Annotated in this window: 42 protein-coding genes (2 of these 42 only partly in view); 17 read left to right on the top strand and 25 right to left on the bottom strand. The window is 70.4% G+C overall.

Features of this window, described 5'->3' with window-relative positions; all coding sequences use genetic code 11:
* A protein-coding gene (locus LXT23_RS26000; protein ID WP_253982988.1) for an efflux RND transporter periplasmic adaptor subunit crosses the window boundary here: on the top strand, nucleotides 1–373 show its end. It extends 782 nt beyond the left edge of the window; the window shows 373 of its 1,155 coding nt (coding positions 783–1,155); the start codon falls outside the window, past its left edge; the stop codon is at nucleotides 371–373.
* An 18-nt stretch (nucleotides 374–391) separates the two neighbouring features.
* Nucleotides 392–3,541, top strand: a complete 3,150-nt coding sequence (locus LXT23_RS25995) for an efflux RND transporter permease subunit (RefSeq protein ID WP_253982987.1) — start codon at nucleotides 392–394, stop codon at nucleotides 3,539–3,541.
* A gap of 31 nt (nucleotides 3,542–3,572) precedes the next feature.
* On the opposite strand, the gene LXT23_RS25990 is transcribed toward LXT23_RS25995, so the two are convergent.
* Nucleotides 3,573–3,947, bottom strand: coding sequence for a DUF488 domain-containing protein (locus tag LXT23_RS25990; protein ID WP_253982986.1), 375 nt, complete (start codon nucleotides 3,945–3,947; stop codon nucleotides 3,573–3,575).
* A gap of 907 nt (nucleotides 3,948–4,854) precedes the next feature.
* A complete protein-coding gene (locus tag LXT23_RS25985; RefSeq protein WP_253982985.1) occupies nucleotides 4,855–10,551 on the bottom strand; it encodes an AAA family ATPase in 5,697 nt (1,898 codons plus the stop codon).
* Between the two features lie 173 nt (nucleotides 10,552–10,724).
* Here LXT23_RS25985 and LXT23_RS25980 point away from each other — a divergent pair, with 173 nt between their 5' ends.
* Together LXT23_RS25980 and LXT23_RS25975 are read left to right on the top strand one after the other, a co-directional pair.
* Entirely contained in the window at nucleotides 10,725–12,266 is a 1,542-nt protein-coding gene (locus LXT23_RS25980; protein ID WP_253982984.1) for a sensor histidine kinase, read from the top strand.
* Entirely contained in the window at nucleotides 12,263–13,594 is a 1,332-nt protein-coding gene (locus LXT23_RS25975; protein WP_253982983.1) for a M16 family metallopeptidase, read from the top strand. The genes LXT23_RS25980 and LXT23_RS25975 overlap by 4 nt, the downstream gene beginning before the upstream one ends.
* On the opposite strand, the gene LXT23_RS25970 is transcribed toward LXT23_RS25975, so the two are convergent.
* A complete protein-coding gene (locus LXT23_RS25970; protein WP_253982982.1) occupies nucleotides 13,575–14,828 on the bottom strand; it encodes a tetratricopeptide repeat protein in 1,254 nt (417 codons plus the stop codon). The genes LXT23_RS25975 and LXT23_RS25970 overlap by 20 nt on opposite strands.
* Nucleotides 14,829–14,940: 112 nt before the next feature.
* On the opposite strand from LXT23_RS25970, the gene LXT23_RS25965 reads away from it, so the two are divergent.
* Nucleotides 14,941–15,285, top strand: coding sequence for a hypothetical protein (locus tag LXT23_RS25965; protein ID WP_253982981.1), 345 nt, complete (start codon nucleotides 14,941–14,943; stop codon nucleotides 15,283–15,285).
* A 3-nt stretch (nucleotides 15,286–15,288) separates the two neighbouring features.
* Here LXT23_RS25965 and LXT23_RS25960 read toward each other — a convergent pair whose 3' ends face one another.
* The 7 genes from LXT23_RS25960 to LXT23_RS25930 form a co-directional block, all read right to left on the bottom strand.
* The gene (locus tag LXT23_RS25960; RefSeq protein WP_253982980.1) at nucleotides 15,289–15,885 is read right to left on the bottom strand and encodes a DJ-1/PfpI family protein; all 597 of its coding nucleotides are present in this window, start codon (nucleotides 15,883–15,885) and stop codon (nucleotides 15,289–15,291) included.
* Complete coding sequence (locus LXT23_RS25955) at nucleotides 15,882–16,928, bottom strand: GlxA family transcriptional regulator (protein ID WP_253982979.1); 1,047 nt, start codon at nucleotides 16,926–16,928, stop codon at nucleotides 15,882–15,884. Before LXT23_RS25955 ends, LXT23_RS25960 begins: the two co-directional genes overlap by 4 nt.
* Before the next feature lie 69 nt (nucleotides 16,929–16,997).
* The gene (locus LXT23_RS25950; protein WP_253982978.1) at nucleotides 16,998–17,597 is read right to left on the bottom strand and encodes an RNA methyltransferase; all 600 of its coding nucleotides are present in this window, start codon (nucleotides 17,595–17,597) and stop codon (nucleotides 16,998–17,000) included.
* Between the two features lie 114 nt (nucleotides 17,598–17,711).
* Nucleotides 17,712–19,073 (bottom strand): Omp85 family outer membrane protein, encoded by a 1,362-nt coding sequence (gene omp85 / locus LXT23_RS25945; RefSeq protein WP_253982977.1) that lies wholly within the window; start codon nucleotides 19,071–19,073, stop codon nucleotides 17,712–17,714.
* A 16-nt stretch (nucleotides 19,074–19,089) separates the two neighbouring features.
* Nucleotides 19,090–20,220: a DUF819 family protein gene (locus LXT23_RS25940; protein WP_253982976.1), complete on the bottom strand. Its 1,131-nt coding sequence runs from the start codon at nucleotides 20,218–20,220 to the stop codon at nucleotides 19,090–19,092.
* Nucleotides 20,217–21,533 carry a pyridoxal phosphate-dependent decarboxylase family protein gene (locus LXT23_RS25935; protein ID WP_256561130.1) on the bottom strand — a complete coding sequence of 439 codons (1,317 nt, stop codon included), beginning with the start codon at nucleotides 21,531–21,533 and terminating at the stop codon, nucleotides 20,217–20,219. The genes LXT23_RS25940 and LXT23_RS25935 overlap by 4 nt, the downstream gene beginning before the upstream one ends.
* Nucleotides 21,534–21,568: 35 nt before the next feature.
* Entirely contained in the window at nucleotides 21,569–22,648 is a 1,080-nt protein-coding gene (locus tag LXT23_RS25930) for a TauD/TfdA family dioxygenase (protein WP_253982974.1), read from the bottom strand.
* 276 nt (nucleotides 22,649–22,924) lie between these two features.
* On the opposite strand from LXT23_RS25930, the gene LXT23_RS25925 reads away from it, so the two are divergent.
* A complete protein-coding gene (locus LXT23_RS25925) occupies nucleotides 22,925–26,560 on the top strand; it encodes a protein kinase domain-containing protein (RefSeq protein WP_253982973.1) in 3,636 nt (1,211 codons plus the stop codon).
* 7 nt (nucleotides 26,561–26,567) lie between these two features.
* On the opposite strand, the gene LXT23_RS25920 is transcribed toward LXT23_RS25925, so the two are convergent.
* A complete protein-coding gene (locus LXT23_RS25920) occupies nucleotides 26,568–26,936 on the bottom strand; it encodes a hypothetical protein (protein WP_253982972.1) in 369 nt (122 codons plus the stop codon).
* A gap of 179 nt (nucleotides 26,937–27,115) precedes the next feature.
* Nucleotides 27,116–28,738 carry a sigma 54-interacting transcriptional regulator gene (locus LXT23_RS25915; RefSeq protein ID WP_253982971.1) on the bottom strand — a complete coding sequence of 541 codons (1,623 nt, stop codon included), beginning with the start codon at nucleotides 28,736–28,738 and terminating at the stop codon, nucleotides 27,116–27,118.
* Nucleotides 28,739–28,844: 106 nt separating this feature from the next.
* Between LXT23_RS25915 and LXT23_RS25910 the strand changes: the two genes are divergently transcribed.
* The 3 genes from LXT23_RS25910 to LXT23_RS25900 all read left to right on the top strand — a co-directional run bounded on the left by LXT23_RS25910 (nucleotide 28,845) and on the right by LXT23_RS25900 (nucleotide 31,465).
* Entirely contained in the window at nucleotides 28,845–29,861 is a 1,017-nt protein-coding gene (locus LXT23_RS25910) for a DUF2278 family protein (protein ID WP_253982970.1), read from the top strand.
* 63 nt (nucleotides 29,862–29,924) lie between these two features.
* Nucleotides 29,925–31,094, top strand: coding sequence for a fatty acid desaturase family protein (locus LXT23_RS25905; protein WP_253982969.1), 1,170 nt, complete (start codon nucleotides 29,925–29,927; stop codon nucleotides 31,092–31,094).
* Nucleotides 31,091–31,465, top strand: coding sequence for a hypothetical protein (locus LXT23_RS25900; RefSeq protein ID WP_253982968.1), 375 nt, complete (start codon nucleotides 31,091–31,093; stop codon nucleotides 31,463–31,465). Before LXT23_RS25905 ends, LXT23_RS25900 begins: the two co-directional genes overlap by 4 nt.
* A 7-nt stretch (nucleotides 31,466–31,472) precedes the next feature.
* Here the strand turns inward: LXT23_RS25900 and LXT23_RS25895 are convergent, their stop codons facing one another.
* Genes LXT23_RS25895 through LXT23_RS25880 form a run of 4 tightly spaced genes read right to left on the bottom strand, consistent with a single transcriptional unit; the run spans nucleotide 31,473 to nucleotide 41,871 of the window.
* Nucleotides 31,473–32,972 (bottom strand): DUF4388 domain-containing protein, encoded by a 1,500-nt coding sequence (locus LXT23_RS25895; RefSeq protein WP_253982967.1) that lies wholly within the window; start codon nucleotides 32,970–32,972, stop codon nucleotides 31,473–31,475.
* A gap of 17 nt (nucleotides 32,973–32,989) precedes the next feature.
* Nucleotides 32,990–34,840, bottom strand: a complete 1,851-nt coding sequence (locus LXT23_RS25890; protein ID WP_253982966.1) for a GGDEF domain-containing response regulator — start codon at nucleotides 34,838–34,840, stop codon at nucleotides 32,990–32,992.
* 41 nt (nucleotides 34,841–34,881) lie between these two features.
* Nucleotides 34,882–35,733 carry a diaminopimelate epimerase gene (gene dapF, locus LXT23_RS25885; protein WP_253982965.1) on the bottom strand — a complete coding sequence of 284 codons (852 nt, stop codon included), beginning with the start codon at nucleotides 35,731–35,733 and terminating at the stop codon, nucleotides 34,882–34,884.
* Between the two features lie 24 nt (nucleotides 35,734–35,757).
* Nucleotides 35,758–41,871: a methyltransferase domain-containing protein gene (locus tag LXT23_RS25880; RefSeq protein ID WP_253982964.1), complete on the bottom strand. Its 6,114-nt coding sequence runs from the start codon at nucleotides 41,869–41,871 to the stop codon at nucleotides 35,758–35,760.
* A gap of 104 nt (nucleotides 41,872–41,975) precedes the next feature.
* Between LXT23_RS25880 and LXT23_RS25875 the strand changes: the two genes are divergently transcribed.
* From LXT23_RS25875 to LXT23_RS25865, 3 genes are all read left to right on the top strand, one after another.
* A complete protein-coding gene (locus LXT23_RS25875) occupies nucleotides 41,976–42,773 on the top strand; it encodes an IF-2 protein (RefSeq protein WP_253982963.1) in 798 nt (265 codons plus the stop codon).
* A gap of 445 nt (nucleotides 42,774–43,218) precedes the next feature.
* On the top strand, nucleotides 43,219–45,738 hold the full coding sequence (locus tag LXT23_RS25870) for a ribonucleoside-diphosphate reductase subunit alpha (protein WP_253982962.1): 2,520 nt from the start codon (nucleotides 43,219–43,221) through the stop codon (nucleotides 45,736–45,738).
* Nucleotides 45,739–45,815: 77 nt separating this feature from the next.
* Nucleotides 45,816–46,826 carry a ribonucleotide-diphosphate reductase subunit beta gene (locus tag LXT23_RS25865; RefSeq protein ID WP_253982961.1) on the top strand — a complete coding sequence of 337 codons (1,011 nt, stop codon included), beginning with the start codon at nucleotides 45,816–45,818 and terminating at the stop codon, nucleotides 46,824–46,826.
* A 63-nt stretch (nucleotides 46,827–46,889) separates the two neighbouring features.
* Here LXT23_RS25865 and LXT23_RS25860 read toward each other — a convergent pair whose 3' ends face one another.
* Entirely contained in the window at nucleotides 46,890–47,192 is a 303-nt protein-coding gene (locus LXT23_RS25860; RefSeq protein WP_253982960.1) for a LexA family protein, read from the bottom strand.
* On the opposite strand from LXT23_RS25860, the gene LXT23_RS25855 reads away from it, so the two are divergent.
* Complete coding sequence (locus LXT23_RS25855) at nucleotides 47,191–48,321, top strand: IS630 family transposase (RefSeq protein WP_253982959.1); 1,131 nt, start codon at nucleotides 47,191–47,193, stop codon at nucleotides 48,319–48,321. The two genes, LXT23_RS25860 and LXT23_RS25855, sit on opposite strands and share 2 nt — an antisense overlap.
* A gap of 125 nt (nucleotides 48,322–48,446) precedes the next feature.
* On the opposite strand, the gene LXT23_RS25850 is transcribed toward LXT23_RS25855, so the two are convergent.
* Complete coding sequence (locus LXT23_RS25850; protein ID WP_253982958.1) at nucleotides 48,447–49,937, bottom strand: S1C family serine protease; 1,491 nt, start codon at nucleotides 49,935–49,937, stop codon at nucleotides 48,447–48,449.
* 149 nt (nucleotides 49,938–50,086) lie between these two features.
* Here LXT23_RS25850 and LXT23_RS25845 point away from each other — a divergent pair, with 149 nt between their 5' ends.
* Nucleotides 50,087–50,356 (top strand): ribonucleotide-diphosphate reductase subunit beta, encoded by a 270-nt coding sequence (locus tag LXT23_RS25845; RefSeq protein ID WP_253982957.1) that lies wholly within the window; start codon nucleotides 50,087–50,089, stop codon nucleotides 50,354–50,356.
* A 27-nt stretch (nucleotides 50,357–50,383) separates the two neighbouring features.
* Here LXT23_RS25845 and LXT23_RS25840 read toward each other — a convergent pair whose 3' ends face one another.
* Complete coding sequence (locus LXT23_RS25840) at nucleotides 50,384–51,391, bottom strand: hypothetical protein (protein WP_253982956.1); 1,008 nt, start codon at nucleotides 51,389–51,391, stop codon at nucleotides 50,384–50,386.
* Nucleotides 51,392–51,608: 217 nt separating this feature from the next.
* Complete coding sequence (locus LXT23_RS25835; protein ID WP_253982955.1) at nucleotides 51,609–51,848, bottom strand: DUF2188 domain-containing protein; 240 nt, start codon at nucleotides 51,846–51,848, stop codon at nucleotides 51,609–51,611.
* A 176-nt stretch (nucleotides 51,849–52,024) separates the two neighbouring features.
* Here LXT23_RS25835 and LXT23_RS25830 point away from each other — a divergent pair, with 176 nt between their 5' ends.
* On the top strand, nucleotides 52,025–52,672 hold the full coding sequence (locus LXT23_RS25830) for a hypothetical protein (protein ID WP_253982954.1): 648 nt from the start codon (nucleotides 52,025–52,027) through the stop codon (nucleotides 52,670–52,672).
* Between the two features lie 3 nt (nucleotides 52,673–52,675).
* Here the strand turns inward: LXT23_RS25830 and LXT23_RS25825 are convergent, their stop codons facing one another.
* From LXT23_RS25825 to LXT23_RS25805, 5 genes are all read right to left on the bottom strand, one after another.
* On the bottom strand, nucleotides 52,676–53,308 hold the full coding sequence (locus LXT23_RS25825; protein WP_253982953.1) for a LysE family translocator: 633 nt from the start codon (nucleotides 53,306–53,308) through the stop codon (nucleotides 52,676–52,678).
* A 324-nt stretch (nucleotides 53,309–53,632) separates the two neighbouring features.
* A complete protein-coding gene (aqpZ, locus tag LXT23_RS25820) occupies nucleotides 53,633–54,460 on the bottom strand; it encodes an aquaporin Z (RefSeq protein ID WP_253982952.1) in 828 nt (275 codons plus the stop codon).
* A gap of 181 nt (nucleotides 54,461–54,641) precedes the next feature.
* Complete coding sequence (gene hpt / locus LXT23_RS25815) at nucleotides 54,642–55,175, bottom strand: hypoxanthine phosphoribosyltransferase (RefSeq protein ID WP_253982951.1); 534 nt, start codon at nucleotides 55,173–55,175, stop codon at nucleotides 54,642–54,644.
* Nucleotides 55,176–55,189: 14 nt separating this feature from the next.
* Complete coding sequence (locus LXT23_RS25810) at nucleotides 55,190–56,005, bottom strand: uracil phosphoribosyltransferase (RefSeq protein WP_253982950.1); 816 nt, start codon at nucleotides 56,003–56,005, stop codon at nucleotides 55,190–55,192.
* Between the two features lie 58 nt (nucleotides 56,006–56,063).
* Nucleotides 56,064–56,663 (bottom strand): thymidine kinase, encoded by a 600-nt coding sequence (locus LXT23_RS25805; protein WP_256561129.1) that lies wholly within the window; start codon nucleotides 56,661–56,663, stop codon nucleotides 56,064–56,066.
* Nucleotides 56,664–56,871: 208 nt separating this feature from the next.
* Here LXT23_RS25805 and LXT23_RS25800 point away from each other — a divergent pair, with 208 nt between their 5' ends.
* Nucleotides 56,872–57,243 carry a DUF5658 family protein gene (locus tag LXT23_RS25800; protein ID WP_253982949.1) on the top strand — a complete coding sequence of 124 codons (372 nt, stop codon included), beginning with the start codon at nucleotides 56,872–56,874 and terminating at the stop codon, nucleotides 57,241–57,243.
* Between the two features lie 133 nt (nucleotides 57,244–57,376).
* Nucleotides 57,377–57,671 carry the 5' portion of a septation regulator SpoVG gene (spoVG, locus tag LXT23_RS25795; RefSeq protein WP_253982948.1) on the top strand. It continues 5 nt past the right edge of the window, so 295 of the gene's 300 nt are visible here — the first part of the coding sequence; the start codon lies at nucleotides 57,377–57,379; the stop codon falls past the right edge of the window.

Raw genomic sequence — 57,671 nt, 5'->3', positions numbered from 1 at the left:
CCTGCGCCCCAGCGAGCTGGTGCGTGCGCGCATCGTCTACTCCGTGCGGGACGCCCTGCAGATTCCGGCGCTCGCGGTGGTGCGCCAGAGCGGCCAGCCCTTCGCGCTGGTGGTGAAGGAGAAGGACGGCAAGACGGTGGTGGAGCGCCGCCCCATCACCCTGGGCGCGCTGGGCGACATGGCCTACGTGGTGGAGAAGGGCCTGTCGGCGGGAGACCTCGTCGCCCTCTCCTCCATGCAGGCGCTGCGCGATGGCATGCCCGTGAAGGTGAAGGCCGCGGCCCGGGCCGCGGCGGACTCCGGCGCCGAGGCGCTGAAGAACGCGCCCCCAGGCGGAACCGGAGGCGGCGCTCCTGTCGGGGGCAGCCGCTGAGCTGAGGACTCAAGCACCATGTTCGTCGACTTCTTCATCCGCCGGCCCGTCTTCGCCATCGTCTGCTCCATCCTGCTGACGCTGGTGGGCGTGATTGCCATCCCCACGCTCCCCATCGCCCAGTACCCGGACCTGGCGCCTCCCCAGGTCACCGTCACCGCCAGCTACGTGGGCGCCAGCGCCGAGGTGGTGGAGAGCGCCGTCACTATTCCTCTGGAGCAGGAGCTCAACGGCGTGGAGGGGATGCGCTACATCACCTCCACCAGCAGCAACGACGGCACCAGCCAGATTACCGTCACCTTCGAGCCCACCCGCGACATCGAGGTGGCCGCCGTCGACGTGCAGAACCGCGTCAGCCGCGCCGCCGCCCGCCTGCCCGCGCAGGTGAACCAGACGGGCATCGTCGTCAACAAGGCCTCCAGCCAGATGCTGATGACGGTGGCGCTCTTCAGCGATGACGGGCGCTACGACGCGAAGTTCCTCAGCAACTACGCCGACGTGAACCTGAAGGACGCCATCAAGCGCGTGCGCGGCGTGGGCGAGGTGCGCATCTTCGGCGAGCGCAAGTTCTCCATGCGCTTGTGGCTGGACCCCACGGAGCTGGCGCGCCGCAAGCTGACACCCCAGGACGTGACGCGCGCGCTGCAGGAGCAGAACCTCCAAGTGGCCGCGGGCCAGGTGGGCCAGCCTCCCTCCGCCGCCGACCAGCCCTACCAGCTCGCGGTGCGGGCGCGCGGGCGGCTCGTGGAGCCCGACGAGTTCGGGGACATCGTCCTCATGCGCCAGAACGACGGCAAGAGCGTGCGCGTGAAGGACGTGGGCCGCGTGGAGATGGGCGCGGAGAACTACGGCACGCTGCTGCGCTTCAGCGGCAAGACGGCCGTGGGTCTCGCCATCTTCCAGCTGCCCACCGCCAACGCGCTCGACGTGCGTGACGGCGTCTACGCGGAGCTGGAGCGGCTGTCCCAGCAGTTCCCTCCGGGCATGCAGTTCCAGACGGGCACGGACACCACGCTCGCGGTGCGCGCCTCCATCCACGAGGTGGTGCAGACGCTGGTGGAGGCCATCCTCCTCGTCATCCTCGTCATCTTCGTGTTCCTGCACGGCTGGCGCAGCGTGCTCATCACCGCCTTCACCCTCCCCGTCTCCCTGCTGGGCACCTTCGCCTTCGTCCAGCTGATGGGCTTCTCCATCAACACCCTCACGCTCTTCGGCCTCACGCTGGCCACGGGTCTGGTGGTGGATGACGCCATCGTCGTCATCGAGAACATCGAGCGGCTGATGGTGGAGCGGAAGCTGTCGGCCGTGGAGGCCGCACGCGAGGGCATGAAGGAGGTGGCCGGCGCGGTCATCGCCATCTCCATCGTGCTGGTGGCGGTGTTCGTCCCGGTGGCGCTCTTCCCCGGCACCACCGGCGCCATCTACCGCCAGTTCGCGCTGACCATCGCCGCGTCGGTGGCGCTGTCCACCTTCTGCGCCCTCACGCTCACGCCCGCCCTGAGCGCGCGGATGCTCCGGCACCACCACGGGGAGAAGTGGATCTTCTTCCGCTGGGTGGACCGCGCGCTGGACTGGACGAAGGCCTCCTATGGCCGGGGACTGCGCCGGCTGCTGAAGCACCCGGTCATCATCCTGGTGGCCTTCCTCCTGTGCATCGCCGGGACGGTGGCGCTCTTCCGGGCGGCCCCCACGGGCTTCATCCCCGACGAGGACCAGGGCTACCTCATCATCTCCGTGCAGGGCCCGGAGGGCATGTCGCTGGCCCAGACGGAGAAGGTCCTCGCCGAGGCGGAGCAGGTGCTGAAGGCCCAGCCGGAGGTGCGCGCCATGTTCGCCATCGGCGGCTTCTCCTTCCAGGGCACCGGCCCCAACATGGCCACCATCTTCACCTCCCTGCACCCCTGGGAGCAGCGGCTGAAGAAGGAGCAGTCGGTGGCCGCGCTCGTGGAGCGGCTGCGTGGACCGCTGGGCCGCATCGGCGGCGCGCGGGTGATGCCGTTCCAGCCTCCCGCCATCCGCGGCGTCGGCAGCGTGGGCGGCTTCCAGTACATCGTCGAGGACATCGCCGGCACCAGCTCGCTGGACCAGCTCGCCTCCGCCGTCCAGGGGCTGGTGGCCAAGAGCAACGAGCAGGGCCAGCTGCGCGGCGTGTTCACCACCTTCAACGCCGACACGCCGCTGCTGGACGTGGAGGTGGACCGTCAGAAGGCCAAGGCGCTCGGGGTGCCCATTGAGCAGATCTTCGGAACGATGCAGGTCTACATGGGCAGCCAGTACGTCAACGACTTCAACTACGCCAACCGCACCTACCGCGTCTATGTGCAGGCCGAGCAGCAGTTCCGCGACAGCCCGCAGGACATCGGCGCCTTCTACGTGCGCAGCGACACCGGAGACATGATTCCGCTGGAGTCGCTGGTGAAGGTGGAGCCGACGGTGTCCGCCCAGGTCATCCGGCACTACAACCTCTTCCGCGCGGTGGAGATCAACGGCCAGCCCGCGCCGGGCGTGTCCTCCGGCCAGGCGCTGGAGGCCATGGAGACCCTGGCCGCGGAGCACCTGCCCCAGGGCATGGGCGCGGAGTGGACGGGCATCAGCCTGGAGCAGAAGCAGAGCGGCGGTCAGACGCTCATCATCTTCGGCCTGGGCCTGCTGTTCGTCTTCCTGGTGCTCGCCGCGCAGTACGAGAGCTTCACCCTGCCGCTGGTCATCATCTTCTCGGTGCCCCTGGCCATCATGGGCGCGCTGGGGCTGCAGTTGGCGCGCGGCTACGCCAACGACGTGTTCTGCCAGGTGGGGCTCGTCATGCTGGTGGGGCTTGCCAGCAAGAACGCCATCCTCATCGTCGAGTTCGCCGAGCAGTTGAGGGCGACGGGCAAGAATGCCGTCGACGCGGTGGTGGAGGCGGCCGAGGTGCGGCTGCGGCCCATCCTGATGACGTCGATTGCCTTCCTCCTCGGCGTGGTGCCGCTGATGACGGCCTCGGGCGCGGGCGCGGCGTCGCGCAACTCGCTGGGCACGGCGGTGTTCGGCGGCATGCTGGTGTCCACGGTGGTCAACTTCGTCTTCATCCCCGGCCTCTACGTGCTGATGCAGAAGCTGCGGGGCGAGGCGAAGCGGACCGTCGGCAATGACGGCGACGTGGTGGCGCCTCCGGCTCCGTCGCACTGAAGCGCGGGGGCCCTGGACTCCACCAGGGCCCCTACGCGTGCCGGGCCTTCTCGATGAGCCCGGCGAGCAGCGTGCGGTGACAGACCTGTTCGAGGATGCAGTCCTTCGAGCAGAGCAGCGTCACCGTCTCGCCGCGGTCCACGCGGGCCGCGAGCGCGGAGATCTTCTCCTGCTGGGCCTGCATCTCCTGGATGTACCGCTCGCGGTAGACGTCGAGTGTGATGGGCGTCTGGCTCTTCCCGTAGAAGGCGTCGAAGAGGTCCGGGCTGGGCGCCAGGTCGCTCATCCACACGTCCCAGGTCTCCTTGGCCTTGGGCAGGCCCCGCGGCCGGTATCGGCAGACCAGGACCCGGAAGCCGTCATCAGGCTCCGAAGGCACACACCAGCGCTTGGTCTTGATGGGCATCCCTGCTCAACGACTGGATGCCTGCTTGGTATTCCTCCGGGCCTCACCCGACTTCTTACCGGGATCGATCAGCCGCGGACGGAAGACCTGTCCCCAAGTCCCTGTAACTGCTTGGCTTCTGTCATGCGCAGCGTTCGGCACGCGCCCTGCTATGGGGTGGCCCGGGCAGCACGGGGCGGTACGGCGGTCGGGGCGGGTCGGGCGGGCAGCACGGGCGGCGGGTTGGGCGGGGCGGTACGGGCGGCGGCGGGTGGGGCGGGCAGCACGGGGCAGCACAGCAGCACAGGGCGGCGGGTTGGGCGGGGCGGTACGGGCGGCGGCGGGTGGGGCGGGCAGCACGGGGCAGCACAGCAGCACAGGGCGGCGGGGCGGACGGGGCAGCACGGGGCGGCGGGGCAGACGGGGCAGCACGGCAACACGGGGCGGTACCGGGCAGCACGGCAACACGAGGCGGTACGGAGCAGCACAGCAGTACGGGCGGCGGGTTGGACGGGGCAGCACGGCAACACGGGGCGGTACGGGGCGGTACGGGGCAGCGCAGCAGTACGGGCGGCGGGTTGGACGGGGCAGCACGGCAGCACGGGGCGGTACGGGGCAGCACAGCGGTACGGGCGGGTTGGTTGGGCGGGGTAGCACGGCAGCACGGGGCGGTACGGGCGGCGGGTAGGTCGGGGCAGCACAAGCAGCACAAGCAGCAAGGGGCAGCACAGCGGAACGGGCGGCGGGTAGGTCGGGGCAGCACGGCGGTCAGAGCGGGATTCAACCTGCTCCAGTCGGACGGCTCGGGCGTGAGGGATGGGGAAAGGGAGCCGGTCCTCAGCGGAGGAGTGCATTCGCGAGGACCGGTTTGCCCTCATCCACCTCGAGAAGACACACAACCCATCGGAGGACCCGGTCGGCGCGCGCGCTAGATTTCGTAATGCGCGTCCTCGGCGACAGTGGCGGAGGGACCGGCGCAGGGCAGCTCCAGGGTGAACGTGGAGCCGGTCCCGGGCTCGCTCTGGAGGCGGATGGTGCCTCCATGCGCCTCCGCGAGTCGGCGGCTGAGGTAGAGGCCCAGCCCCAGCCCTCCGTAGTGCTTGTCGGACACGGCGCGCTCGAAGCGCTCGAAGATGCGCTCGCGCCGTGCCGGGTCGATGCCAATCCCCTGGTCCCGGACGGAGACTCGCGCGAGTCCAGCCTCCGCTCCGAAAGAGACCTCGATGGGGCGGCCCGCTCCAAACTTGATGGCATTGGAGAGCAGGCTGGTGAGGATCTGCACGATGCGGTCGCGGTCCCAGCGTCCGACGACCCGGCCCCCTTCCCTCACCAGGACGGTGCAGCCCGCCCTCGACAGGTCCAGCGAGAGCGCCTCCAGCACCTCCCGGACGACACCGCCGAGCTCCACGTCGTCCAGGTCCAGCGGGAGCCACCGCGCATGGACCCGCGTCACATCCAGCAGGTCCCTGTTCAGCCGCCGCAGGCGCGCGCCCTGACGCAGGGCCCGCTCGACCAGCCTGCCCAACAGCTGCGGGTCGATGGCACGACCGGACTGGAGGACGCGGGCCATGGACTGCAGTGCCAGGGTGAGCGACGTCATCGGCGTGTTGAGCTCGTGCGAGGCAACCGACAGGAACTCGTCCCGCACCTGGATGGCCTCCTGCGTCTTCCGGTAGAGCCGCGCATTGTCGATGGCCACCGCCGCCCGCCGTGCCACCTCCCGCGCCAGCTGGAGGTCCGCGGCCCCATAGCGGCGTCCCGGTGCGGACGAGACGAGGCTCAGCGCCCCGAGCGTCTGCCCTCGCGCCACGAGCGGCACCACGATGAGGCTCCGGATTCCGAGCCCCAGGATGAGCCGGGCGTGCTCCTCGTCTTCACAGTTGCGCCGCGTGTCGGCGTCGGAGAACTCGGCGAACAGCAGCGGCACGCCCTCTCGCAGCACCCGTGCCGCCGGGTGGCGCGAGTCCAGGCGTGGCGGGTAGCGCTTCCGGAGCTCCTCCAGCAGCGGCTCCTTCGCCGGGTCGTGATGCGCCCCGGAGATGCGCTGGATGACCTCCCCCTCCACGACGTCGATGACACACCAGTCCGCCAGGGAGCGCACGCACAGGTGACCGAGGCGGACCAGCGTATCGGCATAGTCGAGTGACTCCGACAGCAGCGCCCCCGACTCGGCGAGGAACGCCGCGCGGCGCTCCGCGGCCTCCGCCTCCGCGCGTGCGGCCTGCTCCTTGCCCAGGAGCACCACCTTCTCCAGCGAGATGGCCGCCTGCGTGGCGAGCAGCTCCAGGGCCACGAGTCGCTCGGCCGTGAAGGCGCCCACGAGCAGGCCGTTCTCCAGGTAGAGCAGCCCCACCGTCTCGGCCTGCCGCAGGATGGGCATGCAGAGGACGGAGTGAAGACTGGTCCGTGCGAAGTAGTCGTCTCCGGAGAACCGGCCCGCGGCGGAGGCGGCATCCGCGAGGATGACGTGCTGCTTCGTCCGCTGCACGTAGCGGAGGACCGACACGGGGACGTGCGGCGAGTCCTCCACGGGCGCGGAGCCATGCAGGCTCACCACGGCCTCCCGCTCACCGAGGGTGGCCTCCGCTTCGATGGAGAGCCGCCCCGCGTCGCAGAGGATGAAGACGGCGCGCTGCGCCCCGCCCTGCTCCAGGACCACCGAGAGCAGCGTGCGGACCAGCCTGTCGTACTCCAGCTCGCTGGAGAGCGTCAGCGAGGCCTTGGCCACCGCGAGCAAATCGAGCTGCTCGGAGCGCACGGCGAGGGTGGCGGTGGGCGCGAGCGCCTGGGGCTCCCGCATCCGGGGGCCGCTCGCGTCGAGCTGGCGCACCTTGCCGTCGGCGCCCCACCGCAGATAGCGGGCGCGCGCCTCGCGCAGGTAGGTGCCGGCAATCAGCTCGCGGCCGCGAGCACGCCAGGCCCGGGCCGCGAGCTCGTAGGCCAGCGCCTCGTCCTGGACGAAGCCCTGCTCACCCGCCTGGCGGATGGCCTCCTCGTAGTAGCGCTCGGCGTCCAGGTCCCGGCCTTCGAGCCGGGCCAGCTCCGCGGCCACCAGCGCCGCGCGGTGCCCGAAGTTCTCCGGGCAGTTCTTCGCCCAGGACACCAGCTGCCGGTGGTGGGCGGTGAGCGCGGCCAGGTGGCGCGGCCGCTCCTCGACGGGCGCCACCGCATGGTGCGCCGCCCGCGCGAGCGCGGCATGGAAGTGGTACTCGGCGACCTCGAAGAAGGAGGTGGACGACCAGAGCAGCCGCTCCGCCTTCTCCGCCGCCACCACGGCCCCCGCGGTGTCACCCGCGTACAGCCGCGCCTGCAGCTTGCGGACGTAGTACCAGCACGTCGCTATCGCCAGCCGGGCATCCCCCTCCAGGTGCTGCTCGAAGCGGGCCTCGTCGAACCAGGCGTCGTTGAAGGACGCGAAGTCGGGCAGCAGCCCCCGGAGCGTCCGGATGAACCGGAGCTGTCCGGTGACGATGTCGACGATGAGCCCGAACCTCGCCCTGCGCGCGAACTCCAGCGCGCCCTCGGCCTCCCGCTGCACCTCCGCGAGCGGGTCTCCCCGCGCGAGCAGCAGCGTGACGAGGCAGTTGAGGGTGTAGGCGGCATAGGTGAGGTCGCCCGTCTCCTGCGCCGCCTCGAAGCCCCGCCGCAGCAGGTCGGGGCTGGTGCGCAGGTGGCGCGTCCAGGGGCTGACCCGATGCCCGAAGCCCAGGTAGACGCGCGCCTTGAGCCGCTGCGGCCCCCGGCTCTCCAGCAGGTCGAAGCCCAGCTTGCCGAAGCGGTAGCCCCGCTGGAAGTCGCCGAAGAACGGCCCCAGCAGCATCCCGAGCCAGACGTAGGCCAGGCAGGAGGCGTCGCTGTTGCCGTGCTCCAGGCTGAGGTTCGCCATGCGGCAGACGACGAGCCCGAGCAGGTTCTTGTCGGTGAACAGCGCCGGAGACTGCGCGGACGTCAGGACGTCCATCGTCGCGCGGTGCACCGGGTCGGTCATCCGCGGCAGGTCGACCAGCTCCTCGATGGAGCGGCTGCCGAGCTGCCGCCAGATGCGCTCGTGCTCCCGCTGGACCTCCTCTTCCGCCGGGTGTGGCGACCAGGTGATGCCCACCCGCCGGAGGTAGTCGAGACACACCTCGACTCCCTGGTCGCTCCGGTCCAGCGTCGTGTACAGGGCCACGCGCGCGCAGGTGACGGCGGCCACGTCGACGAGGTTCGCCGCGCGCCGCGACAGCAGCTCCAGCCGCTCCTTCGCCGCCCCCAGCTCGCCCGTCAGGTACTCGCACTCGGCGCGGTGGAACTGGAGCTCGAAGGTCAGCGCGTACCGCCGCTCCCAGCTGTCCTCCGGCAACAGCTCCGCGCCGGCCGCGAGGTACTTCAGCGCCGAGGCATAGGCCGCCGACCGCCGGGCCCGCCTGCCCGCGATGAGGTTGAGCTCGGCCACGCGCTCGCGCTCCTCGCGCGACGTGAGCAGCGCGGCCCCGCGGTCCAGCTGGTTGACGATGTCGAAGACCTTCTCCTCCAGCTGCTCCGGCGCCGTGCGCGACGAGAGGAGCCTGCCGATGCGCAGGTGCACCGCCGCCCAGGTCCCCTCGGGGATGAGCGAGTACGCCGCCTCCTGGATGCGGTCATGGAGGAACTTGTACGTGCCGTCCGTGCGGAAGACGAGCCCCGCGCGCACGGCATCCCACAGCTCCTCGTGGGCCACCTCCTCGGAGCAGCCATGAAGCATCATGAGGAGGGCCACCTCCGCGGTGCTGCCCAGGCAGGCCAGCTGCGTCAGCGCATCCCGGGTGCTGGCGGGCAGCCGCGCCAGCTTGCCGACCATCAGCGAGACGACGTTGTCGGTGAAGCCCTTGGCGCGAATCCGCCCCATGTCCCAGCGGAAGACACCAGCGCGCCGGTCGAACGCAATCAACTGCTCGTCGTGGAGTGCCTCCAGGAACTGGAGCGCGAAGAAGGGGTTGCCCGCCGTCTTCTCGTGCACGAGGTCCGCGAGCGGCCCGGCGGCCCGGCGGCCGCAGTGCAGCGTCTCGCTCACGAGGGTGACCAGGTGCTCGCGCGAGAGCGGACCGAGCACGATGTCACTGACGCGCACGCCCTCCTTCCGGACCCGGTCCAGCGCCAGCATGAGCGGGTGGGTGGCGGGCACCTCGTTGTCGCGATACGCGCCGATGACGAGGAGGGAGCGCGTCTCCGCATCGGTCATCACGTCTTGGAGCAGCGCGAGGCTCGCCGAGTCGGCCCACTGGAGGTCGTCGAGGAAGAGCGCGAGGGGATGCTCCTTCCGGGAGAACACCCCGATGAAGCGCCGCCACACCAGGCGGAAGCGGTGCTGCGCCTCCGCGGGCGGCAGCTCGGGCGCTGGCGGTTGCGGCCCGACAATCAGCTCCACCGAGGGGAGGACCTCCAGGATGAGCCGGGCGTTGACGCCGAGCGCGTCGAGCAGGCGCTGCCGGAAGACGGCGATGCGCTCCTCGCCCCGCGCGAGGACATCCAGCACCAGCTCCCGGAAGGCCTGGACGAGGGTGGAGTATGGAATGTCGCGCTGGTGCGGGTCGAACTTCCCCGAGATGAAGAAGCCCCGCTCACGGACGATGGGCTTGTGCAGCTCGTGGACCAGCATCGACTTGCCGATGCCGGAGTAGCCGGAGACGAGGACGAGCTCGGGGCTGCCCGTGTCCACCACCCGCTCGAACGCGGCCAGCAGCGCGGCCCGCTCGGCCTCGCGGCCATAGAGCTTCTGGGGAATCTCGAAGCGGCCCGACACGTCCTGCGTGGCCAGCGGGAAGGACTCCAGCCGGCCCCGGGCCCGCCAGTCGGCCAGGCACCGCTCCAGGTCGTGCCGCAGCCCCCGGGCCGTCTGGTAGCGGTCCTCCGCCATCTTCGCCAGGAGCTTGAGGACGATGGCCGAGAGGACCGCCGGCAGCTCCGGAACCAGCGCGGAGGGCGGCACCGGCGCGCGGGCGACATGGCAGTGCACCCACTCGAGCGCGTCCCGCGCCTCGAAGGGCAGGCGCCCCGTGAGCATCTCGTAGAAGGTGACGCCGAGCGCGTAGAGGTCGGCCCGGCTGTCGATGGCCCGGTTCATCCGCCCCGTCTGCTCCGGCGCCAGGTACGGCAGGGAGCCCTCGATGAGGCTCGGACTCTCCGCGGCGAGGTGCTCGCGGGGCAGGCGCGAGGCCAGCCCGAGGCCGGTGAGCTTCACCTCGCCGGTGGCCGCATGGATGAAGATGTTCTGCGGCTTGAGGTCCTTGTGGATGACGTCCCGCTCGTGCAGCTCCGACACCGCCACCACGATGGGGAGCGCCAGCTCGAGGAAGCGTCCCGGAGCCATGGGGGCACCGAGGAGCTGGTCCAGCGGCTGGCCCCCGAAGTCCTCCATCACCAGCGCCGTCATGCCCTGGTACGTCTCGAGGGAGAGCGGCTGGAGGACGGTCTGGAGACCGGGCGTCCTGCCAATCGCATTCTCGTTCTTCAGCCGCTCCAGGTCCTTCGAGCGGCTCCGGCCCGGGTCCAACACCCGGAGCAGCACCGGGCAGCCATCCCCCGTCCGCAGGCCTCGCAGCAGCAGTGTGCCCTCGCCCTCGTGGAGTGTCTCGGTGACGGTGATGGAGGAACCGCGCGTCGTCATGAAAAGCCCGCCATGGGGAGCGGGCGCCCGCCGCATGAGCCTGTGAGACAAGGCTAACCATGCAGCGCCGGCCCAAGCCGCCTCCCGGGGGCGGTCGCCGGGACGGCCGGAATGGCAGCTCGGCTGCCTGGGGACTTGCGCTCGGGCCCCGGTCCGCGTAGCGATGACACCCCGTGAAGCTCTCCCTGGCCACCCGCATCTTCCTGGGCTACGCGGTGGTGCTCGTCACGTTCGGACTGGTGTCCCTGTTCAGCGTGACGGAGCTCCACCGCAACCGCCTGGAGATCCGTCTGGTCAGCCAGGGCTACCTCCAGCTGTCGCAGGACGCGGCGGAGCTGGAGACCTTCCACACCACCCAGGAGAAGGACACCGAGCGGCTGCTGGAGGAAGGCAACGTGGAGGCGCGCCGCGCCTTCATCCGCCTGGCCCGCCTGTACTTCCCGCCCCTCATGTCCCAGCGGCTCACCTCCGCCCAGGCCAAGGCGCGCGAGGTGCTCACCTTCGCCCCGGACAGCGAGGTGCCCTTCATCCGCGGGCTGGAGCACCGCTTCGGCGAGATTCACTCCCGCTACCGCGACTACGGCCGCGCCGCCGAGGCCGTCTTCACCGCCCTCTCCTCCGAGTCCCCCGACCGGGAGCAGGTGGCCCGCGCCGCCACCGAGCTGCGCCAGATGGAGATGTCCATCGGCCGCGAGCTGCGCGTGCTGCGCGCGGCCCTGGCCAACCGCATCCGCGAGCGCGTGGACGGCGCCGAGGAGCGCGAGCGCCGCACGGGCCTGGCCATCATCAGCTTCTCCGTGCTGGCCATCGTCGTGGGCCTGGGCGCCACCGCGTGGTCCGCCCGCACGCTGCGCCCGGTGCGCACCCTCATCGAGGGCGTGTCGCGCATCGGCCGCGGTGACTACAACGCCCAGCTGGGCGTGCGCGGCGACGACGAGGTGGCCGTGCTCGCCCGCGAGTTCGACCAGATGGCCCGCTCGCTCCAGGCCCGCGAGGCCCAGCTCAAGGCCCAGGCGGAGGCCCTGATGCGCGCCGAGCAGCTGGCCGCCGTGGGCCGCATCTCCGCCCAAATCGTCCACGAGGTGCGCAACCCGCTGTCCTCCATCGGCCTCAACGTGGAGCTGCTCCAGGACGGGCTGGAGCGCGCCAGCTTCGCGTCCGAGGAGGACTCCGGCGAGGTGAGGGAGCTGCTCTCCGCCGTCACCCGCGAGGTGGACCGGCTGGCCGACGTCACCGAGCAGTACCTGCGCATGGCCCGCCCGCCCCGGCCGGACCTGGACCCGTGCGACGTCACCGCCGTGCTGGACGGCGTGCTGGACTTCACCCGCGAGGAGCTGGAGCGCGCCGGAGTCGAAGTCGCGCGCGACTTCGCCAAGGACACCCCGGCCGTGCTCGCCGACGAGGGCCAGCTCCGGCAGGTCTTCCTCAACCTGCTGCGCAACAGCCGCGAGGCCATGCCCGGCGGCGGCAGGCTCACCGTGGCCACCACCCCCCAGGACGGGGTGGTGGAAGTCACCGTGAAGGACACCGGACAGGGGATGACGGAGGAGGTCCGCCGACATCTGTTCGAGCCCTTCTTCACCACCAAGGAGGGTGGCACCGGCCTGGGACTCGCCGTGAGCCAGCAGATCCTCCAGGCCCACGGGGGCTCGCTCTCCTGCCAGAGTATTCCCGGCCAGGGAACGGCCTTCGTGTTAAGGCTTCCTCGCGCATGAGCTTCAATTCGTTCCGGGACGTGCTGCCCTCGGGGCTGCGCGTCGTCACCGTCGAGACGCCCCACCTCCACACCGCCCTGCTCGCCATCTACGTGCGGACGGGCAGTCGTCACGAGACGCCCGACAACAACGGCGTCAGCCATTACCTGGAGCACCTCTTCTTCCGGGGCAGTGCCCACTGGCCGGACACCGTGAAGATGAACGCGGCCGTGGAAGAGGTTGGCGGCAACCTCAACGGCGTCACCACCCGGGACCACGGCTACTACTACACGCCCCTCCATCCCTCGCACCTGCGCGTGGGCATGGACATCATCGGCGACATGCTCACCCGCCCCCGCCTCACGGACATGGAGGTGGAGCGGCAGATCATCCTCGAGGAGATGCTGGACGAGGTGGACGAGAAGGGCCGCGACATCGACCTGGACAACCTGTCCAAGCACCTGATGTTCCCCGGCCACCCGCTGGCGCTGAAGATTGCCGGCACGCGCGAGTCCGTCTCCGCCCTCACCCACGCCCAGGTGCTGGAGCACTTCGCGAAGCACTACGTGACGGGCAACCTGGTGGTGACGGCCGCCGGCCGGGTGAACCGGCAGGAGGTGCTGGAGCTGACCGAGCGGGCCTTCGCCGGCCTGCCTCGCGGCCCCGTCAGCACGGAGACGCCTCCGCCCTTCGGCCTGCCCGGCCCCCGGCTGCACTTCGTCGCGCACGACGAGTCGCAGACGGAGTTCCGCCTCAACTTCCGCACCGTGCCGGACCGGCACGAGGACCACCCCGCCCTCCAGATTCTCCGGCGCCTGCTGGATGACGGCCTGTCCTCGCGGCTGCCCTTCGAAATCGTGGAGAAGCGCGGGCTGGCCTACTCCGTCCACGCGTCGATTGACGCCTACCACGACTCCGGCCTCTTCGAGATTGAAGCGGCCAGCGCGCCCGAGAAGGCCGCGCAGGTGGTGGAGGAGATGTTTCGCGTGCTGGGCACCCTCTGCGACACGGAGGTGGGCGAGGAGGAGCTGTCCCGCGCCAAGCGCCGCCACCGCATGCTGCTGGAGTTCGCGCAGGACTCGCCGGGGGAGCTGTCCGGCTGGTTCGGCGTCAACGAGCTGTTCGACGCGGCCGAGTCCTTCAGCCACCGCGCGGACCTGGTGGATGCGCAGTCCGCCGCGCGCGTGCGAGAGGTGGCCCGGCGCTACTTCCACCGGGAGAACCTCACGGTGGTGGCGGTGGGCCAGCGCAAGGGCCTGAAGGCCCTGGAGCGCGTGGTGGCGGAGGCCCCCGGGCTGCCGGCGCCGGAGGCTCCGCTCCTGGCGGCCGTCAGCGGCCGCCGCGGATGATGACGGGGCCGGAGAACTTCTTCTTCGGCTTCGGCAGCAGGGCCGTGAGGCTCTTCTTGATGGCGAGGTACTCGGCGTTCTTCGGCTCGCGCTTCAGCGCCTCGTCGATGAGCTTCAGCCCCTGGGGCACCTTGGTCTGGAGCGTGGCGTAGAGGCCGGCCAGCCGCACCTTCTCCTCGGGCGTGGCCTCGCCCAGGGACACCAGGGTCTCCAGGGCCGCCTGGGCGTCCGTCTTGCGGTCGGATTTCAGGTATAGGGGCCAGATGTACGAGAGGGCCGGCGCGAAGCGGGGCTCCGCGGCCAGTGCGTAGCGGTAGCTCTCCTCGGCGCCCTTGCGGTCTCCCTGCGCCTCCTGCATGCGCCCGCGCACGTACAGGGCGCGCGCCAGCCGGGGCCGGAGCTGGAGGGCCTTGTCCACCAGCGCCTGGGCATCCGGGCGGCGGCCCTGCGCCAGCACCGCCTCCGCGAGCCAGGCCAGGGCCTCGGCGTTGCGAGGCTCGGCGTCCACCAGCTTCTTCAGGACGGCCTCGGCGTCCGCGGGGCGGCCGAGCACCATCAGCACCCGCGCGCGCAGCGTGACGACGTCCGTGCGCTGCGCGTCCGGGCCCTGCACCGCGTTGAGGTCCGCCTCGGCCATCTCCGCGAAGCCGCTGTTGAGGAAGTAGCGCGCGCGCAAGAGGCGCGCGGAGGTCAGCTCCGGGTCCTGCTGGAGCAGCTTGTCCATGAGGTTGGCGGCCAGCAGCTCGTCCCCCTTGAGCAGGAGGATTTCGGCCTCCACGGCCTTGGCCTCCGGGTCATCGGGGCTCTCGCGGAGGGTGGTCTCCAGCGTCTTGAAGGCGGCATCCATCTGCCCCTCCGCCGCCTGGAGCCTCGCCAGCCGCAGCACGTCCGCGTCCTGCAGGCTGCCCGCGTTGAGCAGGCCCACCAGGGTGTTGAGCGCGTCCTGGGTGTGGCCGTCCCGGAGGTACAGCTCCGCGAGCTGCTTCTGGATGGACGGGTCGTCCCCGGGGACGAGCGACTTGGCCTGCTTGAGCGCGAGGATGGCGGCGCCCTCGTTGCCGGCGAGGCGGTGGGCCTCGGCCATGAGGAGCAGGGGCTCCGCGCTGTCCGGAGCGGCGGTGGCCGCCTTGCGCAGCGCCGCGAGCGCGGGGGCGTGCTCGCCATTGGCGATGTGGGCCCGCGCCTCGGCGAGCGCGGTCTGCGCCTGCTGGGCACGGTTGTGGACCGCGGCCACCTCCGGCTCCTTGCAAGCAAGCGGGAGGAGGAGCGCCAGGGTCCAGGGACGGATCGAAAATCGCCAGGGCATCGCTGAGCGGGAGGGTACCGGATGTTATCCTCCCCCGTCGATGGACCCATTCGTTCGGCGCCTCGTGGAGAGGCTCCATGACCCCAGCAGGCCGCTGTCGCGCAACCGGCACTTCCACACGTTCGACACCCCCGAGGGTCGGATGGCGCTGAAGGTGTTCCGGCGGCTGCGCAGCCTCCAGAAGGACATCCTCGCCTGTCAGGCGGAAGGCCGTCGTGCGCGCATCTCCCGGCACGCCAGCCCCGAGGGCGGCTATCGCATCGAGCTGCTCATGGAGCGCCTCTCCGGCCGCCGGGTCTCCCTGCTCCAGTCGGCCGAGTTCGAGCTGCTCGCCGCCCTGCCCGGCGTCCGTGAGGCGCTCGAAATCCTGGACGTGGCGGCGTAGCGCCTACACCTCGGCGGCGTAGGGCGGCGAGGGCTCGTACTGGATGTACCGCTGGACCTTTCGCGCGAAGGCCGGGTCCCAGAGCTGTCCCACCAGCCACAGCGACATGTCGATGCCTGCGGACACCCCTGCCGCGGTGACGACATTGCCATCCCGGACGTAGCGGATGTCCTCGAGCACGGTGACGTCCCCCCGGGCGCGCAGCTCCTCGATGGCGCTCCAGTGTGTCGTCACGCGGCGCCCGGTGCACAGCCCCGCGGCGTGCAGCAGGAAGGCGCCGGTGCAGACGCTGGTGACCCACTTCGCCTCGGCGCCGCGAGCGCGGAGCCAGCCGAGCATCACCTCGTCGTGCATCTCCCGCTTCCGGCCCTCTCCGCCCGGGGCGAGGACGACGTCCAGGCGGGGGGTGTCCGCGAAGCTGGCGTCGGGGATGACGCGCAGCCCCTTGGCGCTCCGGATGGGCTGGCCGTCCTTGGAGTAGGTGCGGACCTCGAGCCCCAGCTCGGGCCGGAGGTACGCGGCCGCGGCGAAGACCTCCCAGGGGCCCGCGTAGTCGAGCTCCTCTGCTCCATCGAACAGCACGATGCCGATGCGGGTCATGACGCGTGTCTCCTCGTTTTGTCGGCGCGGAAGCGCTCGCGGTATGCGGTGGGACTGGTGTGAAGGGTGCGGGTGAAGGCGCGGCGCATGGACTCGGAGGTGCCGAAGCCCACGCGGTCGGCGATGGCGTCCACGCCGTCGTCGGTGTCCTCCAGGGCGCGGCGCGCGGCTTCGACGCGGACCTGCTCCACGAAGCGGGCGGGAGGGCAGCCCACCTCGGCGGTGAAGGCGCGGCGGAAGTGACGCTCGCTCATGGCGGCGCGGCGGGCGAGCGCGGGGATGCGCAGGTCGTCGCCCGGGTGGTCCGCCATCCACGCCTGCAAGTCGCGCAGGGGCTCGCGCTCGGCGGTCTGCGCGGAGAGCTGGGCGCTGAACTGGGACTGGCCTCCGGGACGGCGCAGGAAGAGGACCAGCTCCCGTGCCACGGCCAGGGCCACGTCGCGGCCACAGTCCTCCTCCACCAGGGCGAGCGCCAGGTCCATGCCGGCGGTGACGCCCGCGGACGTGTAGACGTGGCCGTCCCGCACGAAGATGGGGTCCTTCTCCACGGTGACGCGCGGGTGGAGGCGTGCGAGCCGGTCGCAATCGCTCCAGTGGGTGACGGCGCGCCGGCCGTCGAGGAGTCCAGCGGCGGCGAGGACGAAGGCGCCGGTGCAGACGGACGCGAGCCGGCGTACGCGGGGCGCCTGGGCCCGGAGCCAGATGAGGACGCGTGGGTCCTCCGCCACGTGCCGCACGCCCCGGCCACCCGAGACGAGGAGCGTGTCGATGGTGTCGCCGCGCACCGGAAGCCCGCCATCGGCGACGAGGCGGATGCCGGAGGACGAGCGCAGCACGGGGCCGTTCGCGCTCAGCAGCGCCAGCGAGTAGCGGTCCTCGATTGCGCCCCGGTGCTCCCGGAGCCAGCGGGACGTACGGCCGAAGACCTCCAGCGGTCCGGTGATGTCGAGGACCTGCGCATCATCGAACGCGAGCAGGGCAATCCGGAGCGGTGCTGCTTGCGAGGTCGCTGCTGTCGGTTGACGCCGGGGTGCCCGCTTCATGCGAGGCACTGTGCGCCCGTGGGGGTGCTGGCCGCAAGGACACGGGGCCCACAGATTCGGCCATGCGGCTCAGAACACCCAGGGCCCCAGGCCCGTGGGGGCTCCGCCGCACGCGTCGCGCAGCCGCGCCAGCGCGTCCTCGTACGAGAGCGTGGCCGCGTCCTCCTTGAGCGACGGGGAAGCCCAGCTCCGCCAGGAGCGCAGCACCGCGACGTGGTGGCCGTCCTCCTCCTGGGCCTCGGAGAAGTGGACCAGGAGCCGCTCCTGCAGGGCCTGCCGGGCCTTGGTCCACGGCCCTTCCTTGTCGAGCCGGACGGCCTTGTCGCGCTCCACCCTGGACAGCAGCTCGCGGGCCTCGGTGGACAGGCCGGTCAGCGAGGCCCGGCGGCGCGCGGGCTCCATGGCGACGCGGTACACGGAGGGCCACAGCGTGGGGTCCACGAAGGCCACCTTGCCCTCCACGAGCCTCACCGCGAGCACCTCGGGCGAGGCCCGCAGCATGCGGCCGAGGCGGTACGCGAGCCGCCCCTTCGCGTGCTCACGCCAGCTCCCGGAGGGGCGCCCACCCAGGACCTTCTCCACGAGAGAGGCAGGCCCGTGCGTGGGCACCTCGGTGATGACGTGGTGCGTGTGAACCAACTCCACGGCGTCGTTCAGCGTCCGGATCAATCAAGCTCCTTCCGCCGGCACGGTGTGGATGCCGGCCCTGCTTGATGATGGACATGGCGGGCGCGGTCGGCGACGCGGGCGCTCCCCCGCCGGGCTGCCCTGGGGCCGTCCACCTCAGAACATGTGGTTGAAGTCCAGGTAGAAGCCGGACGTCCCGTCGCTGGGGCTGACGCCGTAGTCGGCGCGGACGATGAAGAGCTTCTCCCATCCGATGCGCAGCCCGCCTCCACCGGCGTACTGGGACGCGCCGCCGTCGCGGAAGTGCAGGTCGGACCACGCCTGCCCCGCGTCCAAGAAGGCCACCAGCGTGAAGTCCAGCTGCTGGTTCCACGGCCTCGCCGAGGCGAACCACCACCGCAGCTCGCCGTTGGCCAGCGCCTTCACCTCGCCCTGCAGCCGGTTCTTCAGGATGCCGCGCGCGGTGATGACGCCGCCGATGCCGCCCCAGCCGTCGCGCCAGTCCACGCCGCCGAACGAGCTGAGCTGGAAGAAGGGCACGTCTCCGCCCATCGCATCGCCCATGAGCCGCAGCGCCGCCACCAGCCGTTCACTCACCAGCGGGTGGTAGAAGCGCAGGTTGGCCGTCACGCCCCAGTACCGGAACGAGCTCCCCGTCGCCTCCAGCGCGCCTCGCGCCACCAGCTCGTGGAACATGCCGCGCACCGGCGCCGGCTCGTTGTCGCGCAGGTCCAGCAGCAGCCCCGCCGTCAGCTCCGCCGTGCGGAAGGTCTCCCTGCGCAGCTCCCCTTCGATGCCCGTGAGCAGCCCCGCCCGCGCGTCCTCCTCCAGCCGCGAGTCCCGGGACTGGCCCAGGTCGTCCGTGTCGTAGCGAGTGCTCACCCGCGTCAGCCGGAAGCGGTAGCCCACCGCCACCTGCCACGGGCCCTTGATGGAGCGCCGCGCGTTCAGCACCACGCTCGGGAAGGTGCGCTGCTCGTAGCTGTAGTAGCGCAGGCCCCGGAAGGCCGCGTTGTCCGGGCAGACGTCGGGGTTGGCCTCCAGCGCGTCCCGGTCGTCACACGTGGAGAAGTCCTCCTCGTACGTCGCCCCGCTCCCCTGCCCGTAGTACGGAGAGAAGCGGTCGTTGAGCAGGCTCAGGTCCACGCCCACGCGCCACGGTGAGGAGAGGAACCCCGGCGCGTCCAGCATGAGGCGGTGGATGGCCGTCCCGCCCGTCGTCTGGAAGAACTGGCCCACCACCGCGTGCCGGTAGGGCTGCTGCGTCCCATCTCCCGCGTCCACCAGCATCAGCCGCACGCCGAAGCCGAAGCCCTCGTCGCTGTTGAAGTTGAGCAGCGGCAGCCCCTGGACGCGCCACCCCGTGCGGGGCTTAGCCTCCTGAGACTCGGGAGGAGGCGGCGCCTCGGCACCGGGCGCCGGAGCGGCCTCCTCTTCCGGGACGCCCTGCGCCCGCGAGGGCGCACCATGGAACAACACCACCAGCGACACGGCCCACGTCATCCGAACGAGGTGCATGTGAATCTCCGAGGTGTCACGGACGCAGCAGCCACGATACCGCCAACCCCATCCACGTCCCCATCGCGAAGCCCATCAGCCCGGTGGTCATCCCGGAGACCATCAGCTCCCGGTTGCGCAGCGCGCGTGCAACGGGGCCGACGAAGGCCGGGCCGAAGATGGTGGACGCGGAGGTGATGAGGAAGGTGTCCGCGTCGATGCGGAACAGGGTGGCGAGCGCGAAGTGGAGCCCTACCGCCAGGAACTGCACGCAGGCACAGAACACGAAGACGAAGAGGCCCGCCTGCTGGAGCTGGCTCGCATCCGCCAGCGAGCCCACGGCCACGCAGAAGACGAGCAGCGCGTAGTCCCCCAGCGTGGAGCTGCCGGGCAGCGTGCGCACCGCCGGGATGAAGGACGCGGCCAGCGCCAGCGAGGTGATGAGCAGCAGCACCACCGTCACGTGCAGGCGGCCCAGCACCCACTGTGTCCCTCCGGCGGAGACACCCGCGATGGCGACGGCCAGCAGCAGCGACAGCCCCATGCCCCGGACCCACGCCCACCGGGGAATGACACCCTCCCCTGCCCCTCCCTCTGGCACCTCATCCCAGCTGGTGGGGTTCGGGAAGCGCGGGAGGAAGGCGAGCACCACCCGCTGCGCCACCGTCACCAGGAAGAGGAAGTACGCGGCGCCCACGACGATGTCCGCCGTGTTGAGGAGCACGAAGGTCTCCTGGCGCACCTCGAGCGCCAGCCCCACGGCGTTCATGTTGGCGGTGCCGCCCGTGTACACGCCGGCCAGCATTCCGGCCATCTTCCACCACTCGTCGGAGCGGTGCGCGAAGGCGAGCCCCACCAGCGCGCTGCTCACCATGGCCGCCGCGCACGCCAGCACGAAGGACAGCAGCGTGGAGCGCGCCAGCCGCATCCACCGGGGCACGTCCGTGGCGAAGAGGAGCAGCGGAATCGCCAGCGGCACGGCCGCCTCGCTCACCGACAGGCTCACGCGCGGTTGGAGCGCCAGCCCCGGCAGGTTGCCCAGGATGATGCCGGCGGCGTAGCACACCACCACCGGCCCCACCCAGGCGATGGGCTTGAGGTAGCGGGCGGCCAGGAGGATGAGCCCGGGAAGGCCCACCACGATGACGGCCTGGAGCGCAGGCGTCATTCGTAGATGGCGTCCATGAACTGGCGGATGAAGTCCGCGGCCTCACGGCGGTCGGGCATGGTGCCCAGCATGCCGTACATGGCCGCGCTGCCCTCCGGCGCAGGGGCCCCGCTGGCGAGGCTGGCGGCGCACTCGCGAAGGTCCGCGAGGAAGGGCTCCACCACCTTCGCGTGCGCGGGCGTCACCATCAGGTGCAGCGCGGGCGGCTGCATCTGCCGGTCCAGCTTCCAGCCCCGGGCCTCCATCGCATCCCCCAGCGCGTACACGTCCAGCGTGTCCGAGGAGAAGGCGAAGACACTCAGCCTGGGGGCGCCCAGCAGCTTCAGCCCGGGGATGGCGGTGATGCCCTCGCGCAGCGCCCGCGCCGTGTCGAGCACCGTGCCCGCCAGCTTCAGGTAGCCCTCCTCGCCCAGGTACTTGAGGATGGCCCACGCCGCGGCGATGGCGCCTCCGGGCCGAGTGCCCGCCATGGAGGGCGACGCGTAGATGCCGCCGCTCCAGTCCGCGTAGGTGAAGAACTGGTACCGGCGCAACTCGGGCGTGCGGTACAGGACCACCGACGCGCCCTTCGCCGCGTAGCCGTACTTGTGGAGGTCGGCGGAGAGGCTGGTGACACCCGGCACCGCGAAGTCGAAGTCCGGGACTTCGTGTCCGAGCCGCCGGGCGAACGGCAGCAGGAAGCCGCCCAGACACGCGTCCACGTGGAAGAGGACGCCCCGCTTCTTCGCCGCCGCGGCCAGCTCGGTGATGGGGTCCACCAGGCCCTGCGGGTAGGCGGGAGCGGAGCCCACCATGAGCACCGTGCGCGGGCCGATGGCGGCGCTCATGGCCTTCACGTCCGCGCGGAAGTCAGGGCCGACGGGGACGTTGACGGCCTTCACCCCGAAGTAGTGCGCGGCCTTCTGGAAGGCCGGGTGCACGGAGGCGGGCAGCACCATCTCCGGCTCGGTGATGCCCCGCTCCGCGCGGGCGAAGTCGCGGGCCGTCTTGACGGCCATGAGGATGGACTCGGTGCCACCGGACGTCATGGTGCCGGCGACACCCTCTCCGTGGAACAGCTCCGCGCTGATGGCGAGCACCTCGGACTCGAAGCGGCGCAGGCTGGGAAAGGCGAACGGGCTGAGGCCGTTCTCGGACATGAACTCCGTGTAGGCCTCGGCGAGCAGCCGGCGGATGTCCTCCCCCGCGTTGTAGACGAGGCTCCAGGTCCGGCCGTCCTGCCAGCGGGCATCCTCGGCCCTCATGTCCCGCATCTGCTTCAAGACATCCTGGTGACTCAGTCCCTGCGAGCTCAGACGAGGAGGATTCGACATCACGTCTCCGGTGGAGGTGCACGAGCGACACGTGATTAGAAGCGAGCCTGCGTATCGAAGTACACGCCTCTGAGCCACCGGGGTCCGGAGAAGGCCGTGCGAGCGTGAAGCATCCGCCAGTTGTCGTAGATGAGGAAGTCACCCGCCTCCAGCCGGAACCGGTACTGGTGGCGCTCGTCCCGCACCAGCTTCGCGAAGCGGTTGTAGGCGCGGTACCACGCCTCCATCTCGGCGAACGGTGCCCGGTGTGGCGCCAGCGTGAAGTAGCTGTAGCGGATGCGGAAGCCACCGGGCGCGTCGAAGTCCAGGAGGGGCGAGACGAGCACCCGCTCGAAGTCCTTCTGCTTGCGGTGGAAGGTCACCGGCATCGTGCGCAGCAGGTCGAAGGCCGGCCGGTCCAGGTCCGCCAGGTGACGCGCCGCCGCGAGCGCGTCCACCACGCTGCTGTCGCCTCCCACGTCCGCCGGCCGCTGGCTGTGCAGCAGTTGGTAGCGCGGAGGCCGCTCGAGGAAGGGCTGGTCCGTGTGGAGCTGGATGGCGCTGTCGGTGTACCCGAGCTGGTCCGTGTTCTTGTTCGTCGTGTTGTCGGTGCGCAGGTCCTCGATGCGCCCGAAGTGCGTCTCGATGACGGACAGCCGCTGCGCGGCGAAGACGTCGATGAGGGCCTCCGTGTCGAGCCCGAAGCCGCGCACCACGAGCGCCCCGTCCTCCTGGAGCCGGCGCACGGCGAGGGGCCCGAGCGGCGCCTCCAGGCGCGCGAAGTCCAGCGTGAGCGCGCTGGCGTCGGAGGGCGGAGGCGGCGCGGCAGCACGGTCGGCCGCGTAGGCATGCGTGAGGAGCCAGGCCGCGGCGTAGCGGCTCACCTGCCCGTCCGCGCGGTCACCCCAGTCGATGTCGACGGCGCTGCCGTCCTCCGACACCCGCGCGTCGCGGGGGCGGAGCTCGAAGGGCAGCTCCGAGGAGCAGACGATGCGCTCTCGCGTAAGGGGGTGCCGGTCCAGCTCGGAGTTGTGGCGCAGCCAGAACCAGTGGAAGTCCGCGTGCCGGGGGCCCGCCCCTTCGGTGAAGTACACACGCAGGAAGTCGTCATGCGGCTCGAGTCGGGCAACGGGCATGGAAACACTCCGGGAGCGAACGTCGCGGTGAGGGCCCGGGCACGGGAGGTGGCTCGCATGCGCGAGTCCGTCAGGTGCGGCCGGTTACGGAATGCGGGGGTGTGGCGGCTCGACTAACGACACTCGCCGCGGCAACAGCAGCCGCTGGCGGTCGTCAGGAATCCGTCGCACGAGGAGCGCATCGTGCAACCACGTTACTGGCCGCTCGCCTGCCCAGTCAATTCACGCCCCGGAAGGGGCTGCCCTGGTGTACCGGCCCTCCCGTATGCTGCGCCGGTGCACGCGTCGGGCCAGAAGATTGAGCGGTACGAGGAGGAGCTGCTCCTCGCGCTGGATGAAGGGCTGCTCTCCCACGAGGAGCTGGCCGCCCTGCGCGAGGAAGCCCTTCGCCTGGACCGCGGCCCCCTGCAGCTGTTGAAGGAGCGCGGCCGGCTCAGCGAGGACACCCTCGGGATGCTTCGCGAGGAGCTCTCACGAGAGCAGTCGACCCAGCCAGGCGTCCGGCCGGTCGAGGCGGCCACCCTGACGCCCACTCCTCCGGGCGTCACCGCAGCCCCCGCCGTGGCCGGAGAGCCTCCCTTCCCCGTGCCGGACTGGGACCGCTACCAGCCGGTGCGCTTCCTCGGCCAGGGCGGCATGGGGCTCGTGTTCCTCGCATACGACCCGCTGCTGCGCCGCAACGTGGCGCTCAAGTTCGTGCGCGACGGGGACGCGGAGCTGGCGCGCCGCATCCTCTCCGAGGCCCGCGCCCAGGCCCGGGTCCGGCACGAGCGCGTGTGCGAGGTGTACGAGGTCGGCGAGGTCCGGGGCCGCGGCTACATCGCCATGCGGTACGTGGACGGGCAGACACTGGGCCAGCTCGCGGACACGCTCACCCTGGAGCAGAAGGTGCTCGTCCTGCGCCAGGCCGCCGAGGGCGTCCACGCGGCCCACCGCGCCGGACTCATCCACCGCGACATCAAGCCCGGCAACATCCTGGTGGAGCGCACCGAGGACGGCGGCCTCGCGCCCTTCGTCATGGACTTCGGCCTGGCCCGCGAGGGACGCGACGAGGGTGTGGGACAGAGCGCGGTGCTGGGCACGCCGCACTACATGGCCCCCGAGCAGGCCCGTGGCGGGGCGGCTCGGCTGGACCGGCGGGTGGACGTCTACGCCCTGGGCGCGACGCTCTACTCCCTGCTCACCGGGCGGCCGCCCTTCGATGGCACCACCGCGCAGGAGGTCATCACCCGCCTGCAGACGGAGGAGCCGCGCCCGCTCCGCGCGCTGGACGCGAACATCCCCGAGGACCTGGAGGCCATCGTCCTCAAGTGCCTGGAGAAGGAGCGCCCCGCCCGCTACGACTCGGCGCGCGCGCTCGTGGAAGACCTCGAGCGGTTCCTCGAGGGTGAGCCGGTGCAGGCGCGCCGGGGCCTGGGCTACCGGCTGCGCAGGAAGGCCCGCAAGCACCGCGTGGCCCTGGCCGCCGCCGCCGCCGCGCTGACGGTGGTGACGCTGGCGGTGGGACAGGCCGTGCTCGCCCGGAGCGAAGTCCTGGAGCGCGAGCGCCTCGCGAGCCGCTTCACCGAGCGGGTGGAGCGCATCGAGTCGTCGGCGCGCTACTCCGCGCTGTCGCCGCTGCATGACACCCGAGACGACCGGAAGGCCCTGCGCGAGCGCATGGACGCGCTGGAGACCGAGGTGCACCAGGCGGGCACGCGGGCCATGGGGCCCGGCCAGTACGCCCTGGGCCGCGCGCTGCTCGCCCTCGACGACGCGCGGGGTGCTCGCGAGCGACTGGAGGCCGCCTGGAACCACGGCTACCGGGAGCCCCGGGTGGCCTGGGCGTTGGCGCTGGTGCTGGGCGACCTGTACCGCGAGCAGCTGCTGCTGGACGTGGAGCGCCGTGGCCCCGAGCAGCGCGAGGCCCGCCGCAAGGAGCTGGAGCAGCGCTACCGGGACCCGGCGCTCGCCTACCTCCGCCAGGCCGAGGGACCCGAGGTCCCCGCCCCGCCCCGCTACGTGAAGGCGCTCTTCGCCTTCTACGAGGGCAGGCACGAGGAGGCCCTGGCCCACCTGGACGCCATGGGCCGCGCACTGCCCTGGTTCTATGAGGCGCCCCTGCTCCGGGGCGACATCCTCCTGGCCCGTGCCACCCAGCGCTGGCCCCAGGGTGACACCGCCGGCTCGAAGGCAGACCTGGACGCGGCCCGGCAGGCGTATGCCACCGCCATCGCCACCGCCGACAGCCAGCCCGCGACACACTACGCGCTGGGGCGCCTGGAGCTCGCGGCGTTCGTCATGGAGCTGTACGGCGAGGGCAACGTGCTTCCGCACTACGAGCGCGGCCTGGAGTCACTGGCTCGCGCGCTCGCCGCCGCGCCGGACCATGCAGCTTCCCAGGTCGTCGTGTCCCGGCTGCACCGCCGGCTCGCGGAGCAGCGCGCCCTCAAGGGAGGCGCGGACGTGGAGGCCCTGCTCCAGAAGTCCATCGACGCCGCGCGGGCCGCCCAGGCGCACGCGACACCCGAGGCCCGCGTTCCGCTGGAGCTGGCCATCGCGTACCGGCAGTGGGCGCGACACCTCCAGGGGCTCGGGAAGGACCCGAGCGAGCAGCTCCGCCTGTCCATCGAGTCCTTCGAGCAGCTCCGCCCCGAGGAGCGGGACTATGCCTTCCACGCCAACCTCGGCGTGACGTACCAGGTGTGGGCCGACCACGAGGCCGCGCATGGAGAAGACCCGCTCGCCCACCAGGAGAAGGCCATCGAGGCCTATCGCGCCGCCATCGCCCTCCGGGAGAACCAGGCGGACGCGTGGATCAACCTGGGCAAGGCCCTGCGCAGCCGGGCCACGACGCCTCGCGCGCCGGACACGGCCGGCGACCTGGTCCGAGCACGGGAGGCGCTGGACAGGGCCCTGGCCCTCAACCCCCGGAACATCGCGGCCTGCTTCGAGGGCGCGTTCGTCTCCGAGCGGCTCGCGCAGTGGAAGCTCGACCACGGAGAGGACCCCGGACCGGACCAGGAGAAGGCCCTGGCCCTCCATCGGCAGGGACTGAGCATCAATCCGCGGCTCCCCCAGCTCCACAACGGCCTGGGCTCGGCGCTGCTCTGGCAGGCCGAGCAGCGCTGGGAGGAAGGTGCCGACCCCGAGCCGCTGTTCAACGCCGCCCAGCAGTCCTTCGAGCAGGCGCGCGCCGCGGCACCCCAGCAGGCCTTCGCCTACAACAACCTGGGCGAGGTGTGGGCCCTGCGCGCCGCGGTCCAGCTCGCGCGGCGGGAGGACCCGGGCCCGAGCGTCCGCGCCGCCATCGAGTCCTACCGGAAGGCGCTCGAGCTGCTCCCGGATGATGGGGACCTCTGGGCGAACCTCGGCCGGGTGCATGGCCTGAGAGCGACCTGGGTGCTGGAGCAGGGAGGAGACCCGAGCAGGGACCTGGCCCATGCGGAGGAGGCGCTGGCGCGCGCCAGCGAGCGCAACCCGCGACAGGGGAGCGCGTGGCGGCAGCTCGGTGAAGCGCGCGGCACGCGGGCTCGCTGGCGGGCCAGGAAGGACATGGCGCGAAACGAGGACTTCGAGGAGGCGGCGAAGTCCTTCCAGCAGGCCCTGGAGCTGGAGCCGCGCCGGCTCGAGTACCGGGTGGCCGCCGGGGACATGCAGCGTGAGTGGGCTGCATGGAAGCAGCGTCGCGGTGAGGACGCGACGCCGGTGCTGAAGCGGGGACTGGAGCTGGCCGAGCACGTGCTGGCCGCCCGGCCCCGCTGGGCGCGGGCCCGGCTGCTTCGCGCCAATGTGCTGCTGGCGCTCGCAGAGAGCCCCGCCCCCATCGAGCGACGTGAGGCGTGGCGGAAGCAGGCGCAAGCAGACGTGGAGCTGGCACTGAGCGCCAATCCCCATCTGCGTCCCGCCTGGAAGTCCGCGCCCGCGCGCTGAGCCCCGCCTACTTCGTCTTGTCCTTCGGCGGGTCCGTCGTCACGTCGATGGTGCCCCGCTTCGTCTCGTGGTTGCCGGGGCCCACGTGCTTGTCCTTGTCCTTCGACGAGCCGCCGGGAGTGGTCACCGTGAAGGGGTACTCGTCCCGAGGCGCGGTGCTGGACACCTCGAAGACGGAGTTGAGGGCCGACAGTGAGCTGCTGTTCACGTCCCACGGGCCCGACGAGGTGAAGCAGCTCGTATCGTCGAAGGAAATGTGGACGTCACCAATGATGCCCTCGATTCGGAACGTCACCGTGTCGCCCTGGCTGACGTCATGACCGTTGGGATAGCGAAGCTCCCGGTTGGGGAGAACCTCGATGACGATGTTCTTCACGTGACTGCGCTCCTGCCCCACTCGGGGGCGCTTGAAGTACGTTGCCTCCGCGAGGTTGCAGCCCCCGTACCAGCGGCGTCGCGCGCCCCTCTCCTCTGGAGCGACGGCAGTCTTGCGCGGCTGACGCTCCGGCGGACGCGTCAACGGCGCGTCAGCCCCCGGGCCTGACACGTCCACGCTCACGTGCCGCCGCCCAGGCCCAGCTCGCGGATGCGGCGTTGGAGCGCTCGCCGGGAGACCTCCAGCTTCTGCACCATCCGGTCCAGGTCACCCTGGCACTCGTGGAAGCAGCGGGTGATTTCCTCAGGGCTCAGGTCGCGCGCGGTGCGCAGCAGGGAGCTCTTGTCGATGAGCACGTAGACGGAGGGGCGCGGAATGCCCAGCCAGTCCGCGGTGGCCTTGAGGTCCCACGAGCAGGCACGCAGGGCCTCCAGCAGCTCCTGCTCACCCACTTCGGAGGGCTTGCGACGGACGGCCTTCGCCCCGGCGGCCTCGGGGGCCCGGGACGCCTCTTCCGGCGACAAGGCCCTTCCAGGCAGGGGCTGGGCCTCCGCGTCCAGCGTCTGCTCCAGCCGCGCGTCCACGCGCAGGCGGGGCAGGCCCCGGCTGCCGATGACGAGCTGCCGGGCCACGTTGCGCAGCTGGCGCACGTTGCCGGGCCACGCGTAGCGCACCAGGCGGACGGCCAGCGACGCGGGCAGCCACGGCTCGGCGCGGGCGTCCGCGCTCGTCAGCCGTGCGGACTCACCCGTCGCCTCCAGCTCCTGCCGGGCGAAGTGGAGGAACAGCGGGCCGATGTCCTCGCGGCGCTCGCGCAGCGGCGGCACCTGGATTTCGAAGCCAGCGAGCCGGTGCAGCAGCGGCGCCTTGAAGAGCTTCTCCTGGATGCGCGCCTCCAGGTCGGAGTCCGTAGCCGCGACCAACCGCACGTCGACGGGCACCGGCGAGTGGCCGCCCACGGGAATCACCTCGCCCGTCTCCAGCACGCGCAGGAGCGCCGCCTGGACCTCGGGCGGGGCCTCGCCCACCTCGTCCAGGAAGAGGGTGCCGCCGTGGGCAGCGCGGAAGAAGCCCTCGCGGTCTTTCGTGGCGCCGGTGAAGGCGCCCCGCTGTGCGCCGAAGAGCTCCGCCGCGACGAGCTCCTTGGCGAGCGCGCCCAGGTTGACGCTGACGAAGGGGCCGGCGCGGCGGGGGCCGCGGTCGTGGATGGCGCGGGCCACCAGCTCCTTGCCCGTGCCCGTCTCGCCGCGGATGAGCACGGGCACGTTGAGGTCGGCCACGCGCGAGATGTCGTCGCGCACCTGCTGGATGCGCTCGCCCTGCCCCACGAGGCCCAGGTCGTCCGGCCCGGGCTCGCGGGAGGACGCCGTCAGGTGGAGCAGCAGCACCACGCGCTCGGCGAGCACCAGCGGCACGCCCGCGGCCAGCTCCTCCTGCGAGAACTCGCGACCGCCGACGACGGGCTCCGCGCCGATGCGGACCTGGGTCGCGTCCTCCGGGACGATGAGCCGCAAGCCGCCTCGCGGTCCGGGCTCCAGCTGCACGGGGGTGCGGCTGAGGAACGGGTCCCCCAGGGGCAGGGCCAGCAGCCCGCCGGGGCGCGAGAAGTCCGGGGCATTGCGCGACAGGGACACGCCCCGGCCCGTGGCGGCGAGCACCTCCAGCACCAGGCGCTCGCCGACGCGCTGGAGCTGCGGATGGGACACGAGCGTCAGCACCGGCACGGTGTGCACGGCCGGCGCCTGTCGGGGCTGCGACAGGCCGGCGGTCGTCGACATGTCGGCGGAAATCTTCTGCTGCATGGCCCTTCTTCTGAGGTCTCGAGTCCTCCCGAGCCTACAACGTCCCTGCTCGGGGCATCACATCCACCGTCAGCGGCCTCCGTCTGAGAAGACGGGAGAAGCTCCAATGCCGCTGAAGAAATATGGAGTCCTGAAGGGCACGGCCATCGCAGTCCGCCTGGGCTCGGGCCCCAGTCCCCACTATCAGGTCCGCATCATCGACCGGGAGAAGGACTACCGGATTGCCATCAACGTCAGCTCGAAGCTGTCGCCGTCGGACCTGGAATATCTCGTCGACGAGCAGTTCCGGCATCCGCTCACCGCGGAGCTGGGACAGCTCCCGCTCGGCTTCACGCCGCTGCCGAGCGCTCCGGGCGGGAGCGCGCTCGACTTCATCCGCGGCAACCTGTTCGACCGCGAACGCATGACGCCCCTGCCCCCGAACATTCCCGGGCCGGACAATGACTTGAACGAGAAGCTCGACCACTACTTCCAGCGGGCGATGTCGGACGAGGAGGCTGTCGTCTATGCCTTCGGAGAGCCCTGGGGCCCGGAGCCCGCGAAGGACAAGTACTTCGGCTTCAGCCCCGGCGCGGGCATCCACGACATCCACATGAACCAGGGCAACCACGCCTCCTTCGCGGACCAGGACGGGACGTGGCAGGACGGCGGCGTGCTCATCCACTTCCCCTCGTCGCAGCAGTGGGTGGGCATCTTCCTCAAGTTCCAGTCGCAGACGTGGCACACCGATGACCGGACGGGCCATGCCATCGGCACCACCCCACCCGTTCCCGGTCCCGTGCCTGTTCCCGGCCCCGTCCCGCACGACGGCGTGGTGCGCATCGTCGCCGCGCTCGTCAACGACACGCGCACGCCCGAGCAGGAGACCATCACCCTGCTCAACACGTCACCCCAGCCGGTGTCCCTCGACGGGTGGGCGCTCGCGGACAAGCGGAAGAACAAGCAGCCCTTGAGCGGCGAGCTCGCACCGGGGGCCGCGCGCGTCACGCGGGTGGCGAAGCCCCTGGAGCTGTCGAATCAGGGCGGCCTCATCACCCTGCTCGACAGCCAGGGCTTGAAGGTGGACGGCGTCGCGTACGTGAAGGACCAGGTGCGACGCCCCGGCTGGACGCTCGTCTTCTAGACGCTCGAGCGGAACAGCCCCTTGCGCCGATGTGTTACTCAGGGTCCAGGCACCAGGCAGGCGATGGCCGCGGCGGGGTTCTCCCAGCGCGACTCCAGGCTCCAGCAGTGGTGGCCCTGGCGGCGTGAGAGCGGGTGGACGGTGTCGCAAGCAACGAAGGCGAAGTTCCTGGAGTCGGGTCCATTTCATCAGGACCTCAAGGCGCGGGTGGAGCAGTACCTGGGAGCGAGCGGGCGCTCCCCACGGGACCTCCCCCGCATGTATTTCAAGACGGTGGTCATCCTCGGCTGGTTCGCCGCGTCGTATGGCTGGCTCGTCTTCGGCGCCTCGGGCCCGCTCGGCGCGATTGTCGGGAGCGTGTCGCTCGGGCTCGCCGTCGCCGGCATCGGCTTCAGCGTCCAGCACGACGCCAACCACGGCAGCTACTCGTCCCGGCGGGGCATCAACCGGCTGCTCGGCTGGACTCTCGATGGTATCGGCGGCTCTTCGTACGTGTGGAACTGGAAGCACAACATCTTCCACCACAGCCACACCAACGTGGTCGGCCTCGACGAGGACATCGACATCCAGCCCCTGTGCCGGCTGGCGCCCGGCCAGCAGACCCATGCGGCCCACCGCTTCCAGCACGCGTACATCTGGGGGCTCTACGGGCTGCTGCCGACAAAGTGGTTCTTCATCGACGACTTCAAGGACCTCATCACCGGGCGCGTCGGGCAGCAGAAGATGCCGCGCCCCAGCGGACGGAAGCTGGCCGGGGCGCTCGCCGGGAAGCTCTTCTTCTACGGCTGGACGCTCGCCCTGCCGCTGTTCTTCCACCCCGTCTGGCAGGTGTTGCTCTGCTATGCGCTCGCCTCGTTCGTGCTCGGGGTGACACTGGCCACCGTCTTCCAGCTCGCGCACTGCGTGGAGGAGGCGGACTTCACCCAGGTGCCGGCCACCAGCCCCAGGTTCGCCAACGACTGGGCCGCGCATCAGGTAGGCTCCACGGTGGACTTCGCGCGGGGCAACCCGCTGGTGAGCTGGTACCTGGGCGGGCTGAACTTCCAGGTGGAGCACCACCTCTTCCCGCGCGTGTGTCACCTGCACTACCCGGCACTCTCTCGCATTGTCGAGGACACGTGTCGGGAGCACGGCGTACGCTACCGTTCGAACAAGAGCGTGGGCGCGGCATTGAAGAGCCACGTACGGTGGCTCAAGCGGATGGGGCAGCCTGCCATCGAGGGTGCGGTATGAGTGACGGGGCGGAGAAGGTTCGATACGGGCGGGCGCAGAAGTTCCGGCTGTCTCCCAAGGGCTCGGAGGCCGCGGCGGCCTATGCGGCCATGATTGAGGCCGCCAGGTCCGGCACCGGGCGCGCGCAGTTCGACGCGGCCCGGGCCACCTGGGGCGCGTCGCTGGGGCTCGCCTCCGACGACGGGCTGTACCTGGTGGAGTTCGGCGCGGGAGAGAGGACCATCGCCGAGGCGACGCGCAACCTCGACGGCTGCGGCACCACCGCCAAGGAGGTCAAGGACGCCGTCGAGCGGCTCCTGAAGTGCGGCATGCTGGAGCCCCTGCCCGCGGCCCCGCCTCCGCCCCCCGCGGCGCCGCGCCGCTACTGGTAGCCCGCGGCTACACCGCCGAGGCGGAGAGCCGCTGGGCCTGCGTCACCCCCGGCAGCGTGGGCGCCGGGTTGAGGGCCTGGACGAGCAGCGCGCGCAGCGCCTCGGCCAGGTCGTCGTTGACGCCCACCGCGCCCGCGGGCGCGCCCTGCAGGGACGCCGGCACCTCCGCGCCCACCACCACCACCGGCATGCGGACCTCCCAGGCCAGGTAGTGCGCCAGCCGCACCGCCGGCTCGGACACGTCCAGCAGCAGCGCGCCCACCGCGCCCGCGGTGAAGGGCCGCCACAGCGGCCGGGCCGCCTCCGCCGGGGGCAGCACGCAGAAGTCCAGGCGCAGCACCTCGCTGAGCACCAGCCGCCCCAGCGTGCCGAAGCCACTCTTGACGGCCGTGGGCTCCGCCGACAGCGCCTCCAGCCCCTGCACGCGCGCGAGCACCCGCCGCGCCGCGGAGGCGCCGCTGCCGCAGATGAAGACCTTCGCGGTGGCGACCTTCGCGGGCGCCCGCGTGCGGAGGATGCGGCCGCGCAGCGCGTGGACCTCGGCGGCGCCCAGCAGCTCGCTGGCGTTCGCGTCCGCGTTGTCCCCTTCGACGGCCCGGGCCACGCCCCGCTGCACCAGAGCGGACAGCACGCTCAGCACTTCCAGGTCCGTGGCCGGCGCCAGGTCCAGCACCTCGCCCAGCGCGCGCGGCTGGCGCAGCAGGTCCACCACCTGCGCCGTCACCGGGTGCTGGTCGTCCGACAGGTCCATGTCCGGCGCCAGCATCAGCCGCGTGTGCCGGGGCGGCAGGCCGGGCCACAGGCGCGTCACCTCGTCCGACTGCCGCATGCCCTCCAGCAGCGCGTCGTCCATGCCCCGGTTGATGCGCGGCCGCACGGAGTTCGTCCCCGGCGAGAAGGTGAACGTCCCTTCCGCCCACGCCAGCAGGCGGAACAGCGCCTTCTCCCCTTCCACGCGCCCCAGCTTCGCGTTCACCGGGCGCCCCTCCACGACGGAGATTTCGCCGCGGTCATTGCCGCGCTCCAGCGCCAGCCGCCCGCTGCGCCGGTTCATGCCCAACAGCTGCATCAGGTCCGGGATGCTGAGCTGGCTGAGCGAGCCTTCGATTTCCTGCTGCTCGCTCTTGAGGTCCTTGGCCGCCTCGCTGCGCCGGAAGATGTGCTCGATGCGGCTGAGCACCTCGTCCAGGTTGAAGGGCTTGCGCAGGTAGCCGTCGCGCAGGCCGCGCTGCCGGTCCGAGTCGAAGCTGGACGTCGTCAGCACCACCGGGATGTCTTCCGTGCGCGGGTTGGTGCGCAGAATCTGGATGAAGGTGCGCGCGTCCAGCAGCCGGCAGCCCTCGTCGAAGAGGGTGAGGTCGGGGTGGCGCAGCACAGCCACCTCCAGCGCGCGCGAGCCGTCCGGTGCGTAGTGCACCTGGTAGCCCTTGGTGCGCAGCGCCCGTGACAGCGAACGCACGGACTCGAGGTCGGGGTCGGCGATGAGGATCTTCCGGACCTGGGCCACGGGTGCTCCGCTTCGTGTCAGTAGGGCTGCAGGTCGTACTCGGCCTGCAGCTTGGAGATGAGCCCGTCCACCACCGCGGTGTCCGAGGTATGGAAGCCCCATGTCGCGCCGAGCCCGCGCCGCTGGATGAGCGCGTACGCGGCGTTCTCGGAGAGCCAGAGGATGAACTCGTGCCGCGTCACGCGGTCGTCGCCCTCCAGGAAGACGGGGGTGAGCGCGGGGTGCGACTCCAGGTCCACCCGGCGGCCCAGCAGGTAGATGCGCGACGCCATGTCCGGCGGCGCCGACTCCAGGCCCGCGGCGATGGGCAGGTCCGTGCGAATCTCCGGTCCGCCCACGTACAAGAGGCCGCGCGAGCCCGGGTCTCTCATCAGCTCGCGGGCAATCTCCGCCTGCAGCTCGTCGAAGAGCGCGTCGGACACCTTGCCGCGGCGGCTGGGCTCGGAGCGCTCGTCCACCGGGAGCTTGGGGCTGTTGGGCGTGCCCAGGAGCAGGTCCACTTCGTCCCAGAAGGGCAGCCCGTCCAGCATCAGCCGGCGCTGCAGGGACGCGCGGCGCTCGTCCATGCGGCGGCGGCAGCGGTGCACCAGCTCGTCGAAGTCCTCACCGTCCTTGGGGAAGGTGCTGGCCCCGCCCACCAGCGCCAGCGGCAGGCGCTGCTCCACGTCCTGCGCCTCCGGCTCGTCACGCACGGCGGCCACCGCGCGGCGCACGAACATCAGCGCGCCGAAGAAGTCCGTCTCCGGCAGGAGCAGGTAGAACTCCTGGTCGCTCGCCTTCGCGATGACGTCCGAGTCGCGGATGATCTTACTGAGCGCGCGGATGATGCCGCGCACCGCCTTCTTCGCGTCCGCCGCCCCCAGCCGCACCCGCACCAGCGGCAGGTTGTCGATGGAGAAGGTCAGCAGGGAGAAGGTCCGCCCGTAGCGGCGCGCCTTGTAGATTTCCTTGGAGGCGTAGTCGGTGAAGTAGCTGAGGTTGTACGCCGCCGTCTCGCGGTCTCTCAGGCCCAGCCGCTGGAGCGCGAGCATCTTCCGGCCGTTCTTCACGCCGATGGCGGAGAAGTCCGCCAGCACGCGGGCATCGCGAGCGTGCTCGGGCCGGAAGTCCCCGGCCAGCGGGTCCGACAGCTGGGCCAGGCCGACGATTTCCCCGGAGGACAGCAGCGGCACGTACATCACCGCGGAGCGCTCGTCGCGGGCGAACCAGGGCTGGCCCTCGCGCAGCCGGCCCGCGAGCGGCCCCTCCGGGTTCATCTTCTCCGCGAGGAACTGCTTGTCGAGCAGCCCGCGGTAGGCGCGCAGCACCAGGTCTCCCCGGTCGTCCATCACCCACAGCGCGGCGCTCTGCGCGTCACAGACGGCGGCCATCTCCGAGGGGATGCGCTCCTGCAGCCACTCCAGGTCCGGATGGGACAACAGCTCCAGGCAGCGCTGGTGCAGGTTGTGGAAGCGGGCGAACTCGAGATTCTCGTCGCGCAGCTGCGCGCGCTCACGGCGGAGGCTGGCGCGCTCCAGGGCGCGGTCCACCGCCAGCAGCATGTCGGCCTCGTCCACCGGCTTGGTGAGACAGTCCGCGGCGCCCGAGCGCAGCGCCATCTCCGAGCCGCGCACGTCGGTGCGCTGGCTGACGAGGATGACCTCCTGGTCCGGGTCCTTCTCGCGCAGGCGCGCGGTGAGGCTGAAGCCGTCCACGCCGGGCATCACCACGTCGGTGATGACCAGGTCGAAGGGCGTGCGGGACGCCTCTTCGAGCGCGAGCGTCGCGTTCTCCACGGCCACCACGCGGTGACCGTTGCGGGTGAGCATGTCGCTGGCGAGCTGACGGAAGAAACGGTCGTCGTCGACGACGAGGATGGGACCGGCCAAGGCGCGTTCTGACCCGGGTGCGAGGGGAGGAACGCGGGAGGTTACCGGGGCGGAGGAAGCGCGACAACGCCCTCGAAGACGAAGGCCACGGGGCCCCGCAGGCGGATGTCGGACAGGTCGCCGGGCACGCGGATGCGCAGGTCTCCGCCAGGCAGCGTGACTCGCAGCCAGGCGTCCTGGGGCAGCCGCTTCGCCAGCACCGCCGCCACCGCCGAGGCACAGGCCCCGGTGCCGCATGCCTGCGTCAGCCCACAGCCCCGCTCCCACACCACTACCGTGAGACCGTCGGATTCCACGCGGACGAACTCCACGTTGGTGCGGTCGGGGAAGGAGGGGTGGTGCTCCAGCTCGGGGCCCAGGCGGGCCGCGTCTTCGAGTGGCTGGTCCAGGAGGACGAGGTGCGGGTTGCCCATGCTCACCGCCGAGCCGCGCAGTTCGGGATGGTCCGGCAGGGGCGAGTCCAGGAAGGGCTTGCCGGTGGTGCCGGAGGGCAGGTTCGGAGCGACCAGGCGCGCGGGGCCCATGGAGATGTCCACGCCGATGACGCCGCCGTCGCCGTAGCCGGGGATGCAGGAGAGCACGCCGGCGCCGGTCTCCACGTCGATGCGCCCGGGGTTGTCGTCGGTGTGGTCCACCAGGTACTTCACCGCGCAGCGCAGGCCGTTGCCGCACATCTCCGCGATGCTGCCGTCGGCGTTGTGCACCACCATGCGGGCCACGCCACGCGTGGAGGGCAGGAGCGTCAGCACGCCGTCCGCGCCGATGCCCAGGCGCCGGTCACACAGCCACCGGGAGGTGGCGGCGTCGATGTCCACACCGGTACGGCGCCGGTCCAGCACGACGAAGTCGTTGCCCAGGCCGTGATACTTGAAGATGCGCTCGCGAGCGTCCACGGGCGCTATCCTAGCGGCGACCCATCACTCGCGCTCGCCCGGGTTTTTCGGCGCTGCCGGGGGCGGCATGTCGAGCGCGGGCACGGCGGCGCGGCCAGGCTTCGCCTGGGGGATGATGGGCGTGCGGCCGGTTGCTCCCCCGGGGGCAGCCGAGGGGGAGGCCGACCGGCGGGAGAGCTCGTTCTTCACGGCGTTCAGCTCGGCGTTGGCGCGCTCGTAGATTTCCTGGACGGGGTTGGCGCCGGCACGGGCGGCCTGCCTGCGCAGGGCACCCAGCTCCGTCTCCTGGGCGTTGAGCTTCTTCTGGAGCTCCTCCACCTGGGTCTGGAGCTGCTCCAGCTCCGCGGCCATCTCCAGGACGGCCTCGGGCTGGGCGGAGGCCCGGAGGTCCTCGACGGACTTGAGGAGCTCGGTGCGCTCGGCCTCGAGGGACTCCAGGCGGGCCTGCTGCTCGCGGACGCGGGTCTCCAGGCGGGTGCGCTCGGCGCGGTCCTGGAGGAGGCCCTGCTTCTCCGCGTTCAGGCTGCCCACCTGGTCGCGGAGGGCCATGAGCTCACCCTGGAGGGTCTTCAGCTTCTCGGACGTGCTGCCCTCGCGCTGCTGGAGCTGCTGCTTCGCGGCTTCCAGGGCCTGCTCGACACGGGTGCGTTCGGCGCGCTCGGCATCGAGGATGCGGACGGCGTCGGTAGAGGTCGTCTCTATCGCGGCGATGCGGCCTTCCAGGCGGACGCGGGCCGCCTTGGCGACGGTCAGCTCCGACTGGTAGCGCTCGCGCTCGGAGGCCATGGCGGTGCGCTCGGCCTCGGCGCGGGCGAGGCGCTCCTGGGTGGCCTGGAGCGCGGCGAGGTTCTCGGCGGCGGTGGTCTCCAGCTCGGCGCGCTGGGCGTCCAGGCGGGAGGTTGCCTCGGCGGCACGGGTCTCCAGGACGGACTTCTCCGCCTCGAAGCGCTCGGTGGTCTCCGCGAGGCGGGCCTCCAGCTCGGCCTTCTCCGCCCCGGCGCGGGTGGCGAGCTCGGCGAGCTGTGCTTCCAGCGCGGCCCTGTCGTCCTCGGCACGGGTGGTGATTTCGGTGAGCTGCGCTTCCAGCGTGGCCCGGTCGGCCTCGGCGCGCGAGGTGACCTCAGAGAGCTGGCGTTCCAGCTCGGCCCTGTCGGCCTCGGCGCGCGAGGTGACCTCAAAGAGCTGGCGTTCCAGCTCGGCCTTGTCGGCCTCGGCGCGAGTCGCGGTGTCCGTGAGGCGCGCATCCATGTCGGCACGCAGTGCCTCAGCCTGAGCCGCCGCATCGGTGAGGCGGGCCTCCAGCTCGGTATGGACTGCCTCGGCCCGCGCGGTAGCGTCCTTGAGTCGCGTCTCCAGCTCGGTTCGCAGCGCCTCGGCCTGAGTCGCCGCATCCGCGAGGCGCGCCTCCAGTTCGGCACGCATGACCTCAGACTGAGCCGCGGTATCCGACAGTCGCGTCTCCAGCTCGGCACGCACGGCCTCGAATTGAGCCGCCGTATCCGAGAGTCGTGTCTCCAGCTCGGCACGCACCGCCTCGGACTGTGCTGTCGTGTCCGAGAGTCGCGTCTCCAGCTCGGCGCGAAGGGCCGTGGCCTCGTCGAGCCGGGCTTCCAGCTCGGTGAGCTCTGCCTCGGAGCGCGCCCGCTGGGTGTCCAGCAGGGCGGTGGTCGCCGCCAGCCGCGAGGCCAGCTCGGACTGCTGCGCCTCGAAGTGGGCGGTGGCTTCCGCGAGTCGTGCCTCCAGTGTGGCGGCGCGCTCCTGCTCGGTCCTGGCAACCTCGGTGGTACGTGCGAGCTCGGCACGGAGGTTCTCCAGCGCGGCGCGCTCGGCCTCCAGCGAGCTCTCCATGGCCGTGGCCTTGCCCGCGAAGCGCCGTGCCGTCTCGAGCTGCACCATCAGCAGCTCGGCATTCTCCCGCTGCGCGGCGAGCCGGTCGCGTGCATCCACCAGCTCCTCGTCGAGCCGGGCGATGTGCATGCCCCGCTCGTGCAGGGCGGCCATGGCCCGCTGAAGCTCCATGCCCAAGCGCATGAGTTCCTGCCGCGCGGCCACCAGGTGTCCCAGCTCCGCGCGAAGGGCCAGCACCTCCTGCTGTGCGGCCTCCAGTGCTATCTGGGCCTGCGTCTGGTCCTCGGCGCGCTGGGCCTCCAGCTCGCGCTGCTGCTGCTCCGCGCGGGCGAGCGCCCCTTCCAGTTCGGCCTCGAGCGCCGCCGTCCGCGCGCGAGCCTCCACCAACTCCCGCTCGGTCGTGGTGGCGGCCTCGGTGAGGCGGCGGGCGTCGGCTTCGCCCTCCCCCACCTGCTCCCGCAGCCGCGAAACCTGTGCCTGCAGCTCCTGAAGAGCCTCGTCGCGCTCGGAGACCTGCACCTCCGCCTCGCGCCGGGCCGCCTCCATCTCCGCGAGCGCCTGCTCCAGAGAGGTACGGAGCGCGACGTCCGCCTCCCGAGCGGCTTCGGCCTCCACGAGCCTGGCCTCCACCTGGGAGCGCTCGGACTCCAGCCGCGTAACGGTGGCGCGCAGCTCGTGCTCGCCGGACTCGGAGGCAGTGCGAAGCTCCTCCAGCGCGCGCTGCTGCTCCGCCATCACCCGCTCGGCGGCCGCCAGGCGCTCCTGCTGAGCCTGCTCTCGCGCCGCGGCGTCGGCGCGCAGCGACTCCAGCTCCGCACGGGCTTCGGCCAGGGCGGCCCGCTCACGCTCCGCCTCGGCCTGCGCCCGGGCCAGCGCGCTCCCAGCCTCCGCGCGAGCCTCCTGCTCGTCGTCGAGTTCCTTGCGGACCCGGGCCAGCGCGGTCTCCGCGTCGGCACGAGCGAACTGCTCCGCCTCCAGCCGGGCACGGACCTGGGCCAGCCCGGCTTCACCCTCGTTGCGGCCCTGCCGCTCCGCCTCCAGCTCCGTGCGAGCCAGTGCGAGGTCCTCATCGCTCCGGACCCGCTCCGCCTGCTCCGTCGCCAGCTCGGTGCGGGTCTGGGTGAGCGCGGCCTCCAGGCCCGTCCGGGCCTCACGCTCGCCCTGGACTTCCGCGCGAGCCGAGGCAAGCGCCTCGTCGAGCCGTGCTAGCGCCTCGCGCTCGGCTTCGAGCGATGCCTGGACCTCCGCGCGCGCGGCCTGGGCCTGGACACGGCCTTCGCGCTCGGACGCGGCCTCGGCCTGGAGCCGGGTGACGACCTCGTCCGCTCCGAAGGCGCGCTCCCGCATCTCGGTGAGCTCGGCCTCCAGGCGCTCGCGACGCTCACGCTCCGACGCCAGTGCGTCCCGAGCTTCGGTCAGCGCCGCTTCCGCCCGACCCCGCTCCTGGCCTTCGGCCCTCAGGCGGGACAGCGCATCCAGGAGCGCCGACTCCGAACGGGAGCGCTGCTCCTCTTCGGCCTCGAAGCGGGCCTCGGCTTCCGCCAGCGCAGCCTCCGCGCGAGCGCGCTCCTGTGCCTCCGTCTGGAGCCGGGCCCGCGTCTCCACCAGCACCGACTCCGCCTGGGAGCCCCGCTGGCCTTCCGACTGGAGGCGGGCCTGCGCCTCCGCGAACGACGCCTCTACCCGGGCGCGCTGCTCGCTTTCCGTCTCCAGCCGGGCCTGAGCCTCCGCGAGCGCTACCTCTATACCAGCGCGCTGCTCACCCTCGGTCTGGAGCCGCGCCAGCGCCTCGATGAGCTCCGCCTCGGCCCGGGCGCGCTGCTGTGCCTCCGTCTGGAGCTGGGCCTGCGCGTCCGCGAGCGCCGCCTCCCAGCGAGCCCGTCGCTCCTGCTCCGCGGCGAGCGCCTCATGTGCCTGGGCGAGCGCCTGTCGCGCCTCCTCCAGTCCCGCCCGCGTCTGCGCCAGTGCGGCCTCCGCCCCGCTCCGCGCCCCACGCTCCGCGTCCAGCTTCGTGCGCAGCGCCTCCAGCGCGGAGCCGGACTGCTCCCGCCCCTCGCGCTCGGACTCCAGCGTGGCCCGAGCCTCGGCCAGCGACGCCTCCAGCTCGGTGCGCCGCAGCACCTCCGCGTCCAGCGCCTCCCGGGTGTGAGCCAGCGTGGACTCGGCCTCGGCCAGCCGCCGCGCCGCGTCCTCCAGCTGTTCGCGCGCCACCCGCAGCGCATCCTCGACGGTGGAACGGACGTTCCGTTCCACCTCCAGCTCGCCGCGGACCTCTGATGCCTGCGCCTGCGCCGCGCGGTGCGCCTCTCGCGACGACTCCAGCTCCGCCTGCGCGGTCTGGACCGCCAGCTCCAGCTCCTGCCGATGGGCCCGCGCCTGGGAGGAGAGCTGGGCCTCCAGCTCGACCACGCGGCGCACCAGCGCCTCGCGCTCCTCCGCCAGCTCCAGCCGCCGGGCCTCGACTTCCGCCCGCGCAGCCTCTTCCGCCTCCAGCTGTCCGGCCAGCGCCTCCGCCCGGGCGCGCTCGGACTCCAGCACGCGCTCCAGCGCGGCCAGCCGCTCCCGCAGCTCCGCCCGCTCGGTCTCCAGCGCCTGGCCGAGGTTCGCCTCCGTCCGCGCGCGCTCCGACTCCAGCGCCGCCAGCCGCTCGCCGGCCTCGTGGAGCGACTCCTCCAGCTTCGCCGCCGAGGCCCGCGCCGCCGCCTCGCTCCGCGTGAGCGACTCCACCTCGGCCGTCAGCCGGGCCTGGGCCTCACGCGCCGACACCAGCTCCGTCTCCAGCCCGCGTCCCTCGGACTGGAGCGCCTCCAGCCGCGCCTCCGCGTCCTTCCGGGCCCCTTCGGCCGAGGCGGCCCGCTGCCGGGCGTCCGCCAGCTCACGCGCCGCGCGCGCCAGCTCCGCCTCCTTCACCGCCACCGCCGCGCCCGAGTCGCGGTGGAGCTCCTCCGCCCGCGCCGACTCCGCCTTCAGGTGCTCCACGGCCGCCAGCGCCGCCGAGTACTGCTCGGCGATGCGCAGCTCGCGCTCACGTGCGGCCTCCGCCGCCCTTCGCCGGTCCTCGGACAGCTCCACGGCGCGCTCCGCCGCCAGCCGGTCCTTCTCCCGGTCGATGCGCAGCGTGGACAGCTCGTCCTGCGCCTCGCGCACCTGCGTATAGGCCTGCGTCAGCCGCTCGCGGGCCTCTTCCAAAGAGGCGACAGTCTCCTCGCGCCGGGCGCGCTCCAGCCGCAGCGCCTCCTGCGCGGCCAGCACCTGCACGCCCGCATCCGCCTGGGCGCGCTGCGCGGCCTCCACCTCCAGCCGCTGTGCCGCGAGCCGGCGGTCCGCATCCGCGAGCCGCTCCTGCGCCACCTGCAGCTCCGTCTCGCGACGGCGCAGCTTGCCGGACAGGTCGTCCCGCTCGCGCTGGGACTGCTGGGTGCCGCGCGCCAGCTCCAGCTGCGCGGTGAGCCGGGCCACCTCGTCGCGCGCCGTCTCCAGCGACGGCCGCAGCGACGCCACCTCGGCCTCGCGGTCCGTCAGCTCCGCCCGGAGCTTCGTCAGCGACTCCTTCAGCCGAGCGCTGCGGTCCTCCCAGGACTTCGCGCGCGCCACCACCTCGTCCAGCTTCCCGCGCGTGAAGGCCAGCGGCTCCGGCGGCAGCTGCACCCACGTGGGGTCCACCACCCGCGCCGGCTCCTGCCCGGCCACCACCAGGAAGTAGGCGGCCTCGCTGCCACTCACCAGGGTGCCGTCGACCTGAAGCCCCTCACCGCGCTCGAAGGCGAGCTGGTAGCCCAGCACCGGCGACTGCGTGGCCACCTCCACATGAGGGAAGTGCGCGGACAGCGCGTCCAGCAGCAGCCCGTAGGTGGGCGGCACGGACTCCTCCGCCTCCAGCAGCTGCGGCAGCGCCAGGCCGGCCCCGTTGCGAAGGCCCCCCACGAGGAAGCCCTGCTTCGCCACCAGTCGCGCCAGCTCGGCCATCAGCTCGGGCGCCTTCACGTAGGGCGCCAGGTCCGCGACCAGCACCACGTCGAAGCTGCCGGACTCGAAGTCGTCGTAGACGTTGGCGCGGAAGCGCAGCGCCGGGCCGCCGTGGGCCTTCTGCGCCGCGGCCACCGCCGTCAGGTCGGCGTCGCAGGACACCACCGCGCGGGCGCCGCGTTCCACCAGGAAGCGCGCGCTCTCGCCGCCCGTGGAGGCCACGGCGTCGACTTCCAGCACCCGGCGACGGGCGAAGAGGCTCTCCGCGAAGATGTATCGGGGCAGCAGTTCACTGGGCCCCATGCGGCGGAATGTGTGATGCATGGGTGTGTTCGGGAGTAGGAGTATAGCCGTGGGCGTCCGCGCCCCAAGTTAAGCGCCAGGGCCGGAAATCGGCCTCGCGCCTGGACGTCAGGAGGGCAGGCGACATGAACGCAGCGGGACAACAGGGTTTCGGGTACCGGGCGAAGCGCACCTTCACCCGGATGATCGTCTTCCTCCTCATCCTCGGCCTGGGCGGGGCGGTGGTGTTCCTCCTCTCCCAGCTCAACGCGCGCACCTTCACCCTGGCCCTGATGGACGGGCAGCTCGCGGTGATGAAGGGCCGCAGCGCCCCCATGGGCTCCGTGCCCTACCGCCCCGGCGACCCGAGGCTGGCGGACGCCTATGCCCCCATCCCGGTGGAGGGCCAGGACGTCTCCAACCTCGTCCTCCAGAAGTTCACCGAGCGGGACGAGCTGGACCGCGCCCTCTTCCCCCTCCTGGAGGCCCTGGCGCGCCCCCGCATCGCTTCGGACGAGCCGGCCCGGGTGGACCAGGGCCTCTATTACCTCCGCCGCGCGGAGAAGCTCTCCGGCATCACCGAGGAGCAGCGCCTGACGCTCCAGAAGCTCATGACGGACGTCGCCTACTACCAGGCCCGCCAGAAGCTGGAGGATGCCCGCCGCCTCGTCAGCGACGCCCTCGCCCAGCTCAAGCTCGCCGCGGAGAGCGAGAGCCGCCACGCCCGCAGCGCCAACCAGATGCTCTCCACCGTCTCCCCTTCCGCCCGGGAGTTGGAGGAAGCCCTCCGCCGCGCCGTCCACACCCTGAGCGGTCCCCAGGCCGAGCCCCAGCCCGCCCCGGAGACGCCGGTGCCCCCACCCGCACCTACAACGGCGCCTCCCGAAGGAACCCCGCCGACTCCGCCGGTTCCGTCCGCCCAGGACGCGGGCGCTACCCCCTGATTCGGGCCCATTTCTGGCCGCCCAGGTTGGATTCCAGGAGGCCCATACATTGCGTCGCTGTGCGCCTCACCGACTGTTGTGAGGAGAACGTGACCGAAGGTGTTGGAGATCGATCATAGATTGCAATGATCGAGCCCACCCAAGCACTAGATCTCGCGTTGACAGGTCGGGTACCCCCCCATAGCTTGTGGCCGGTCGACGGTGCCCCACCGGAGACGTCGCCGTGACGTGGGGCTGAGGAGGGGTTGTGGGATTCTTGCGCACAGCTAGCAGCTGCCTCATAACTCACCCCTGTCGACCGGCCGTAGCAAGACCGTAGACCCGTCCCCTTCAGGACGGGTCCCACCCTGAACATCTTTCCAGTAGCGTGACCTGGGGAGCCGTCCCCCCGGGGCAGACCTCCGTGTCTGCCCGAGGCCGCGCCTTTGTCCGGAGTGAGCCGCTCGTGAACTTCGAAACGCCCGTGAAGCCCGCCGCCGCCAACATGTCCGTGCCGCCCACCACCAATGGCCACCCGGTACCGACCGTGAGTGCCGCGCCGGTGGCGACGGCTCCGGCCGCCGCGGAGCCCACGTCCGGCGACTTCACCTCCACCAGCATGAAGGTGCGCAAGCGCAACGGCACCACGGAGCCGGTGGACCTCAACAAGATTGTCCGCGCCGTGGGTCGCTCCTGCGTGGGCCTGCCCCGCGTGGACGTGATGCGGGTGGCCACGAAGACCATCTCCGGCCTCTATGACGGCGCCACCACGCGCGAGCTGGACGGGCTGTCCATCCAGACCGCCGCGGCCCTCATCGCCGAGGAGCCCGAGTACGGCCGCCTCTCCGCGCGCCTGCTGGCAGCCTTCATCCAGAAGGAGGTCAGCAACCAGGAGATCCACTCCTTCAGCCAGTCCATCGCCGCCGGCCACAAGCACGGCCTCATCGCGGACCGGCTGCTGCAGTTCGTCCAGGCCAACGCGCGCAAGCTCAACGCCGCCATCGACCCGTCGCGCAACGACCTGTTCGAGTACTTCGGCCTGCGCACCGTCTATGACCGCTACCTCCTGAAGAACCCGCAGACGCGCGAGGTCCTGGAGACGCCGCAGGAGTTCTTCCTGCGCGTGGCGTGCGCGCTCAGCGGCGACAACGCGCGTGAGGCCATCGAGCTGTACCGGCTGTTCAGCTCGCTGGAGTACATGCCCAGCTCGCCCACCCTGTTCAACTCGGGCACGCGCCACGAGCAGCTCTCCAGCTGCTTCCTGCTGGACTCGCCCGCGGACGAGCTGGACGCCATCTACAAGAAGTACTCGGACATCGCGATGCTGTCGAAGTTCTCCGGCGGCATCGGCGTGGCGTACCACCGGGTGCGCGCGCGTGGCTCGCTCATCCGCTCCACCAACGGCCACTCCAACGGCATCGTCCCCTGGCTGAAGACGCTGGACGCCTCCGTCGCCGCGGTGAACCAGGGCGGCAAGCGCAAGGGCGCGTGCTGCGTGTATCTGGAGACGTGGCACGCGGACATCGAGGACTTCCTCGAGCTGCGTGAGAACACCGGCGACGACGCGCGCCGCACGCACAACCTGAACCTGGCCAACTGGGTGTCGGACCTCTTCATGAAGCGCGTGGAGGCGGACGCCGACTGGAGCCTGTTCGACCCGAAGGTCGTCCCCCACCTGACGGACCTGTACGGCGACGCCTTCGAGAAGGCCTACGCCGAGGCGGAGGAGAAGGGCCTGGCCATGCGCAAGGTGAAGGCGCGTGACCTGTATGCCCGGATGATGAAGGTGCTGGCGCAGACGGGCAACGGCTGGATGACCTTCAAGGACATCAGCAACCGCAAGAGCAACCAGACGGGCAAGCCTGGCAACGTCATCCACCTGTCCAACCTGTGCACCGAAATCCTGGAGGTGACGAGCCAGGGTGAGACGGCGGTGTGCAACCTGGGCTCGCTGAACCTGGGCCGGATGGTGGTGGACGGGAAGTTCGACTTCGACCGCCTGCGGGCCAACGCGCACCTCGCGCTGAAGCAGTTGGACCGGGTCATCGACCTCAACTACTACCCCATCCCCACGGCCGCGGACTCCAACCGCCGCTGGCGCCCGGTGGGCCTGGGGCTGATGGGCCTGCAGGACGTGTTCTTCCAGCTCCGGATGCCGTTCGACTCCCCGGAGGCGCGGGCGCTGTCCAGGCAGATTTCGGAGGAGATCTACTACGCGGCGCTGAACACCTCGTGCGAGCTGGCCGAGCAGTTCGGCGCGCACCCCTCCTTCCCGGAGACGCGGGCGGCGAAGGGCGAGCTGCAGTTCGACAGCTGGGGCGTGGTGCCGGCGGACACGGCCCGCTGGGACGCGCTGCGCCAGCGCATCATGAAGCACGGCCTGCGCAACTCGCTGATGATTGCGATTGCGCCCACGGCGACGATTGCCTCCATCGTCGGCTGCTACGAGTGCATCGAGCCGCAGGTGTCCAACCTGTTCAAGCGCGAGACGCTGTCGGGCGACTTCCTCCAGGTGAACCGCTACCTGGTGCGTGACCTCCAGACGCTGGGGCTGTGGAACGAGAACGTCCGCAACCGCATCAAGATGGCGGAGGGCAGCGTGCAGGACATCACCGAGCTGCCGGAGAACCTGCGGGCCATCTACCGCACGGCCTGGGAGATTCCGATGCGCTCGCTCATCGACATGGGCGCGGACCGCGGGGCCTTCATCGACCAGAGCCAGTCGCTCAACCTGTTCGTGGAGACGCCGAACATCGGCAAGCTCTCCTCGATGTACTTCTACGCATGGCAGAAGGGGCTGAAGACGACCTACTACCTGCGCTCGCGCCCGGCCACGCGGATTGCGAAGGCCACGGTGAGCGGCGCGGGCACGGGCACGTCGATGCCGGCGGCCCCTGCCCCGATGATGGCCAAGGCGGAAGTGACGGAGGCCGAGGCGGTCGCCTGCTCGCTGGAGAACCCCGAGGCGTGCGAGGCCTGCCAGTAGGCCCGTGGCGCTGAAGTCGTAGAGACGTTTCGAGAAGGCCGAGAACCCGCGCGCGCAGCGCAAGGAGCACCGAAGCAATGCTGCTGAACCCTGGACTGAACCTGACGCTGCGCCCGATGGCGTACCCGGCCTTCTTCGAGATGTACCGGAATGCCATCAAGAACACGTGGACGGTGGAGGAGGTGGACTTCTCCACGGACCTGGTGGACCTGCGGTCGAAGATGACGGACGCGGAGCGGCACCTCATCCACCGGCTGGTGGCGTTCTTCGCGACGGGTGACAGCATCGTCGGCAACAACCTGGTGCTGAACCTCTACAAGCACATCAACGCCCCCGAAGCGCGGATGTACCTGTCGCGGCAGCTGTACGAGGAGGCGCTGCACGTCCAGTTCTACCTGACGCTGCTGGACACGTACGTGCCGGACCCGGCGGAGCGGGCGAAGGCGTTTGCCGCCATCGACAACATCCCCTCCATCCAGCGCAAGGCGCGCTTCTGCATGAAGTGGATGGACAGCATCCAGGGGCTGGACCAGCTGCGGACGAAGGCGGAGCGGCGGCAGTTCCTGCTGAACCTCATCTGCTTCGCGGGCTGCATCGAGGGGCTCTTCTTCTTCGCGGCCTTCGCCTACGTGTACTTCCTGCGCAGCAAGGGCCTGCTGAACGGCCTGGCGGCGGGGACGAACTGGGTGTTCCGGGACGAGAGCGCGCACATGGGCTTCGCGTTCGAGACCATCCAGGTGGTGCGCAAGGAGGAGCCGGACCTCTTCGACGCGCAGATGGAGCGCGACGTGGTGGCGATGATGCGCGACGCGGTGGAGTGCGAGACGCAGTTCGCGCAGGACCTGCTGAGCGGCGGCGTCATGGGGCTGTCCGTGCAGGAGATGCGCGGCTACCTGGAGTACACGGCGGACCAGCGCCTGCAGATGCTGGGCATGGCGCCCATCTTCCGGACGAAGAACCCGCTGCACTTCATGGACCTGCAGGACGTGCAGGAGCTCACCAACTTCTTCGAGCGCCGCGTGTCCTCGTACCAGGTCGCCGTGGGTGTGGGCGCGGCGACGGACGTCGTGTTCGACGCGGCGTTCTGAGCTCTTTCAAGAGCCCCCTAGTACCTCGGCACAGAGGTTTTGACCGATTGGCCTTGGACCTGCTCAGCGGAGGACGGGCAGAAGTTCCGGGGCCAGCAGCAGTTCAATGCTGCGGGCCTGTCCGGCGCTGCGCCGGATGAGCCCTCGGCGCTCAAGCTCAAGCACCATGCGGTGGACGGTGGGCGGAGTGGTGCCGAAATAGCGCTGCATGTCGGCCTCCGCAGGAAAGCGCCTGTTGAGCTTCGTGTACGCGTAGATGAAGGCCAGGTATTGGCCTTGAAGCTCTGTGAAGGGCGGAGTTGCGGAGGGAATCGACACGGCGGCAGCGAGGTAGTCCGACTCCCCTTTCACGGAGTCGGAGCGCATGAATGTACGTTACCTCGTCACCCTGGCCGCCGAGGAGAAGTCGGAGTTGGAGGCCCTGGTGAGCGGTGGCACGGGGCGGGTGCGCCGCGTCAAGCGTGCGCAGATTCTGCTGGCAGCCCATACCGGAGTCACCGACGAGCAGATTGCCAGGAGCGTCCGGGTGGGCGCCTCGACGGTGTACCGAGTCAAGCGGCGGTTTGTGGAAGGAGGCGTGGAGCACGCCCTGCACGAGAGGCAGCGGCCCGGGGCCTCTCGCAAGCCGACGGGCAAGCAGGAGGCGCTGCTGGTAGCCACCGCCTGCTCGAGTCCACCGAAGGGGCGTGCGCGGTGGACGCTCCAGTTGCTGGCCGATGAGCTGGTGCGGCTGACCGAGCACGCGGAGCTGTCGCGGGAAACAGTCCGACGACGGCTGGAGGAGAGCGAACTCAAGCCCTGGCAGCAGCGCATGTGGTGCATTCCGAAAGTGGACGCCGAGTACATCGCCCGAATGGAGGACGTGCTGGAGCTCTACGCTGAGCCACCCGACGCCAAGAGGCCGGTGGTGTGCTTCGACGAGACGCCCACCCAGCTGATTGGAGAAGTCCGCACGCCCCTGCCAGCCATGCCCGGCAAGCCCCGGCGTTACGACTACGAGTACCAGCGCAACGGGACGGCCAACCTCTTCGTCTTTCTGGACGTGCACCGTCCCTGGCGCCACGTCGAAGTCTCGGACCAGCGGACCGCCAAGGACTTCGCGGTGCAAATGCGCGCGCTGGTGGACGTGCACTACCCGGGGGCAGAAACCATTCGAGTGGTGCTCGACAACCTCTCTACGCACAGCCCCGGCGCCCTCTATGAAGCCTTCCCGCCGCAGGAGGCCCGGAGGATTCTGAAGAAGCTGGAGTTACACTTCGTCCCCAAGCACGCCAACTGGCTGAACATGGTGGAGATTGAAGTTGGCGTGCTCAACCGCCAATGCCTGGACAGGCGAATCGCCAACAAGGCCACCCTGAAGCGGGAGGTGGCCCGATGGGAGCGGATGCGCAACAAGGAACGGGCCCGGGTCCGCTGGCGCTTCACAGTCGAGAGCGCCCGCACCAAGCTCGGGCGAACGTACCCCCAGGCCCAGGCAGCCGCTGCTGCTGCCTGAACCCTTCAAAACCTCTGTGCCGAGGCACTAGGGCTGCGTCGACGCAAGGCCTCTGGGCCCCGTAGAGAGCGGCGACGTCATGCCCCACCCGCTCGAAGGTCAGGACAACGATTCAGCAACCATCCCTATCGGACACAAACAGCCTCCCCAGCCATTTCTCCAACACTTCCAGGCGTCCATGGAAGCCATTTATTTGCATATGCATTTGAATTAACAACTTCGTCGTCGGCATAGTGCGCAATCGACACATACCGAGTTGCTCTTCCCGGGCAGTCATACTCGTTAAGAGCTTTGACGCTATTGTATCGACCACCCACTCCACTCTGCCATCCTGTATAGACCGTCCACTCCCAAGCCTGCCTTCGAGCGGATGAAAGCTTGCGGATGGTGGTCTTATCCAAGAGCACAGTGAAGCCGGCCCCGCGTGCAACAGCAACCCAGCGACTTTGTTCCTTGCTCTCATCGTTTTTTGGCAGCGACACGTCGCCCTTAAAGATCCCGATACGATACGCCCCCACTTCCCCAGCACGCACAGAGGAAACCATGAGGCCGAAAATCCCAGTACGCTTGAGACGAATCACGAGACGGGGATCCGTGCCTCCTGCGCCATCATCATCATGACCAATGCTTTCCGGTTCTCCATCGCTGCCGACCCCAATTGCCAGTAATGTGGCATCAAAGGACTTGCTGACAACGAAGACAGTGTAGACGTCGCCAACACGTCCCTCGACCGTAAAAACGTCAACCCTCTTGCCAGACTCAAGAGGAGTATCGCTTTCGTTCAACTCGTCATCGAGTGGCTGACCGAGAGTGAGTCGCGGCTGTCCAAGGAGAACCTCGCGGAAATTTTTCTTCGGCACCGGCTTTGTTTCGGCTGAAGATGAAGCAACGGATTTCTTAGGCGTAGCGGCTCCTCCAGAGTAACTAGACAGAGCGATTCGACCGGGAGGGCTTCCCAACAGGGCCCGAACGTTCCGTCCCGGAACCGCAAAGTTGAGGTTCTGCCCATCTCGAAGGACAGCAACACTGACACCAACTACTTCTCCTTGTTGATTGAGGACAGGGCCCCCACTTGAGCCCTGAGAAATAGGCGCACTAATTTGCATCCACCGCTTCCCCTCATGGTCCCGGAAAGCGCTGACGATGCCAGTTGAGACGGTGTTCGTTAGACCCTGTGGAGCACCGATGACAATAATGCTTTCGCCTACGGGCGGCTCGCTTGCTGCCAACCGCAGTGCTCCGGGGGTGTTCGGCATAGCCGGCAAGACAGCCAAGTCGATGCGACTGCTTAGACTTTCTGCGTAATCAGCAGTTCCAAGAAGGTTATCCTCGAAATCATAGACTTCCACACGAGCAGCTCCCTCAAGCACGTGCGCATTTGTTACCACTCTGCCCTTCTCTACTAGGAAGCCGCTTCCAAGCCCTAACTGGGTTCCCTGGGCGTCGTACGTCTGCAGCGAAACCACGGCACGTCCAGCAACCTTCACCAAATCTGGTAGGGCAACGCTAGCCTCCGTATGCACGGCCGATGGAGGTGAAGTGGTGCCCTCTGCGCGAACCAACCTCGGCAGCGCTGCAGCAACCATAACGGCGAGCAGATAAGCTGCGGGCTTCATGAAGTCCTCCCCCGTGAATGGAAATGGCCCCGATGCCATTGCAAAAGCGCCAGTTGAATTTCCTTCGCCACATATAATTGCAGTGTCGACGCACCCAAACAAGCTTGGCTTGGTCGAAATGACTGGGTGAAATCTGACTCTGGTGGGCGATGGAGTGCGAGACGCAGTTCGCGCAGGACCTGCTGAGCGGCGGAGTGATGGGACTGTCCGTGCAGGAGATGCGCGGATACCTGGAATACACGGCGGACCAGCGCTTGCAAATGCTGGGCATGGCGCCCATCTTCCGGACGAAGAACCCGCTGCACTTCATGGACCTGCAAGACGTGCAGGAGCTCACCAACTTCTTCGAGTGCCGCGTGTCCTCGTACCAGGTCGCCGTGGGCGCGGCGACGGACGTGGTGTTCGACGCGGCGTTCTGAAGCGTCCGCTCGGGACGGCGGCCGGGCCTACTTCCGTGCCGCCTCCCCTGCCCCACCGCTAGAGAGCATCTCTTCTGCCCAGGACCTTCCACGCGCCAGGGTCCTCTCCCCAGGTCTCTTCCTGCCAGGGCGCGCAGCGCAAGCAGGGCCGCTTCCCGGTCCGTTCACTGCCGCATGGCCACCATCTCCAGCAGCACCGGCCCGGCCTCGCGCAGGGCCGCGGCGCTGAGAGGGGTCCTTCTCCACCACCGCTCCGAGCATGACCGCGGCCTTGTTGCGGTCCGACGACGCGGGGCCATGCAGCGCGCGCAGCACGGGCGCGAGCGGCACGAGGGCCTTCGAGGCCCCGCGCTGCGTCTGCCAGGGGACCCGGCTCGCGTTGTTGCGGACGGCGTAGCTCGAGTCCAGCACGGAGGGCAGCAGCGCCTCCGCCACCGCCTCGCGTGTCCGTCCATAGGCGAGCAGGAAGGGCACCAGCGAGCGGCGGTGCTCGTCCTTCTCGGTGCGCAGCACCTTCACCAGCGCCTCGAAGTGGGTGGGCACGCCGGTGATGAAGCGCGCCTTCAGGGGCGCGAGCCCGGGGTGGCCGAAGCCCGTCCCGCAGTGGAAGGCCTTGCAGGGGCCCTCGCCCACGGTCAGTTGGCCCGCGAGGAACAGCGCCCCCGCCTTCTCCTCGTAGGCGCCCCAGGTGGCCACCAGCCCGTCCGGGGCTCCCGGCGAGCCCTCCGGGGCCGGAGCGAAAACGAGCCGCCACTCGTGCCCGACGTCCACGAGGTTCACCGTCACCTCCACGGTGCGAGTGTCCTCGTGGTTGGTGATGCCGATGCGGGCCTGCGCGAATGCAAAGCGCGAGAGGAGGCGCTCCTTGCCCTGCTTCGCCTCGCGATAGAGCTCGCCGCCCGCCAGGTCCACGTCCCGGCCCTCGGGGACGCCGAAGGTGGCAAGCGACTCCTCGCGCGAGTACCGGCGTGAGCCGAAGACGTCGACGCTCGTCAGCCGGTAGTGAGAGAGCGCGGGCGACGCAGGGGCAGTCACCGGGCTCGATGTTGGCGACGGGGCGGGCTTCGTCTCAGGGGCGGCGGCCGGGGCCTCGGGAGCAGGCGCCATCACACGAGAGGCTGGGGCACACGCAGCCACCCACGCCAATGCGACCAGGAGGGGGGTTGAAGCGCATGCCCCGAGTCCACGACGACCACCGCGATTCCGGAAACCACCCCGGGTGACAGGCGGCCGCCGCCCCTGCTTCGAGACGCTACCCCTTCGACTGTCGCGGGTCGTTCCCGTAGCTGTTCTTCTGGCTGATGCTGCCGTCGACGTTGTGGATGGTGTGCTCGGTCTTCCGCTCCTGGGCCAGCTCCCGTCCCGCCTCCACCGCGCGCTCCTTGAGCCGGTGCGTGCTCGTCACCTCCCCCTTCAGCTGGTTGACCCAGCCCGCGCCGTCCGGGTTCGGGGTGGTGTGCACACCGCCACTGCGGCTCTTGTTCTTCGCCATGTGAGTACCTCCTGCGAGTCCGCACCGCATGAGCGCGGACGTTGTGGTTGCAGGAGGTAACGCGCGTGCCCCGGCGCGGGTTCTCCATGTCAGCCGAACCGGCACCGCCGTCCGAGGGCTGTGTCCAGGCCCCGACGTGGGCACCCTCCCCGCCGTGATAGAACGAGGGGCACTGCATGGACCGCCTCGTCCCGCTCCTCTGGCTCTGGCTGCTCTTCTTCTCCGTCAACACGGCCTGGGCGCTGAGCCAGGCGGCGGTGGCGAGCCTCCTGGGCGCGCGGCCCGTGAGCGTGGACCTGGGCATGGGGCCCATACTGCTGTCCAACCGCCTGGGCGGCGTCGTGTGGAACTTGCGCCCCTTCGCCATCGGCAGCGCGGTGGGCTTCACGGAGGAGCCAGAGGACGCCCCCAAGCGGGACCGGCTCAAGCACCTCTCCACGCCCCTGTACGCCGCCGTCATCCTCCTGCCCTGGGCCGTGCCGGTCGCCCTCGCCATGGCCACCCTCGGCGTGGACGAGGCCCTCCACCAGCTCGTCCACGGCTTCACCGTGCCCTTCGAGTTCTCCGCACTCCCGGGGCGCGTGGAACGCTTCTTCGTGCTGCTCGAGCACGGCGAGCTGCTCCGGGCCTGGGGCCTGCTGAACGCGAAGATGGCGGCCCTGAACCTGCTGCCCCTGTCCTTCTTCGCCGGAGGCCAGCTGCTGCGGCTCCCCTGGCGGAACCGCGAGCCCCGCTGGCTCGGCACGCTCCACCTCCTGAGCTTCCTGGTCGGCGCGGGCTGGGGCCTCTACGTCATCTACGTCGTCCTCACCGTCGTCTTCTGACGCCTACTCCCGCCCCTGCAGCGCCAGCCGCGCCCCCAGCGCGACGAACACCCCACCCGTGACGCGCTTCTGCATCGCCGCCACGCGCGGGTGCCGCCGCAGCCAGGCCCCGAACGCCCCCGCCGCGCTGGCCAGGAACGCAAGCCACAGCGTCCCCGTCACAGCGAACAGCAGCCCGAGCACCACGAACTGGAGCCCCGGAGAGCCCCGCGACGGGTCCACGAACTGTGGAAGGAAGGCGAGGAAGAACAGCGCTACCTTCGGGTTGAGCACGTTGGTGACGACGCCATCGCGGAAGATGCGCCAGAGGCTCGCCGGATGGAGCCCTTCCACCGCCTCTGGCCCGGCCTTGCTCCGCAGCATCTGGACGCCCATCCACACGAGGTAGGCCGCGCCCACCCACTTCACCACCGTGAAGGCCAGGGCGGACGTGGCCAGCAGCGCGGACAGCCCCAGGGCCGCCGCGGCGATGTGGAACAGGCACCCGGCGGCGATGCCCAGCGCGGAGACGATGCCCGCCGCCCGGCCCTGGCCGATGCTCCGGGCCAGCACGTACATCGTGTCCGGGCCCGGCGTGAGGTTGAGCGCGATGCCCGCCAGCATGAACGCGGCGAGGCGGGTCGGGTCGAAGAGCATGGTGGAGGCTCCGCAGGGGACGGCGCGGCCCCGTCCCACCTCCACCGTATACGCCCGCGCCAGAGCAGCGTGAAGCGCGGCAAGCCCACCAGGCGCCTACACGGGCCCCGCTTCGCATCTCGCGAAGGGTCTGGCGCTCATCCTGGGGCCGCGAGGCGGCCGCCGGACGCGGCCGTTCCAATCCTGTCCGCCTGTCCGACAGGTTTGCGCCAGGTGCGGCCGGGAGGGGCCACAGCCTGGTGCTCCTTCGCGCAGGATGAGCCCCCGTCGCGAAGACGGCCCCGCGTGGCCCGGCTCCCAGCCCGTGACCGCCCGGAGCAGCCCTCACACCGGCGTCCGCGCCCCCCCGCGGTCCGCGGCCTCGCGCTCCGCCCGCTCCCGCTCCGTCGCTCGCTCCGCCGTGGCGGCGGTGATGGGCGCCACCGGGCGGTACACCGTCCGGTACACGGCGGCCGCCGCGCCCGCGCCCAGCAGCGGCGCCACGATGAACAGCCACAGCTGCCTCAGCGCGTCTCCGCCCGCGAACACCGCCGGCCCCAGGCTGCGCGCCGGGTTCACCGACGTGTTCGTCACCGGAATGCCCACCAGGTGGACGAGCGCCAGCACCAGGCCAATCGCCAGCCCCGCGAAGCCCACCGGCGCCCGCGCGTCCGTGGCGCCCAGCACCGTCAGGACCAGCAGGAAGGTGAGCGCCACCTCGGTGTAGAAGGCGGAGGCCATGCTGTACTCCCCGGGCGAGGCAGCGCCGTACCCATTGGACGCCAGGCCCTCCACCGTGGGCGAGTAGCCCCCAGGCGCCCCCTTGGCAATCAGCAGCACCAGGCCCGCCGCGAGAAACGCCCCCAGACACTGGGCCAGCACGTAGCCAGGCGCATACCGGGACTCCATCTTCCCCGTGAGCACCAGCCCGAGCGTCACCGCCGGATTCACGTGGCAGCCAGAAATGGGCCCCACTGTGTAGACCATGGCTAGCAGAGACAGGCCGAACGCGAGCGACACGCCCAGGAAACCGATGCGGTCCCCCGCCAGCACGGCCGCTCCTACGCCGCCGAGCACCAGCACGAACGTGCCCACGAGCTCGGCCAGGTACTTCCGAAGCGCCTCTTCGCTACCGGCAACCACCGGAGCAGACTTCACCTTGGATGCACGCATGCGCAGCCTCACCCCGCGACGGCCCGCGCCGCGAGCATCACGGCCGGTGCCTCGCGACACAGGCAGTCCCACGAGGGACGGTGAGCACGCGCAACCCGATGACAACAGGACACTCCGCCCCATGCCTGGAGGGGCGGCACCTATGAGGAGCCCTCGACACGCCTGAGTGCCCCGCCCGAGCCTACTTGCCCTTCATCACGCCGATGAACGGCAGGTTCCGGTACACCTCGGCGTAGTCCAGCCCGTAGCCCACGACGAAGTGGTCATCGATGACGAAGCCCTTGTAGTCGATGTCCACCTTCGTCCGAGCCCGCGACGGCTTCTCCAGCAGCGAGCACAGCTTCAGCGACGCCGGGTGCCGCGCCCGCAGGTTCTCCAGCAGGAACTGCATGGTGAGCCCGGTGTCGATGATGTCCTCGATGATGAGCAGGTTCTTGCCCGCCATGGGCTTGCTCACATCGGTGGTGATGCGCACCTCGCCCGTCGTCTCGGTGCCGCCCTGGTAGCTGGACACTCCCAGGAACTCGAGCTTCACCGGCAGGTCGATGTTCTTCGCCAGGTCCATGGCGAAGAACACCGAGCCCTTCAGCACACAGATGAGCGTCAGGTCCTTGCCCGCGTAGTCCCGGGTAATCTCCGCCGCCAGCTCCCGCACCCGCGCCTGCAACTTGTCCTCGGAAATCAGGACGCCGACTTGCGACTCGTAGAACGCCAAGGCCTGCTCCTTCGCTACACGTAGGCGTTGTTCATGATCTCCCCGAAGCCGCCACCACCGGGGACGATGTACTGCCGGTCATCCAGGCCCCGCTCCTTCTCCCAGAGCGCGCCCGGCTCGGTGCCGAACACCTCCGGCGGGGACATGCCCCTGTCCAGCCGGAGCGCGTAGATGACCACGTCCGGATGGTCCTTCGTCATCCGCTTGAGGTACTCCGGCGTGACGATGAGGTTCAGGGTGATGATGCGCCGGGGCCGCCCCGGCACCTTCGTCTTGTAGAGCGTAATCGCCGTGGACAGGCTGCCGCCCGTGGCCCCCATCGGGTCCGGGAACAGGACGAAGGCGTCGTCCACGTCGCCGCCAATCTTCGCGCCGCCAATCTCCGAGCCCACCACCGCCTGCGCCGCGTCAATCATCCGGCTCATGATGATGTGGTCCTGCCGCACCAGCGCCGGGTCCACCGTGCTGTTCAGCAGGTCATACGCCACCTGCGACGGCAGCGTGCCCGCCCGCGCGATGTTCACGGTCACCACCCTCACCTGGGGCTCGATGACCTCGCCCTGGTAGAGCCCCTGCGGCGTCGAGTCGATCATCCGCGTGGGCAGGCTCACCATCTTCCGGGGGAACTCGGCGTTCACCACCGTCTTCACCAGGTCCGCGTAGAGCAGCTCCACCAGCCGGTTGATCTGCGGCTGGATGACGCCCTTCGAGCACAGCGTTGCCAGCTGGGAGAGGAGGAACGGATTGCCCACCAGGTGGACCTGCGGTCCATAGTGGTGGGTCATCTCGTTCAGCCGGAAGGGAACGTTCGCGTACAGGGTGTCGCGCACTCGGTCGGCTCCTCTCGGCCCGGGCCTGAAGGCGGCGCGGACGGCACTCTCGCGCTTCTCAGTCGAACAGCTTCAGCGTCTGCGGCGGAGTCCCCTCTGTCGGCTCCTTGACGTGGCACTTGCGGCAGCGCGGCTCGTACGCCCCCGCGGCGCCCACCACCACGCGCTCCCCGCTCGAAACAATCCGCTGGGAACGATTGGCCGGATTCCCACACACCACGCAGATGGCCAGCTCCTTCGTGACGTACTCGGACACCGCCATCAGCTGCGGCATCGGCTCGAAGGGGCGCCCCTGGTAGTCCTGGTCCAGCCCGGCGCAGATGACGCGCAGGCCCTTGTTGGCCAGCGCCTCCACCACGGCGACCACTTCCACCCCGAAGAACTGCACCTCGTCGATGCCCACCACCTGGGTGTCGGCCGAGAGCCGGTAAAAAATCTCTTCAGCCCGGTCGATGGGGGTGGAGGTCACCTTGAGCTGCGAGTGGCTCACCACCAGCGTCTCGTCGTACCGGTTGTCGATGCGCGGCTTGAAGACCTGGACCTTCTGCTTGCCGTAGATGGCGCGCTGCACACGGCGGATCAGCTCCTCCGTCTTACCGGAGAACATCGAGCCGCAGATGACCTCTATCCACCCGATATCTTTGGGGAATTGGTGCAAGGGACGCTCGGCTGGCAGGGCCCGGAAGGGGCGCGGATAGTCTGCCACGCCCCCACCGGAGTCAACTTTCAACGCCGCCCATTCCATGAGGGGTCCCCCCAGGCCAGGGCCCGTCCGCCCGCCTGCTCTCCGGGAGCCCGGAAACGCGCTGGCAAGCGTCTTGAAGGGAGCCCGCCCAGAGGCGGTCGGGAACGGGAAGGGGTGGGGCGTGGCGGCGACTATCGAGCAGACGCAGGACGCGACGTGGAGCAGGGCTTCCTTCTATGTGTCACCGGCTTCGGTGGCGCTGCTGGTGCTGAACCTGCTGGACGGGCTGTTCACCCTCCTCTTCCTGCAGCTCGAGGTGGCGGAGGAGCTCAACCCGCTCATGCGGATTGCCTACGAGCAGTCGCCCCTGGTCTTCATGTTCTCCAAGCTGGTCATCGTGAATGCCGGCCTGTGGCTCCTGTGCCTCCACCGCCGCCTGAGGGCCAGCCGCATCGCCATCCGCATCGGCGCGGCCGTCTACGGCATCATCGTCGTCTACCACCTGGCCTTCCTTACCCACCTGGTCCTGCATTGGCCGGCGGCCTTCCGCTAGCCCGCGGGCCGGTAGCGGACTGGCGGTGAATTGAACATTGGGCGCGGGGTCAGTCGGGCCCCCGCTTGCATTTTACACCCGGTATGTCCCAGGCTTCCTGTCAGCTCCGACCTTTCGGGTTCGGGGGGGGACCATGAACATCACCGACGTCCGGGTGTTTCCGGTCGAAGAGGACAAGCTCAAGGCGTACGTCACCATCACCTTGGATCATTGTTTCGTCATACGCGATTTGAAGGTCATCCACGGCTCCTCCGGGCTGTTCATCGCGATGCCGGCAAAGAAGAGGAAAGATGGGACGTACAAGGACATAGCTCACCCGCTCAACGCGGATACGCGCAGCCAGATGGAGCGCGTCATCCTCATTGAGTACGAGCGCCACCTTCATCAGGCGCAAGCCGGGACGCTCATGGCGGCGCCAGCCGATCTGG

It is taken from the genome of Pyxidicoccus xibeiensis (assembly GCF_024198175.1).
Classification (GTDB): Bacteria; Myxococcota; Myxococcia; order Myxococcales; family Myxococcaceae; genus Myxococcus; species Myxococcus xibeiensis.
Note: the sequence above shows the minus strand (reverse complement) of the source record. Positions and strands in the feature narration are given on the sequence as shown.

Bases quoted from the DNA above. Each gene is read 5' to 3' on its own strand.
- LXT23_RS25995 (WP_253982987.1), top strand. From the start codon at position 392: ATGTTCGTCGACTTCTTCATCCGCCGGCCCGTCTTCGCCATCGTCTGC.
- LXT23_RS25990 (WP_253982986.1), bottom strand. From the start codon at position 3,947: ATGCCCATCAAGACCAAGCGCTGGTGTGTGCCTTCGGAGCCTGATGAC.
- LXT23_RS25985 (WP_253982985.1), bottom strand. From the start codon at position 10,551: ATGACGACGCGCGGTTCCTCCATCACCGTCACCGAGACACTCCACGAG.
- LXT23_RS25975 (WP_253982983.1), top strand. From the start codon at position 12,263: ATGAGCTTCAATTCGTTCCGGGACGTGCTGCCCTCGGGGCTGCGCGTC.
- LXT23_RS25965 (WP_253982981.1), top strand. From the start codon at position 14,941: ATGGACCCATTCGTTCGGCGCCTCGTGGAGAGGCTCCATGACCCCAGC.
- LXT23_RS25960 (WP_253982980.1), bottom strand. From the start codon at position 15,885: ATGACCCGCATCGGCATCGTGCTGTTCGATGGAGCAGAGGAGCTCGAC.
- LXT23_RS25955 (WP_253982979.1), bottom strand. From the start codon at position 16,928: ATGAAGCGGGCACCCCGGCGTCAACCGACAGCAGCGACCTCGCAAGCA.
- omp85 (WP_253982977.1), bottom strand. From the start codon at position 19,073: ATGCACCTCGTTCGGATGACGTGGGCCGTGTCGCTGGTGGTGTTGTTC.
- LXT23_RS25940 (WP_253982976.1), bottom strand. From the start codon at position 20,220: ATGACGCCTGCGCTCCAGGCCGTCATCGTGGTGGGCCTTCCCGGGCTC.
- LXT23_RS25935 (WP_256561130.1), bottom strand. From the start codon at position 21,533: ATGTCGAATCCTCCTCGTCTGAGCTCGCAGGGACTGAGTCACCAGGAT.
- LXT23_RS25930 (WP_253982974.1), bottom strand. From the start codon at position 22,648: ATGCCCGTTGCCCGACTCGAGCCGCATGACGACTTCCTGCGTGTGTAC.
- LXT23_RS25915 (WP_253982971.1), bottom strand. From the start codon at position 28,738: ATGCAGCAGAAGATTTCCGCCGACATGTCGACGACCGCCGGCCTGTCG.
- LXT23_RS25910 (WP_253982970.1), top strand. From the start codon at position 28,845: ATGCCGCTGAAGAAATATGGAGTCCTGAAGGGCACGGCCATCGCAGTC.
- LXT23_RS25905 (WP_253982969.1), top strand. From the start codon at position 29,925: ATGGCCGCGGCGGGGTTCTCCCAGCGCGACTCCAGGCTCCAGCAGTGG.
- LXT23_RS25900 (WP_253982968.1), top strand. From the start codon at position 31,091: ATGAGTGACGGGGCGGAGAAGGTTCGATACGGGCGGGCGCAGAAGTTC.
- LXT23_RS25880 (WP_253982964.1), bottom strand. From the start codon at position 41,871: ATGCATCACACATTCCGCCGCATGGGGCCCAGTGAACTGCTGCCCCGA.
- LXT23_RS25875 (WP_253982963.1), top strand. From the start codon at position 41,976: ATGAACGCAGCGGGACAACAGGGTTTCGGGTACCGGGCGAAGCGCACC.
- LXT23_RS25865 (WP_253982961.1), top strand. From the start codon at position 45,816: ATGCTGCTGAACCCTGGACTGAACCTGACGCTGCGCCCGATGGCGTAC.
- LXT23_RS25855 (WP_253982959.1), top strand. From the start codon at position 47,191: ATGAATGTACGTTACCTCGTCACCCTGGCCGCCGAGGAGAAGTCGGAG.
- LXT23_RS25860 (WP_253982960.1), bottom strand. From the start codon at position 47,192: ATGCGCTCCGACTCCGTGAAAGGGGAGTCGGACTACCTCGCTGCCGCC.
- LXT23_RS25850 (WP_253982958.1), bottom strand. From the start codon at position 49,937: ATGAAGCCCGCAGCTTATCTGCTCGCCGTTATGGTTGCTGCAGCGCTG.
- LXT23_RS25845 (WP_253982957.1), top strand. From the start codon at position 50,087: ATGGAGTGCGAGACGCAGTTCGCGCAGGACCTGCTGAGCGGCGGAGTG.
- LXT23_RS25835 (WP_253982955.1), bottom strand. From the start codon at position 51,848: ATGGCGAAGAACAAGAGCCGCAGTGGCGGTGTGCACACCACCCCGAAC.
- LXT23_RS25830 (WP_253982954.1), top strand. From the start codon at position 52,025: ATGGACCGCCTCGTCCCGCTCCTCTGGCTCTGGCTGCTCTTCTTCTCC.
- LXT23_RS25825 (WP_253982953.1), bottom strand. From the start codon at position 53,308: ATGCTCTTCGACCCGACCCGCCTCGCCGCGTTCATGCTGGCGGGCATC.
- aqpZ (WP_253982952.1), bottom strand. From the start codon at position 54,460: ATGCGTGCATCCAAGGTGAAGTCTGCTCCGGTGGTTGCCGGTAGCGAA.